46 protein-coding genes, 2 pseudogenes and 1 riboswitch are annotated in these 57,671 nt (G+C 71.0%); of the genes and pseudogenes, 18 read left to right on the top strand and 30 right to left on the bottom strand.

The features are described from left to right. The first annotated feature begins 346 nt into the window (after positions 1-346). Together AB0M99_RS03485 and AB0M99_RS03480 are read left to right on the top strand one after the other, a co-directional pair. The gene (locus AB0M99_RS03485) at positions 347-1,744 is read left to right on the top strand and encodes a signaling protein (RefSeq protein WP_365916969.1); all 1,398 of its coding nucleotides are present in this window, start codon (positions 347-349) and stop codon (positions 1,742-1,744) included. 226 nt (positions 1,745-1,970) lie between these two features. Continuing rightward, positions 1,971-3,938, top strand: a complete 1,968-nt coding sequence (locus tag AB0M99_RS03480; RefSeq protein WP_365916968.1) for an FAD-dependent oxidoreductase — start codon at positions 1,971-1,973, stop codon at positions 3,936-3,938. Between the two features lie 25 nt (positions 3,939-3,963). Here AB0M99_RS03480 and AB0M99_RS03475 read toward each other — a convergent pair whose 3' ends face one another. Together AB0M99_RS03475 and AB0M99_RS03470 are read right to left on the bottom strand one after the other, a co-directional pair. After that, entirely contained in the window at positions 3,964-5,934 is a 1,971-nt protein-coding gene (locus AB0M99_RS03475; RefSeq protein WP_365916967.1) for an NAD-binding lipoprotein, read from the bottom strand. A gap of 154 nt (positions 5,935-6,088) precedes the next feature. Further along, a complete protein-coding gene (locus AB0M99_RS03470) occupies positions 6,089-6,307 on the bottom strand; it encodes a hypothetical protein (protein ID WP_365916966.1) in 219 nt (72 codons plus the stop codon). Between AB0M99_RS03470 and AB0M99_RS03465 the strand changes: the two genes are divergently transcribed. Further along, positions 6,273-6,758: a hypothetical protein gene (locus AB0M99_RS03465; RefSeq protein WP_365916965.1), complete on the top strand. Its 486-nt coding sequence runs from the start codon at positions 6,273-6,275 to the stop codon at positions 6,756-6,758. The two genes, AB0M99_RS03470 and AB0M99_RS03465, sit on opposite strands and share 35 nt — an antisense overlap. A gap of 201 nt (positions 6,759-6,959) precedes the next feature. On the opposite strand, the gene AB0M99_RS03460 is transcribed toward AB0M99_RS03465, so the two are convergent. The 3 genes from AB0M99_RS03460 to AB0M99_RS03450 are packed head-to-tail and all read right to left on the bottom strand — an operon-like array spanning position 6,960 to position 9,567. Further along, positions 6,960-8,723 (bottom strand): IclR family transcriptional regulator C-terminal domain-containing protein, encoded by a 1,764-nt coding sequence (locus tag AB0M99_RS03460; RefSeq protein WP_365916964.1) that lies wholly within the window; start codon positions 8,721-8,723, stop codon positions 6,960-6,962. Between the two features lie 5 nt (positions 8,724-8,728). Next, entirely contained in the window at positions 8,729-9,334 is a 606-nt protein-coding gene (locus AB0M99_RS03455) for a hypothetical protein (RefSeq protein WP_365916963.1), read from the bottom strand. After that, positions 9,328-9,567: a hypothetical protein gene (locus tag AB0M99_RS03450; RefSeq protein WP_365916962.1), complete on the bottom strand. Its 240-nt coding sequence runs from the start codon at positions 9,565-9,567 to the stop codon at positions 9,328-9,330. Before AB0M99_RS03450 ends, AB0M99_RS03455 begins: the two co-directional genes overlap by 7 nt. Before the next feature lie 215 nt (positions 9,568-9,782). Here AB0M99_RS03450 and AB0M99_RS03445 point away from each other — a divergent pair, with 215 nt between their 5' ends. Continuing rightward, positions 9,783-10,373, top strand: a complete 591-nt coding sequence (locus AB0M99_RS03445; protein ID WP_365916961.1) for a GNAT family N-acetyltransferase — start codon at positions 9,783-9,785, stop codon at positions 10,371-10,373. Between the two features lie 90 nt (positions 10,374-10,463). On the opposite strand, the gene infA is transcribed toward AB0M99_RS03445, so the two are convergent. Next, a complete protein-coding gene (infA, locus tag AB0M99_RS03440; RefSeq protein WP_365916960.1) occupies positions 10,464-10,685 on the bottom strand; it encodes a translation initiation factor IF-1 in 222 nt (73 codons plus the stop codon). 80 nt (positions 10,686-10,765) lie between these two features. Continuing rightward, a complete protein-coding gene (locus AB0M99_RS03435; RefSeq protein ID WP_365916959.1) occupies positions 10,766-11,560 on the bottom strand; it encodes a GNAT family N-acetyltransferase in 795 nt (264 codons plus the stop codon). A 405-nt stretch (positions 11,561-11,965) separates the two neighbouring features. Here AB0M99_RS03435 and AB0M99_RS03430 point away from each other — a divergent pair, with 405 nt between their 5' ends. After that, the gene (locus tag AB0M99_RS03430; protein WP_365916958.1) at positions 11,966-12,115 is read left to right on the top strand and encodes a hypothetical protein; all 150 of its coding nucleotides are present in this window, start codon (positions 11,966-11,968) and stop codon (positions 12,113-12,115) included. Further along, positions 12,112-12,330: a hypothetical protein gene (locus AB0M99_RS03425; RefSeq protein ID WP_365916957.1), complete on the top strand. Its 219-nt coding sequence runs from the start codon at positions 12,112-12,114 to the stop codon at positions 12,328-12,330. The genes AB0M99_RS03430 and AB0M99_RS03425 overlap by 4 nt, the downstream gene beginning before the upstream one ends. 3 nt (positions 12,331-12,333) lie before the next feature. Here AB0M99_RS03425 and AB0M99_RS03420 read toward each other — a convergent pair. The 5 genes and pseudogenes from AB0M99_RS03420 to AB0M99_RS03400 all read right to left on the bottom strand — a co-directional run. Beyond that, a pseudogene (locus AB0M99_RS03420) lies at positions 12,334-13,104 on the bottom strand (VanW family protein); the annotation flags it as partial. Positions 13,105-13,369: 265 nt separating this feature from the next. After that, entirely contained in the window at positions 13,370-14,641 is a 1,272-nt protein-coding gene (locus tag AB0M99_RS03415) for an MFS transporter (protein WP_365916956.1), read from the bottom strand. After that, positions 14,638-16,014, bottom strand: a complete 1,377-nt coding sequence (locus tag AB0M99_RS03410) for a GH1 family beta-glucosidase (RefSeq protein ID WP_365916955.1) — start codon at positions 16,012-16,014, stop codon at positions 14,638-14,640. Before AB0M99_RS03410 ends, AB0M99_RS03415 begins: the two co-directional genes overlap by 4 nt. A gap of 128 nt (positions 16,015-16,142) precedes the next feature. Continuing rightward, positions 16,143-16,997, bottom strand: coding sequence for an alpha/beta fold hydrolase (locus tag AB0M99_RS03405; RefSeq protein ID WP_365916954.1), 855 nt, complete (start codon positions 16,995-16,997; stop codon positions 16,143-16,145). A gap of 98 nt (positions 16,998-17,095) precedes the next feature. Continuing rightward, complete coding sequence (locus AB0M99_RS03400; protein WP_365916953.1) at positions 17,096-18,040, bottom strand: chlorophyllase; 945 nt, start codon at positions 18,038-18,040, stop codon at positions 17,096-17,098. Positions 18,041-18,179: 139 nt separating this feature from the next. Between AB0M99_RS03400 and AB0M99_RS03395 the strand changes: the two genes are divergently transcribed. After that, positions 18,180-18,800 (top strand): TetR/AcrR family transcriptional regulator, encoded by a 621-nt coding sequence (locus AB0M99_RS03395; protein WP_365916952.1) that lies wholly within the window; start codon positions 18,180-18,182, stop codon positions 18,798-18,800. On the opposite strand, the gene AB0M99_RS03390 is transcribed toward AB0M99_RS03395, so the two are convergent. The 5 genes from AB0M99_RS03390 to AB0M99_RS03370 all read right to left on the bottom strand — a co-directional run bounded on the left by AB0M99_RS03390 (position 18,797) and on the right by AB0M99_RS03370 (position 24,716). Next, positions 18,797-19,426 (bottom strand): class I SAM-dependent methyltransferase, encoded by a 630-nt coding sequence (locus tag AB0M99_RS03390; protein ID WP_365916951.1) that lies wholly within the window; start codon positions 19,424-19,426, stop codon positions 18,797-18,799. The two genes, AB0M99_RS03395 and AB0M99_RS03390, sit on opposite strands and share 4 nt — an antisense overlap. Positions 19,427-19,522: 96 nt before the next feature. Next, complete coding sequence (locus AB0M99_RS03385) at positions 19,523-20,179, bottom strand: class I SAM-dependent methyltransferase (protein WP_365916950.1); 657 nt, start codon at positions 20,177-20,179, stop codon at positions 19,523-19,525. Between the two features lie 12 nt (positions 20,180-20,191). Further along, on the bottom strand, positions 20,192-21,334 hold the full coding sequence (locus tag AB0M99_RS03380) for a cation diffusion facilitator family transporter (protein ID WP_365916949.1): 1,143 nt from the start codon (positions 21,332-21,334) through the stop codon (positions 20,192-20,194). A 146-nt stretch (positions 21,335-21,480) separates the two neighbouring features. Further along, the gene (locus tag AB0M99_RS03375) at positions 21,481-22,107 is read right to left on the bottom strand and encodes a hypothetical protein (protein WP_365916948.1); all 627 of its coding nucleotides are present in this window, start codon (positions 22,105-22,107) and stop codon (positions 21,481-21,483) included. Between the two features lie 263 nt (positions 22,108-22,370). Then, complete coding sequence (locus AB0M99_RS03370; protein WP_365916947.1) at positions 22,371-24,716, bottom strand: collagenase; 2,346 nt, start codon at positions 24,714-24,716, stop codon at positions 22,371-22,373. Between the two features lie 227 nt (positions 24,717-24,943). Between AB0M99_RS03370 and AB0M99_RS03365 the strand changes: the two genes are divergently transcribed. Further along, on the top strand, positions 24,944-25,444 hold the full coding sequence (locus AB0M99_RS03365; protein WP_365916946.1) for a MarR family transcriptional regulator: 501 nt from the start codon (positions 24,944-24,946) through the stop codon (positions 25,442-25,444). Next, a pseudogene (locus AB0M99_RS03360) lies at positions 25,435-25,851 on the top strand (MFS transporter); the annotation flags it as partial. The gene AB0M99_RS03365 and the pseudogene AB0M99_RS03360, both read left to right, overlap by 10 nt. 195 nt (positions 25,852-26,046) lie before the next feature. Here AB0M99_RS03360 and AB0M99_RS03355 read toward each other — a convergent pair. From AB0M99_RS03355 to AB0M99_RS03340, 4 genes are all read right to left on the bottom strand, one after another. Beyond that, the gene (locus tag AB0M99_RS03355) at positions 26,047-26,331 is read right to left on the bottom strand and encodes a hypothetical protein (protein ID WP_365916945.1); all 285 of its coding nucleotides are present in this window, start codon (positions 26,329-26,331) and stop codon (positions 26,047-26,049) included. After that, positions 26,318-26,854: an Ohr family peroxiredoxin gene (locus tag AB0M99_RS03350; RefSeq protein ID WP_365916944.1), complete on the bottom strand. Its 537-nt coding sequence runs from the start codon at positions 26,852-26,854 to the stop codon at positions 26,318-26,320. Before AB0M99_RS03350 ends, AB0M99_RS03355 begins: the two co-directional genes overlap by 14 nt. Before the next feature lie 2 nt (positions 26,855-26,856). After that, a riboswitch (guanidine-III (ykkC-III) riboswitch) is annotated at positions 26,857-26,918 on the bottom strand. A 195-nt stretch (positions 26,919-27,113) separates the two neighbouring features. Continuing rightward, positions 27,114-27,470, bottom strand: a complete 357-nt coding sequence (locus AB0M99_RS03345) for a hypothetical protein (RefSeq protein ID WP_365916943.1) — start codon at positions 27,468-27,470, stop codon at positions 27,114-27,116. Between the two features lie 35 nt (positions 27,471-27,505). After that, entirely contained in the window at positions 27,506-31,492 is a 3,987-nt protein-coding gene (locus AB0M99_RS03340) for a polymorphic toxin-type HINT domain-containing protein (protein ID WP_365916942.1), read from the bottom strand. 730 nt (positions 31,493-32,222) lie between these two features. Here AB0M99_RS03340 and AB0M99_RS03335 point away from each other — a divergent pair. The 5 genes from AB0M99_RS03335 (at position 32,223) to AB0M99_RS03315 (ending at position 41,348) form a co-directional block, all read left to right on the top strand. Next, the gene (locus tag AB0M99_RS03335; RefSeq protein WP_365916941.1) at positions 32,223-32,927 is read left to right on the top strand and encodes a pyridoxamine 5'-phosphate oxidase family protein; all 705 of its coding nucleotides are present in this window, start codon (positions 32,223-32,225) and stop codon (positions 32,925-32,927) included. Between the two features lie 178 nt (positions 32,928-33,105). Next, the gene (locus tag AB0M99_RS03330) at positions 33,106-35,493 is read left to right on the top strand and encodes an Orn/Lys/Arg decarboxylase N-terminal domain-containing protein (protein WP_365916940.1); all 2,388 of its coding nucleotides are present in this window, start codon (positions 33,106-33,108) and stop codon (positions 35,491-35,493) included. A gap of 367 nt (positions 35,494-35,860) precedes the next feature. Continuing rightward, positions 35,861-36,103 (top strand): hypothetical protein, encoded by a 243-nt coding sequence (locus AB0M99_RS03325; RefSeq protein ID WP_365916939.1) that lies wholly within the window; start codon positions 35,861-35,863, stop codon positions 36,101-36,103. A 265-nt stretch (positions 36,104-36,368) separates the two neighbouring features. After that, complete coding sequence (locus AB0M99_RS03320; protein ID WP_365916938.1) at positions 36,369-39,389, top strand: carbohydrate binding domain-containing protein; 3,021 nt, start codon at positions 36,369-36,371, stop codon at positions 39,387-39,389. A gap of 270 nt (positions 39,390-39,659) precedes the next feature. Continuing rightward, positions 39,660-41,348 (top strand): IPT/TIG domain-containing protein, encoded by a 1,689-nt coding sequence (locus AB0M99_RS03315; protein ID WP_365916937.1) that lies wholly within the window; start codon positions 39,660-39,662, stop codon positions 41,346-41,348. A gap of 61 nt (positions 41,349-41,409) precedes the next feature. Here AB0M99_RS03315 and xdhC read toward each other — a convergent pair whose 3' ends face one another. The 5 genes from xdhC to AB0M99_RS03290 form a co-directional block, all read right to left on the bottom strand. Beyond that, a complete protein-coding gene (gene xdhC, locus AB0M99_RS03310) occupies positions 41,410-42,243 on the bottom strand; it encodes a xanthine dehydrogenase accessory protein XdhC (RefSeq protein WP_365917156.1) in 834 nt (277 codons plus the stop codon). 1 nt (position 42,244) lies between these two features. After that, on the bottom strand, positions 42,245-44,641 hold the full coding sequence (gene xdhB / locus AB0M99_RS03305; protein ID WP_365916936.1) for a xanthine dehydrogenase molybdopterin binding subunit: 2,397 nt from the start codon (positions 44,639-44,641) through the stop codon (positions 42,245-42,247). Then, positions 44,638-46,143 (bottom strand): FAD binding domain-containing protein, encoded by a 1,506-nt coding sequence (locus AB0M99_RS03300; protein ID WP_365916935.1) that lies wholly within the window; start codon positions 46,141-46,143, stop codon positions 44,638-44,640. The genes xdhB and AB0M99_RS03300 overlap by 4 nt, the downstream gene beginning before the upstream one ends. Positions 46,144-46,600: 457 nt before the next feature. Next, complete coding sequence (locus tag AB0M99_RS03295; protein ID WP_365916934.1) at positions 46,601-47,341, bottom strand: methyltransferase domain-containing protein; 741 nt, start codon at positions 47,339-47,341, stop codon at positions 46,601-46,603. A 154-nt stretch (positions 47,342-47,495) separates the two neighbouring features. Beyond that, the gene (locus AB0M99_RS03290; protein ID WP_365916933.1) at positions 47,496-49,163 is read right to left on the bottom strand and encodes an FAD-binding oxidoreductase; all 1,668 of its coding nucleotides are present in this window, start codon (positions 49,161-49,163) and stop codon (positions 47,496-47,498) included. Between the two features lie 64 nt (positions 49,164-49,227). Between AB0M99_RS03290 and AB0M99_RS03285 the strand changes: the two genes are divergently transcribed. Further along, positions 49,228-49,860, top strand: coding sequence for a TetR/AcrR family transcriptional regulator (locus AB0M99_RS03285; protein WP_365916932.1), 633 nt, complete (start codon positions 49,228-49,230; stop codon positions 49,858-49,860). 263 nt (positions 49,861-50,123) lie between these two features. Here the strand turns inward: AB0M99_RS03285 and AB0M99_RS03280 are convergent, their stop codons facing one another. Next, positions 50,124-51,488 carry a cytochrome P450 gene (locus AB0M99_RS03280; RefSeq protein ID WP_365916931.1) on the bottom strand — a complete coding sequence of 455 codons (1,365 nt, stop codon included), beginning with the start codon at positions 51,486-51,488 and terminating at the stop codon, positions 50,124-50,126. Positions 51,489-51,622: 134 nt separating this feature from the next. Then, entirely contained in the window at positions 51,623-51,856 is a 234-nt protein-coding gene (locus tag AB0M99_RS03275) for a hypothetical protein (protein ID WP_365916930.1), read from the bottom strand. A 489-nt stretch (positions 51,857-52,345) separates the two neighbouring features. On the opposite strand from AB0M99_RS03275, the gene AB0M99_RS03270 reads away from it, so the two are divergent. Both AB0M99_RS03270 and AB0M99_RS03265 read left to right on the top strand, forming a co-directional pair. After that, positions 52,346-53,590 carry an extracellular solute-binding protein gene (locus AB0M99_RS03270; RefSeq protein ID WP_365917155.1) on the top strand — a complete coding sequence of 415 codons (1,245 nt, stop codon included), beginning with the start codon at positions 52,346-52,348 and terminating at the stop codon, positions 53,588-53,590. Between the two features lie 316 nt (positions 53,591-53,906). Continuing rightward, positions 53,907-55,532 (top strand): FG-GAP-like repeat-containing protein, encoded by a 1,626-nt coding sequence (locus tag AB0M99_RS03265; RefSeq protein ID WP_365916929.1) that lies wholly within the window; start codon positions 53,907-53,909, stop codon positions 55,530-55,532. Between the two features lie 249 nt (positions 55,533-55,781). Here the strand turns inward: AB0M99_RS03265 and AB0M99_RS03260 are convergent, their stop codons facing one another. After that, entirely contained in the window at positions 55,782-55,934 is a 153-nt protein-coding gene (locus AB0M99_RS03260; protein WP_365917166.1) for a hypothetical protein, read from the bottom strand. A 19-nt stretch (positions 55,935-55,953) separates the two neighbouring features. Here AB0M99_RS03260 and AB0M99_RS03255 point away from each other — a divergent pair, with 19 nt between their 5' ends. Next, complete coding sequence (locus AB0M99_RS03255; RefSeq protein WP_365917154.1) at positions 55,954-56,379, top strand: crosslink repair DNA glycosylase YcaQ family protein; 426 nt, start codon at positions 55,954-55,956, stop codon at positions 56,377-56,379. On the opposite strand, the gene AB0M99_RS03250 is transcribed toward AB0M99_RS03255, so the two are convergent. Beyond that, positions 56,376-57,269, bottom strand: a complete 894-nt coding sequence (locus tag AB0M99_RS03250) for an NAD-dependent protein deacetylase (protein ID WP_365916928.1) — start codon at positions 57,267-57,269, stop codon at positions 56,376-56,378. The two genes, AB0M99_RS03255 and AB0M99_RS03250, sit on opposite strands and share 4 nt — an antisense overlap. Positions 57,270-57,671: the final 402 nt, after the last annotated feature.

The following is a 57,671-nucleotide window of genomic DNA, read 5'->3' as shown; positions in this document are numbered from 1 at the left end:
TCCCGGCCAACCGGCCCACTGCGCACCCGACATCGGCACCACCGGGACTCCCCGGTCACCTGCGGAACACCATCCGTTCAACATCAACTACTCTGACCCGAGCCGCCAGAGGCGTTCAAGATCGGGCCAATGCCCCCTCGATTCGGCGTGCCAAGAACACCGCACCGTACAGGTGATGATCCTCGAAGGGAGTTTGCCCGCACATGACCATTCGGTCCGCCTACATACCGTGCCGCAGCTCGTTGAAGACTGCGGCGGACACCACCGCCTGGACCGTGGTCCCCGGCCCCGTGGCCCGGGCCGCCTCCGCGACATCGGCGCAGCCGACCGGCGAAGAGCTCCTGCCATGTCACTGACCCGCCGCACCGTCCTCGGTGCCGTGGCCGCCGCGGCAGCCGCCCCGGTCCTCGCCCCCGCCGGAACCGCACTGGCAGCCGGCCAGCAGGACGCCCTCGTGGACGGCCCCATCGGCGAGCGCCTGCCGACTGGCAGCCGGAGCACGCAGAACAGGTTCGATCTGCGAGCCGAGCCCGTCGATCTGTTCTCCAAGGAGATCCGACTCACCCAGGGCAGGGTGCACCAGCAGGTCGCCTTCGATGCGGTGACCGGCCTGGCCTACGTGACGCAGCTCATCAGCGACGGTCGCCAGCTGGCGGACGAGCCCGCTCCCGTACCCGGCGCCGATCGCGACCGCCGCGGTGACCTGTGCATCAACGAGGTCACCGCCGACGGCACGGTCCGCGCCGTCATGTACCTGAGGGGCTTCGGCCACGGCGGCGGACTCGGCGTAGAGCATGCCGACGACCGCACCTGGCTGTGGCTGGAGACCGACGCCGCCCCCGTCAGCAGCGGCTTCGCCTACGGCAAGCGCATCGGCCGTGTCGCGTTCACGCCCGGCGCCATCCTCGACGCGGGAAGCAGCCAGATCGAGGTGTTCGACCCCGTACCGGGGGCCTCCGGCATCACGCCGTCCCTGGACGTCGAACACGGCCGGATCGGTGTGCGCCACGCCTCCGGCGCCGGGGAGTACCGCATCTACGACCTCGCCGCCTTCAAGCGCCGCGCGTTCACGCCGCTGTACACCTTCCCGTCCTGCTACCGCACCCAGTCGTGGTGCCTGTACGGGGACCTCGTCTATCAGAACGAGGGCAACGCCTACGGGCCCACCAACCCGGCTCCCGGCAACTCCTGGTGGAACGTCTACGACGTCGTCACCGGCCAGATGATCGAGCGACGCTTCAACGCCACCGCTCTCGACCTTTCCCACCGCGAGACCGAATCCATCACTGTCCGCCCGACGTCCAACGGGCCGCAGCTTGTGTTCGGTTTCGCCACCCAAGAACCAGGACCGCGCCGCATGGCCCTTTACGGCATCACCAGCACCACCGACGGCACCAGCGACCACGTCCCGTGGACCAATCTGGACTACGACACCGCCGTCTACGTCCCCAACTCCGGCAACTACGTGCCGCAGTACCGCCAGCTGGGCAACCGCATCGACCTGCACCTGCGGCTGTCCCGCGTCGACGGCGCCGCGTGGACGAACGGGGAGAAGATCCTCACTCTCCCGCCGCACATCCGCCCCAACCGGACCCAGGGCCTGATCGGCCAGGTGAGCGGTGCCGGGGTCTCCGACTCCCTCACCGTCCGCTGGGAGGTCCTCTCCGACGGCTCGCTGCACGTCTACGACCAGCGCAAGCTCACCGGCTGGATAGGCCTCGACGGCGGCTATTTCACCAGCTGACCGCTTCCAGGGGGATCGGCCCCTGAGCCTCGGGACGGGTCGGTCTCCCACGCCACGAGCGGGAGACCGACCCGTCCGTCAGTCCGGGCAGTACGCCCCCGACGCGACCCGCACGAAACTCCGTTCGTCAACACGGGGGTGGCGCGCGACGCACGTCCGGGTGTTACTTGCGCGCGCGGGCGCATTCTGGCCGATCCGGCTTCTGAGGGCGGCAAGAGTTGGGGCCATGATCATGGATCCCGATGCCAACTCCGAAACCCCCGAACCCCCCGCGACCTCCGGCGGGCCCGCACCGGAGCCCTCCCGCAGGCCCTCGCGCCGTACCGTCATCGCCGGCGCCGCCGCCGTCGCGGGAGCCGGCGGACTGACGCTCGCCTTCACCTCCGCCGAGACCTCGCAGGCCGTCCCCGGCTCCGCGGTCGCCGACTGGGACGCCTGCCTCACGATCGCCCGGGCCATCCTCGTACGCGACGAGGAGGACCAGCCGCTCGTACCGCGCTACGCCGACATCCTCCTGAAGAACGGCCTGCCCCGCTCGCGCCGCCCCGGCAAGAAGGTGCTGATCGTCGGCGCCGGGCCGGCCGGCCTCACCGCCGCCCACCTGCTGCGCCAGGCCGGTCACCAGGTCACCGTCATCGAGGCCAACGCCAACCGGGTGGGCGGCCGCATCAAGACCTTCCGCGCCGGCGGCCACGAGAACGCCGCCCCGCCCTTCGCCGACCCCAAGCAGTACGCCGAGGCCGGCGCGATGCGCATCCCCGACAGCCACCCGCTGGTCACCGGACTGATGGACGGCCTCGGCCTCAAGCGCCGCCGCTTCCACCTGGTCGACGTGGACGGCGCCGGCCGCCCCGCCTACCGGACGTGGATCTACGTCAACGGCATCCGCGTCCGCCGCGCCGACTACGCGCGCGCCCCGCAGGTGCTCAATCGTTCCTTCGGCGTCCCGAAGGCGTACGAGGCCGTCCCCGCCTCGCAGATCGTCCGCGACGCCTTCGCCCCCGTACGCAAGGAGATCGAGGGCAAGAAGGACAAGGAGCTCGTCGAGGGCTGGGCGCGCGTCATCCAGCGCTACGGCCACATGTCGATGTACCGCTTCCTGACGGAGGAGGCCAAGCTCGACGAGCGGACCATCGACCTGATCGGAACCGTCGAGAACCTCACCTCCCGCCTGCACCTCGCCTTCGTCCACAGCTTCATCGGCGCCTCGCTGATCAGCCCCGACACCGCCTTCTACGAACTGCCCGGCGGCACCGCCACCCTGGCCGACGCACTGTACGCGCGCGTCAAGGACCTCGTACGGCTCGACCGCCGCGCCACCCGCATCACCCACGGCAAGGGCAAGGTCACCGTCGAGACCGTCTCCGAGGGCCGCGGTGGCAGCCCGGTGCGGCGCGAGACCTTCGCCGCAGACACCGCGATCATCACCGTCCCCTTCTCCGGGCTGCGCCACATCCCCATCACCCCCGCGCTCTCCTACGGCAAGCGGCGCGCGGTCACCGAACTGCACTACGACGCCGCCACCAAGGTGCTGCTCGAATTCAGCCGCCGCTGGTGGGAGTTCGACGAGGCCGACTGGAAGCGCGAGCTCGAGGCCGTGCAACCCGGCCTGTACCGGAAGTACCAGACCGGGCAGACCCCGGCGACCGGATCCCTGCTCGGCGCCCACTCCTCCGTACCCGAGGGCCACATCACCGCCGGTCAGCGCTCCCACTACGCCGCCAGCCGCGTCGTCACCCGCGACCAGCCCGAGGCGGCCGACGTCATCGGCGGCGGCTCGGCCACCGACAACCCCAACCGCTTCATGTTCCAGCCCTCCTACCCCGTCGAGGGCAGCGCCGGCGGCGTCATCCTGGCCTCGTACAGCTGGTCGGACGACGCCCTGAAGTGGGACTCCATGGACGACGAGGAACGCTACCCGCGCGCCCTCGCCGGGGTCCAGGAGGTGTTCGGGCAGCGCATCGAGGTGTTCTACACGGGCGTCGGCCGCACCCAGTCCTGGATGCGCGACCCGTACGCCTACGGTGAGGCGTCCGTTCTGCTGCCCGGCCAGCACACCGAGCTGTTCCCCCACGTCCGCAAGCCTGAGGGCAGCCTGCACTTCGCGGGCTGCCACACCTCCATCAAGCCCGCCTGGATCGAGGGGGCCCTGGAATCCGCGGTGCGGACTGCCCTGGAAGTGCACACGGCGTAGCAGCGCCCCCGGCGGCGCCGGTCCGTCAGCTCTCGGCGAGCACGATCAGCCAGTCCTCCTCGGAGAACCGGACCCGTTGTCGCTTGTCGGGGTTGATCCGCACCCCGTAGTCGGGGCCCGTGGCGCTCCGCGCGCGCAGCCGGTACCCGACCGCGCACTCCCGGCGCCGCCGCGCCGACTCGACGGCGGTGCCGAAGGACACCTCTTGACCGGCCCGGACGTAGTCCGTGGCCGGCTTGAGGTGGAACTCGTGGCCCTCCGCCGTGAACAACTCCTGGAAGACCTCGGCGAGATACGGGCTCTCCGAGATCTGGGTCATCAGGAGGCTGATCAGCCGGCCGCTCACGATGAAGTCGGCGCCCTCCCGGGCGGGTGCGAGGACCCGGTTGCCGTCCTCGGACATCTCGGTGGTGAGCGCCGGTTCCCGCCGGGCGGCGTCCCCGATGGCCCGCAGGTGCAACAGGGTGACCAGGGTCCTGTCGTCCGCCAGGGCCTCCGGATCCTCGGTCACGCCCACCGCCTCGAAAGCAGGGCCCGCGGCCGAGGGCTCCGTCTCGCCGATCACGATCACGCTGTCGTACGAGGGCACGTCCACTTTGGCCAGGGTGAGCGGGTCGGTGATGTCCCCCGCGTGGAAGGAGACTTCGAGGCGGGACAGCGCGGGGGCGACGGCGCGGGCGTCGAGCGTGGCGGCGTACTCGCCGAGCGCCACGACATCGAGGGTGGTTCCCGGGCTCACGTACTGGTCGAGTTGCTCGATGACGAGCGGGGCGCGGCGGTTCCAGCCGAGCAGGAGGAGGCGTTCGGCCTCGGCGGTGCGGGGCCCGGCCGTCACGATGGCCGCCTCGTCGACGTGGGAGGCCACGTCCGCCCGTACGGCCGTGTCGTCGTCCCGGGAGATGACGATGATCCGGTCGGCGGGACCGATCACCGCCCCCGGATCCGGATTGAGGGTGACCCTCCCGTCGGCGTGCAGCAGCCCGACCGCCGAGGACGTGGCGAACGACAGCAGGGCCGCGCCGAACGTACGCCCCACGAGGTCCTGGGCGGCGACCGGGTAGAACTCGTCGCCCTCGAAGTCCAGCAACTCCGAGTAGACGAGCGAGAGTCCGGGCTGCCGGGCCGTCTGGACGAGGAGCCGGGCGACGATGTCGTCGACGCACAGGACGTGCCCCGTGGGTCCGGCGGCCAGCCTGGCGGTCATGTGGTTGCGGGAGTCACGGACGGCGGCGACCACCACGGCTTCTGCCTCCCCCTGGCTGTCACCGGACCCGGACCCGGACCCGGCTCCGGGGACGGCTGCGGCGAGGGCGAGCAGGGTCTTCACCACATGGGCGTCACCGGTTTCCCCGGCCGGAGGCAGCACCAGCACCGCCTTGGCGGTGCGCGGACTCACTCGGCGCAGCTCTGAGGGATCGGTGGTGCTGCCGTTGCGGCAGATGATCCGTGTCCTGCCACTGGCGCCGACGCGGGTGGAGATCTCCTCCTCCATCCACACCTTGTCCTGCGGGGCGAGCACGGCGACGGCGGAGCGGCGCTGGTTCGCGTTGGCGGTGATCAGCTCCCCGATCACCGGAAAGACCTGGTCCGACCATCCCAGGACGACGGTGTGCCGAGTCTCCAGCACGGTGGAGTGACCCAGGCGCAGCGACATGATGCGGCGGTTGATGCCCGTGGTGATCAGACTGACCAGGGTCGACACGAAGAGCAGCGCCACCAGTGCGAGGGACACGGAGGCCAGCACGTGGACCGGGGAGCCGACGGCGCCCCCGATCTTCAGCGTCTGGCCGACGCTGACCCAGACGGCCGCGAGCCGCCCGGCGAGCGTGGCCGGAGCGGCCCGGTCGGACCACACGAGAACCACGCTCGCCGGGACGACGACGGCGAGGCAGGCCAGGGCGAGCCAGCCGATGAGTACGGCCGTGCCCCCCGACACCAGATGGTCGAACCGGTACCGGAGGCGGAGCCGGAGTGACGTCGTGTGCTGCTGCGTCACACAAGCTCCCGTACGTGAGTCGACGCGTGGATCGGAGCGGCTGCCCGCTCCGGAAGCCACCCTAGGCAGATCTCCGCATCCACCCCCCCGTGGTGGCGCCCGACCTCACTCAGAGGTATGAACGAACGCACGCCCCGGCCGGACTCCGGCCGGCTCAGGCCGGGAAGGAGATCGAGCCCAGCGGCGGGCAGGGCATGAGCATGGTTCCGGCGCCGGGGCGTTCGACGAAGGCCCGGGCGTCGGCGGCCCGCTGGTACCGGGATTCCAGGTTGTCGGCGTGCCAGGCGTCGCGCCTGGCCCGGGTGTAGTCCCACGTGTCGTCGATGAGGCTCAGGCTGGTGTTGCCGGAGCTGCGCTGGAACTCCGCCTTCAAGGCGGCCGATGTTGTCGATGCTCGCTTGCTGGGCGTCCTCCGTCATGATCTGCATCTCCTGGTGCAGCCAGAACAACTCGTCGAGGTCGGCCTGGGTGATGCGCATCCGCTGATAGAGGGCCTGGAAGCGGGGATCGTCGTGCAGCGGACGTGCGGGGGCGGCGTGGAGCACCACGCAGTCGTTGAAGCCGGCCGTCACCGCGGCGTCGAGATGGAAGACGGCCGGGTCCGTCTGACCGCGGGCGATGGCCACGACACTGAGGTTCCAGTGGGCGGCGGCGACGAGCCAGGTGCCGTCGGGGCCGAGCGCGGCGGCGCGCGCGACGACGTCCTGGAGGCTTGCGACGGGGTCGGCGGCGGTCGAGGAGGAAACGTTTCGCCCCGGAGTCACCGGGGGGAGGCCGTGGGTCATGAGCGCCACCAGCAGTTCGTGAACACGACTGGCCAGTGAGTTGACGGTGTCGACCATGGATCTCCTCGGACCTCGGTGTAGAGAAGCGGTGTTGAACCTGTGACAACTCCCGCAGGGTAAGCGCCGCTGTCACGAACAGGGGGCAACTTCGGTTCCCTGAACGGATCGTCGGACCGGTACCTGCATGCGCCACCGGTCTGCCCCGGACGAAGGTGTCCGGGGCAGACCGGTGGCGGGTGGTCAGGCGCTGCTGTCCGTGAGGTGGCGGGTGCGCAGTGCCGAGAACTCGTTCAGGCGGGCGGTCAGCCTTCCGTGACGCCCGAAGTGGATGCCGTTCCGGTGGGGTTGTTCACTCCTGTGGTCGTGGTCGTCGGTGTGCGATTCGTCGTTCTCGGTGGTGCCGGGTGCCACGAGTCCGGCGGCGGCCGGGACCCACAGCAGCCCGGGGTTCCTGCCCGCGCGCCGCGCAGGGGTGTCGCCCGGTGCCGCGGTTCGGGTGGGAGGCGCGGCTCGTCCGGCAGCGCGGGTGTCGGGGCCCGTACGGACGCCGGGGTGGCCCTGGCGCCCGGTTTCGACCACCGGAGGGGCGGAGGCCAGGAGCAGCGACAGCAGCAGCCCGGTGGCCTGGTCGCTCAGGACCCGCGCGATCCCGAGCAGCCGGTGCCGCTGGGCCACGGGCAGCGACAGGGCGACGCACCCGGCCTGTCCTCCGATGCCGAGCGGTACGGCGACGCACACCTCCTCGCCGGAGTACTCCAGGAGGTCGAACTGGACGGCCTGCGGGCCGTGGTGGTCGATGGACCGGAACAGCGCCGAGGGCTCGGTGATGGTCCGCGGGGTCAACTGGACGGCCTTGCGCCGGGCGAGGTGGTCCATGCGGCTGTCGAAGTCGAGCTGGTGCAGGAGGCTCTTGCCGACCGCACTGGCATGGGCGGCGGCCCGGAAGTCGACCCATTCCTGGACCCGCGGCGCCGAGGGCCCGTCCGCGCAGTGGGTGATCGACACCTCGCCCTGCTCGTAGGTGCCCAGGTACACCGCGGCGTCGACCGTGTCGCGCAGCCGCCCCAGGGCGCGGTGCAGGATGCTCTGCGGCCGGACCGGTCCCGGTTCGGTGGACATCATCTTCAGCAGGGGGCCGGCCATGTAGGACGCGTCGGGAAGGCGCTCGACCAGACCCTGCCCGCACAGCCAGAGCAGTAACTGCTCCAGTACCCGGTGGGGCAGGCTGGTGCGGGTGCGGATCCGCTCGCTGTCCACCGGCCGGCCGGCGGAGGCGATGACGTCGAGCACGTCCAGGACCCGCATGGCCGATTCCCACCGCTGCCGCCCCAGCGGCTCGTTCATCTGCTGGGCGGCGGAGGCCACCGCCGCAGCCCGCAGGGCGTACGGGGAGTACTGCTGCGCAGTGGCACCGCCGGCCGGAGCCGGGGCCGGAGCCGGGTCCGGGGCGGGCGGCGGCGGCGCGGCCGCCACGGGCGGGACGGGGCGCGGGGACGGCGGGTAGGAGTCGAGGAGCTGAGCGACCGCGGGGACGTAATCGGGATCCTGCCAGGCCACCGGCTGGTCCTGCGCCCGGGGCAGCTCCGCCCGGGCGTGGAGGTCCAGCAGGATCCGCGCGTCACCGTGGCCGAACCGGGCCGCGGCCTCCAGGACCCCGAGTACCTCTTCTCGGACGGTCGCGGCCCGGCCGCGGTCGTACGCCTCCCGCCACAATGCCACGGCCAGCCGGAAGGCGGCTCCGGGATGCAACTCCATGCAGGCGTTCTTGAGCCAGGTGACTGCCAGGCGCCCATCGCCGAGCCGGAGTGCCCGGCTGCCCATCCGGTAGCAGGAATTCGCGTGCTCGTGCCTCGCCAGTGCGTCCGGCCCGACAAGTAGGCGGCCCCAGTCGCCCTCGGGCCGGTCCCAGTAGTCCCTGCGCGGCCGCTGACCGGGCATGCGCTCGGCGGCTGCACGCGGCCCCCAGGGCCTCAGGAGCGTCTGTCCGATGTCGTTCCTGATCATGCCAGTCACGCGTCCTCTTCCCCGCGCCGGTGCTTCCTGTGGTGTCCCCAGCGGATGAAGGACTGGAGCTCGTCCGTGCAGCGGAGGTCCCTGGATGCCTTGCTGCTCAGGGAGCGGACCTGCGCGGGCGGGGTCTGCAGGTCTACCGCGATCGTGTTCTCATCGTCGCCCTGGATCTGGGCCTCGGCGACGGCTTTGCGCTTTGAAGGCTTCATGTTCGCTATCGCCTCGAGCGCGAGGAGGAACGCCGGATCGGGTGGCGTCAGCAACTCGTGCTGGTGCACTCCCCGCTCTTCGGCCAGCGGAAGCAGCGCCTCGTCCTCCAGCGGCCGCTCCGGCGAGCGCAGCGCGTCCACGGCGATGTTCCTGGCAACCTGCTTCATGTACGGGAGGACGGGACGGTCCGGGTCGTTCCGGCCCTCCAGCCACACCCGCAGCGTCCTCTCGTGCGCCTCTTGAGCGAGTTCCTCCCAATAGTCGTGCATGCTCGGGTAGGCGGTCCGTAACGCGGCCATCACTTTCCGGCCGTACTCCTCGGCGTGGTCGCTGAAATGGAGCCGTACGGCCTTCTGGCGCCGGCGCTCCTCGTCCTCGGAACTACTGCTCACCATGGGCCGCTCTCCTCCTGCCCGTCGTGCGCGGACCCGGTGACGGTGTTCCACACCGTCACCCGGCCGCCCTCGGGCAGCTCGTAGCGGATCACCACAGTCGCCGTACGGGCGCACGGCCCGCACCGTGCCGGTGCGCCCACACCGTGCGCGGCGGGGCGGCGCGCGAACCGTCGCCCCATCTCCGCGGCCCAGGGCTGGCAGAACGCGGCGGCCACGGGGACCGAGCCAGCCACGACCGAGAGCAACTCGGTCCAAACCGGGGGTGTCAATTCAGGCTCCAGATCTTCCTGCTCGGAACGACGCAACCTGCGTCACACCACTACTACGAAGCCCCGGCCGTGGAATTGCCCGGCGACCGATGATGACCGCAATCGCCCGCATGTGATCACGGCGCCCACTCGCGAGCGGGCCGGTCCGGTGCGGTCGGAACTGTGGCAGGATGCTGCAAATGATCTCCAGCTCAGGCATACCCGCAGTCGTCCCGGCGGGTCGGATGGCCGCCCTGGACCAGCCGACCCTCGGCCTTCCGGGCGGCCTGGAACTGCGTCCCTGGCAGCTCGCCGACGCCGAGGTGCTGGTGGCGGCCGGTCAGGATGCCGGGGTGCGGCAGTGGAACCGCCTGTTCGTGGAGACCCGGGAAGAGGCGCAGCAGCGGATCGAGCGCATGCACGAGCGCTGGCGGGCCGAGCTCAGCGCGATCTGGGCCATCGCACGACCGGGCGGGGCGGCCGTGGGGCTCATCGGCTGGGGCGACATCGACCTCGTCGGCGGCAGCGCCGAGATCGTCTACTGGATCCTCCCCTCGGCCCGCGGTGGCGGTGTGGCCGTCGAGGCCGCGAAGCGCGCCAGCGAGTGGGCCCTGAACGACCTCGGCCTGCATCGCCTGCGCCTGTGCCACTCGGTCGCCAACCCGGCGTCCTGCCGTGTCGCGGAGAAGGCCGGCTACTCGTACGAGGGCACCATGCGCAGCGCGCTGCTGCACGCGGACGGATGGCACGACGAGCACCTGCACGCTCTCGTCCAGGGCGACCCGAGGTAGCAGCCACCCGCAGCCGGGCCCCGACGGTGACAGACCGTCGGGGCCCGGCTGTTCGCGGCAGTCGTGACCGGTAGCCGATACCGGTAGCCGTTACCTGTAGCGGTAGAGGATGCGGCCGCGGGTGAGGTCGTACGGGCTGAGTTCCACGATCACCCGGTCGAAGGGGAGGATCTTGATGTAGTTCTTCCGGATCTTCCCGCTGATGTGGGCGAGGACCTTGTGCCCGTTCTCCAGCTCCACCCTGAAGGTGGCGTTACGCAGACACTCGATGACGGTGCCCTCGGTTTCGAGGGCGCCTGCTGTTCTCGGCAAGTTCGCTCACTTTCCCGTGCTGTGACGGTGAGTTTGGTTGATGAAATGAATTGCGGTGTACGCGCGGTTCCCGTGGCGCGTCAGCGGCGCACCAACTCCAGGTTGCAGCCTGCAGGTTGGGTGGCCACGCTCTCGAACAGCGCCATGGCCGCAGCGTTGGCCTCGTCGACTTCGGCCCGTGCGGCCGCGACCCCGGAGCGGTGCAGCCCGCCCAGGACCGAGGCCAGCAGCGCCCTGGCGATGCCGTGGCGGTGCTCATCGGTCCGGACGGCGATCAGGCCGATGCGCGGCTGCCGGGGTACGGGCGCCAGCCGGACCATCCCCACGTAGCGATCGGCCCGCACTGCCACGGCGTACTTCGACGGGTCCACGACGATGGCTCCGGCCGGGATCGGCACCTCGGCCGGCATCCGCTGCCAGCCGACCACGGCCCCGACCTCGTCGCGAATCGCGCGGTCCAAGGCGCACAAGGGATCGTACTCCGCCTCTCCGACGGGCAAGATCCGTACACCCGAGGGGAGTTGCGCGGAGCCGAGGCCGGTGGTCCCCGGGTCGGTGGGCACGAGGTACTCCCGCTCCCGCCGACCGATCGTGAAGCCGGCCCGCTGCCACCCGGATGCCGAGTCGAGGTCGCCCTCGCCGACCAGGGCGTGCAGCGGGGCCGGAAGGTCCGCCACCATCGCGGCGGCGAGCCGGTCGAATGCCGCGGCGTGCCAGGCGTCGACGCTGAGGAAGAGGCGCCCGTCGGGTCGGCGCGAAGCATCGCCCCGTCCGACCTCCCGGCCGTCCTCGACGGCGTGCCATTGGTGTTCCGCGACCCGGGAGATCGCTACGGCGGGATCGTCCGTGCCGGGAGTGGGAGGCATGGGATTCATAGGTGTCGCCCTTTCGTGAGTGCCCTGTCCTGAGGCACTCCCGGCGACGCCTGCGTCAGCCGCCCACCGTGACGGAAAGGGGGAGTACCCACCTGCATACAGCGTTCATGGGTCTCACCTCCGGGTGTTCGGTCACGTCCTCCGGCACCGTACCAACCGGCGCCGGCCCGCCCAACTCCTTTTTTCGACGGACCGAAGCCCGGCCGGCGGGGGGCATGACAGCGGTACGACGGCTCCCGTTCCGCCCCTGTGATGTGCCGCCCTGCACCGTGGGGGCATGAGAGAACACATCGGCGCGACGATCGAGATCGTCGGCGTACACAAGCGCATCGGGTCACAAGTCGCCCTGTACGCACCTCCGCCGCCGACCGGGCGTGCGCGGTGCTGCACGGCGCCGGGGCCGGCGTGTCCGCGGACACCGCCGAGCGCGGCACCCCGGTGCCGTTCGCCGAGGTGTCGGCGCACCGCGCGACCCTTGAGGAGGCCCACATGCGGCTCACCCGGGACGCGGTGGAGTACGCCGGGCCCGCGACGGCGGGGGAGTCGGCGCGATGACCCGTACGGAGACCTTCGCGCGGCTGCTGCGCGCCGAGTGGACGAAGCTGCGTACCGTACGCGGCTGGGTGCTCGCCGTCGCCGGTGCGGCCCTGGCCACGGTGCGCGACCCGCCTGGACGCGCTGCCCATCGGCCCGTGGACAGGCCTGGGCGTCCTCGCGGCGTGGACGGGGGCGGCGCTGCTCGCCGGCGGCCTGCTGGTGCCGCGCCGTGACGCCTAGCGGGTGGCGGTGGGGGTGGCGGTGGCGGTGGGGGCCGCCTGCGGGGCCGCGGGGGTGCTCGGGGCGCCCGTGGTGCCGGGGGTGGACGGCGTGGCGCTGGGCGACGGGCTCGCCGGGGTGCAGACGACCTCGTCGCGCGGGGTGTAGTGAGTACGGAAGGTCTCCCGGCCGACCTCCCGGCCGCCCCGTACGAAGACGCGGTCGACGGAGACGTCGAACCCCTCCAGGGGGGTCTGCGCCTCGCAGTCGGGGCCCGTCTCGGTGCGCTTGGCCGGGGGCGTGATGTGGGTGCGCGGGCTGTGGGTCGCGCGTATCTCGTCGTACTTCTTCGTGCCCAGCAGGGTGATCGTCACCGAGGTGTCGGTGGACGTGGCCCGGATGCGGACGGGGTGCCCGGAGTCGTTCTGCCAGCGCAGGTCGAGGGTGCCCCAGGCGACGGTGGCCTCGCGGCCCTCGGGGTAGCGCTCGATGTAGAAGGAGTGTGCCCCGTGCTCCACCGGCTTCAGGCCCGCGAAGAACATGGCGTTGTACATGGTCGTCGCGACGGCGGAGACGCCGCCGCCGGGCGCCTTCACGTAGCGGCCGTCGTTGATCATGATTCCGTCGACGAAGCCGTTCTCCGGGGTCCGCTCGCCGACCGTCTTGTTGAAGCTCCAGATCCCGCCCGGGCGCACGACCCCGCCGTTGATCAGCTCCACGGCGCGAGCGATGTTGTGGGTGCGGTACGGCGCGGCCGGGAAGCTGACCGTGAAGGAGGACAGCTTCTGCCCGGCCTCGGCGACGACGGCCCGGTTCGCGGCGCGGTCCGCGGTCCCGTCGGCGGCCGCCGCGGCGGAGGCGGAGAAGCCGCCGAAGCCGAGCGCGACGGCCGCTCCCGCCAGCGTCAGGGCGATGTGCCTGGTGGCTGTACGGCGGTGTGCGCGTCGCATGTGTCTGCCCGTCGCTCTGGAGTGTCGGTCGGTGGGTCCAACCATCGTGACCCGATTTCGCCCGAATGGGGCAAAACTGTGCCGATCCTCACGAGGGGCGGCCTCAGGGCACCGAGCGGATCCGGCGGACCAGCACCGACCCCACCAGGGCCAGGGCCCCCGCCAGCGCGTACAGGGCCGTGTACCCGCCGAAGTGGATGACGATCGGGGCCGCGACCGCCGGGGCCAGCACCTGGGGCAGGGCGTTGGCGATGTTGATGACGCCCAGGTCCCTGCCCCGGTCCTCCGCGGTCGGCAGCACGTCCGTGAGCAGGGCGAAGTCCACCGCGGTGTACACGCCGAAGCCCAGGCCGAGGACGAGCGAGGCGACGACCGCGCCGGTCCAGGTCTGCCAGACCGCGAGCAGCAGGGTGGCCGCGGAGATGACCAGCCCCGACCGGATGACGTAGGACTTCCTGCGGCCGCTGCGGTCGGACCGGATCCCGCTGATCACCACCGTGCAGAGCAGGGTCAGTGCGTTGAGCGCGGTGAGGACCAGCACCCCGGTGTCCGCGTCGTCCTCGTAGTGCACCGCGTCGGTCAGGTAGTAGAGCAGGTACATCGTGCTGATCGAGTACGACAGGTTCATCAGGAACCGGGTGAGCCAGGCCCACCCGAAGTCGGGATGGCGGCGCGGGTCGATCCAGAAGCCGGCGAGGAACGTTCCCCACCGGAAGGGCGGCCGGGCGCCGGGGGACAGCGGGGTGTCGCGCCGCATCAGTACGTACGGGACGGCCGCGAGCACCGAGAAGGCGGCGCAGGCGAGGTACCCGGCGCCGATTCCGCCCGCGGCCGTGGCCAGCGCCGTACCCACCAGTACGCCGCAGACCTGGGAGACGCCGAGCCATCCGCCGACCAGCCCCCGCTGCCGGGGCGGCACCTGGTCGGGGACGGCCGCGGTGAGGGCGGCGAACGCGGCGTTGAGGGCGAGCTGGACCAGGCACCAGCCCGCGATCACGGTGGTGACGCTCCGCGCCCCGGCCAGGACCAGCAGCCCGGCGGCCCCGCCGGCCACCCCGGCGATCACCCAGGGGATACGGCGGCCCACGGACGCCGTCGTACGGTCCGAGAGCGCCCCGAAGACGGGGTTGGCGACCATGGACACCGCCGCTCCCACGCCCGTCACCAGGGCGAGGGTGGACGCCTTGTGGTCGGGGGTGAGGTGTTCGGCCTGGCGCGCCAGGAGCAGTTGCAGCGGGCCGAACCAGCCGACCCAGACCCCGAGGTTGGCGAGGGACAGCGCGCCCACCCATCGCCGCCCGGCCCGGGGTGCGGCCTCGGCGGCTCCCTGGCCGGTATCCCCGGTCGCCCCGGCCGCCGTCCCCTCGGCGGTCATCTGCTGCTCTTGATCAGGTCGCGGTACCAGGCGAACGACTCCTTGGGCGTCCGCGCCAGCGTCTCGTAGTCCACGTGGACGAGCCCGAACCGCTGCCGATAGCCCTCCGCCCACTCGAAGTTGTCGAGGATCGACCAGATGAAGTAGCCGCGGACATCGGCGCCCTCCGCCATCGCCTCGTGCAGGGCGCGCACGTGGCCGTCGTGGTAGGCGATGCGGCGGGCGTCGTCGATCCGCCCCGTGGCGGGGTCCGGCCCGTCACCGTACGAGCATCCGTTCTCGGTGATGTACAGGGGCGGCAGCCGGTCGCCGTAGCGCTCGCGCAGGGTGGCGAGCAGTTCGCGGAGCCCGTCCGGGACCACGGGCCAGCCGAAGTCGGTGAGCTCGCGCCCCTCGATCTGGCGGATGGCGAAGGGCAGGTCCGACGGAATCTCGATGCCGCCGAACTCGGATCCGGCGGGGGAGGCCGGCTCGGGGGCGCCGACGAGCATCGGGTTGTAGTAGTTGATCCCGTACCAGTCCAGCGGGGCCGAGATCGTCCTGAGGTCCTCCGCCACCGGGCCGGGCAGCAGGGAGGCCAGCCCCTCGTCCGGGTAGGCGCCCGTCAGGATAGGATCCGCGAAGAGCCGGTTCGTGAGCGTGTCGTACAGCTCGGCGGCCTCCCGGTCGGCGTCGCCGCCGCTCGCCGCCCAGACGGGGCTGTGCGAGACGGCGATGCCGATCCGGGCGGCGCCCTCGGCGCGCAGGGCCTGTACGCCCAGTCCGTGGGCCAGGAGTTGGTGGTGGGCCGCGGGCAGGGCGTCGAAGACGAGCCGTTTGCCGGGGGCGTGCTCCCCGAGGCCGTAGCCGAGGAGGGTGACCTCGGCGGGTTCGTTGATGGTGATCCACATGGGCACGCGGTCGGCGAGGCGCCGGGCGACCACCGAGGCGTACTCCGCGAACCGTTCGGCGGTGTCGCGGACCAGCCACCCGCCCCGCTCCTCCAGGGCGAGCGGGGTGTCCCAGTGGAAGAGGGTGGGCACCGGAGCGATCCCCGAGGCACACAGCTCGTCGACGAGCCGGTCGTAGAAGTCCAGCCCCTTGCCGTTGACCCGGCCGTGGCCTTCGGGCAGGACGCGGGACCATGAGACCGAGAACCGGTAGGCGCCGACGCCCAGTTCGGACATCAGCGCCACGTCCTCCCGGTAGCGCCGGTAGTGGTCGGTGGCCACGTCCGCACGCGAGCCGTCCTTGACGCGTCCGGGCTCCCCGGTGAAGGCGTCCCAGGAGGAGGGGCCGCGGCCGTCGGCGGTGGGCGAGCCCTCGATCTGGAAGGCGGAGGCGGAGACCCCCCAGGTGAAGCCGGGTGGGAACTCGGGTACGGGCGCTGCCATGTGGACTCGCTTAGCTCGGTGTGAGTGTGCGCGTTGCTCACGGCACTTTCGGGCGCGCGAGTCCGCCCTGTCAATGGAAAGTGAACAAGTCTCAACTTTTGCCGAGCGGTGGCGGCCGACGAGCCGGGTCAGCGGTCAGCGGCCTCCCCGGTGTGGGCCAGGACCGCCCGGACGATCGTCGCCCAGTCCGTGCGGTCGACCCCGTGGCCCGCGCCCTCCAGCGTCAACAACCGCGCGCCGGGGATGACTTCGGCCAGCGCCTCGCCGTGCGCGAGGGGGAACATCGGATCGGCCGTCCCGTGGACCACCAGCGTGGGCGCGGCGATCGACGACAGCGACCCCCGCGCCGACTCGCCCTCGGCGAGCAGGTCGTGATTGCGCATGGCGGCGAAGTCGTGTGCCCGCGCGACGTCGCTGCGTACGAGCTCCCGGGCGGCCGCCTCGTCGAAGGGGCGCAGGCCTCCGGCGAGCACGCGCGCGTACGCGACCAGGTAGTCGACCACCGAGTCCGCCCGCGACCAGTCGACCTGGGCGGAGGTCGCGAAGCGCATGAACTCAGGGGTGGGCGGCGGCAGTTCGTCGCCGCCCTCAACCACCCGGGAGGTGCTGATCAGAACGAGGGAGAGGACCCGGTCGGCGTGCCCGAGCGCGACCAGCTGCGCCAACCCCCCTCCGGCGGAGACGCCCACCAGGTGCGCCGCCGGGATCCCGTAGGCATCGAGCACGCCGAGGGCGTCACCGGCCAGGTCCGCGCCCGTGTAGCCGGGCCGGCCCGGCTCGTAGGTCACCGACCGCCCGGTGTCGCGGTGGTCGTAGCGGATCACGAACCGTCCGCCCCCGGCGAGCATCCGGCAGAAGCCCTCCTCCCACCAGAGCATCGAAGCCCCGGTGCCCATGACGAGCAGCACGGGCGGATCCGCCCGGTCACCGAAGGACTCGGTGCACAACTCCACCCCGTGTACGTCGACCAACCGCTCGGCCATCGCCCTGCCTCCTCGACTCCACCGACGCGAGCGCCCGTTGCCCGAGCCCGGCGCGTGCAGTCAACCGCACCCCGCGGGCGGGTTGTGGTGAGGCGCGCCTACTTGCTCCGGAGCTTGCCCAGTGGCTCGGGGGCTTCCTCCAGTTCGGTGGCCGCCGTCTTCCAGCCGGTGTCTTCGGGGTAGAGGGCGCCGCGCAGGAAGGCGGAGGTGAGCTGCTGGATCAGGGCGACGTGTGCGGGGTTCTCGTCGGTCGTCTCGGCCACCTCGTAGCCGGGGATGCCGCCGAGCGAGTGCTCGGCCCCGAACAGCGTGAGCAGGCTCTTGTTGCCCGGGCTGTAGGTGTAGGGGTCGGTGAACCAGTCCGGTCCGCGCGTGGAAAGGTGGGACTGGTCGCTGTCCCCGGCGACGATGAGTGCCGGCGCGGTCATGGTGTCGAAGGACGGCTTCATGAAGGGGAAGTTGTCGGCGGCGAAGGGAACCAGGTCGTCGCCCAGGCCGGTCAGGGCCAGCAGTACGCCCGCCGTGACGCGGGGGTCGGACATGTCCTCCCCGGGCACGCCGTTGGAGTCGAGGACGCGCGCCCCCAGCAGCGTACTGACCGTCTGTGCTCCCCAGGAGTGTCCGGCCACGGCGATGCGGCTGCGGTCGAGGCGCCCGGCCAGGCCCGGTACGGAGGCCTCCAGAACGTCCAGTCCGTCCAGGACTCCCGCGATGTCCTCGATGCGCAAGCGCCAGATCCGGGGCGTGCGGGGGTCTTCGGCGGGGATGCCGAGCGTCCGGGAGTCGAGGTGGGTGGGCTGGACGACCACGAAACCCTGGGCGGCCCAGTGGTCCACCAGAGGAGCGTAGCCGTTCATCGACCAGCCGAAGCCGTGGGAGAAGACGAGGACGGGCAGATCACTGCCGGCGGCGGGGGCGGACACGCGGACATGGAGGTCCTCGCCCCGGCCGGCCGGGGAGGGCAGGACGACCGGCGCCGCGGATAGCACCGTCCTGGGCGCACCGGGGGTCTTTCGCGAGGTCACGGTGTTCGAGTTGGGCATGAGAAGTGCCTTCCGCTCAGTCTTCGCGCATTCCTGGGGGGTCTGACATCATGAGTCAAACGGAACCTCGTTCCGTTTCGACGATACGGAACGCTGTTCCGTTTTGCAAGGTGTAAGGATCAAGGGAAGGAGCGCCGTGGTGAACGACAGCGGTCAGGAAACGGGAAGTCCGGCCGGATCCAAGCGCAAGGACGTCCGGCGCAACCAGCAGACCCTGCTGGATGCGGCCGCCGCCGTCTTCGTCACCTCGGGTGTGGACGCGCCGGTACGCGACATCGCGGCCAGGGCCGGAGTCGGAGTCGGCACGGTCTACCGGCACTTCCCCACCCGGGCGGACCTCGTCATCGCCGTCTACCGCCACCAGGTCGACGCCTGTGCCGAGGCCGGCCCGGCCCTGCTGGCGTCCAGTTCGACACCTCATGCCGCCCTGGGGCGGTGGGTTGACGTCTTCGTCGACTTCCTGGTCACCAAACACGGCCTGGCCGCTGCGATGCAGGGGGACGGCGCCGGCTTCGAGACGCTGCACGCCTACTTCCTGCAACGCCTCCTGCCGGTGTGCACCCAGCTCCTCGACGCTGCCACCGCATCCGGTGAGATCCGCTCCGACCTCGACGCCTACCACCTCATGCGCGGCATCGGAAACCTCTGCATCGGCACCGAGAGCGACCCGCGCTACGACGCGCGGCGCCTGGCCGCACTCCTGATCGCAGGACTGCGCCATCAACCCCTCGACCGAGAGCGGGAGTACTCGGGCAACTAGGGTCGGCGGGCCAGCAGGTGGGCGTCGAGGAAGCCCCGCGCGGAGGCCGGGTCGTGGAGCAGCCGGGCGAAGGTCGTGAGGCCGGCTCCGGCCAGCAGCTCCGCGAACCGGTCCACCGGCCAGCTGTAGGCGGGCGTCACCTTGTGGTCGAAGCGGACCGGCTCCGGCCCGTCGGTCGCGAAGAACGAGACCAGGAGCAGGCCTCCCGGTGCCAGGACGCGCGCCTGCTCGGCGAGGAGCGCGGGCAGTTCCCCGGGCGGGGTGTGGATCATCGAGTAGTGGGCCAGTACGCCGCCGAGCGTGCGGTCCTCGACGGGCATGCTCTCCATCCGGGCCTCGTCGAACCGCAGCTCCGGATGGGCCCGCCGGGCATGGTCGACCATGCCCGGGGAGAGGTCGAGCCCGAAGGCGTCCAGCCCCAAGTCGTGCAGCATGGCCGTCAGATGACCGGGCCCGCACCCCACGTCGGCTGCTCGCGGGTTCCCCGTCCCGCGCACCAGCTCGGCGAAGGTGCCGAGCATCGCCCGCGAGAAGGGGTGCGTCTCCAGCCGATCGGCGAACATCGACGCGTAGAGCCCGACGACTCCGTCGTAGGCATTTCTGGTCTCGTCCTGGTGTTCCGCCACGGCAAGGAAGCTAACACCCGCGCCATTCGCAGTCACCGTCCGGCCCCCGCGGCTTCGGATGCGGCGTGATCGAAGCTCCCTTCCGGGGCCGGGAGTTCAGATGCGCGCGATCAGGGCGTAGCGTTCGTCGGTCACCGGGCCGCCCCACAGGGCGGCGTCGGCGCCGAGGGGTTCGACGCGGAGGTCGCTCACGAGCGGGCGCACCGCGGCGGCCAGGTCGTCGGCCGTGACGCCCCCGTGCCAGGGCAGGGCGTCGGCACCGGCGACGTACGGTACTTCTGCTTGCCCGGCCTCGCGCCAGCGGCCCTCGACAAGGACGAGCAGCCCTCCCGGGCGGGTCCGGGACACCCACTGGTTCAGGGCAGCCGTCGGGTCGGGCAGGGTCCACACCAGGTGGCGGCAGAGCAGTACGTCGAACTCCTCCTCTCCCGTGGGCGGCGCGGCGGCGTCGCCGACCAGGAACCGGCCCGGGAGGCCGGCGGCCGCCAGCTTCGCCCGGGCGGCCTCCACCATCCGCGGCGCCAGGTCGACCCCGGTCACCCGGTGCCCGGCCCCGGCGATCAGCTCGGAGAGCGACCCGGTGCCGCAGCCGACGTCCAGTACGTCGGCCGGGTCGTACGGCAGCCAGCCGGCCAGCAGGTCCGCCCAGGCGGCCCGGGTGTCGGCAGCCCGCAGCCCGTGGTCCGGCTCGGCGTCGAAGTCCGGGGCGGCGGCGTCCCAGTAGGCGGCGATGGCGGCAGCGGGGTTCGTCATCCGGTGATCCTCTCAGCCGCCACTGACAATGCCCGGAAGGGAGCGGTCGCCGTGGTGGGCCAGGGCCGCGTGCGGGTCGTGGCCGGGTGCGTGGTCGACGGCGGGGGCGTGGTCCGTATGGACGGTCGCGGCCGTCAGTCTCGGGACCGCGTGGATGAGGGCGTGCTCGGCGGCGACGGCCACCTCATGGGCCCTCACGACGGTCAGGCGCGCGTCAACGACGATGTCGGCCTCGGCCCGCAGAGCGTGGCCGATCCACCGCATGCGCACCTGTCCGGTGTCCAGCACTCCCTCCACGCCGCGCAACGCCCGCTCCGCGGTGTCGACCAGGGCGGGATCGACGCTGTCCATCAGGCGCCGGTAGACCTCGCGCGCCGCGTCCTTGAGGACCAGCAGGATCGCGATGGTGATCAGCAGGCCGATGACGGGGTCGGCCGTCTGCCGTCCGAGCGCTGCGCCGCCGGCGCCCAGCAGCACGGCCAGGGAGGCGAATCCGTCGGTACGGGCGTGCAGACCGTCCGCGATCAGCGCGGCGGAACCGATCCTCCTGCCCGTGCGGATGCGGTACCGGGCGACCCACTCGTTGCCGACGAAACCGGTCAGCGCGGCCGCGGAGACGGCCCACAGATGAGTGATGTCACGGGGGTTGAACAGCCGGTCCACGGCCACCCAGGCGGCCAGGACCGCCGACGCGGCGATGGTCGCCACGATGAGGATGCCGGCCAGGTCCTCGGCGCGGCCGTAGCCGTACGTGTAGCGGCGGTTCGCCGCCCTGCGTCCGAGCATGAACGCGATCCCGAGGGGAACGGCGGTGAGCGCGTCGGCGGCGTTGTGGATCGTGTCGCCGAGCAGCGCCACCGACCCCGACAGTGCGACGACCAAGGCCTGGACGGCGGTGGTGGCTCCCAGGACGGCCAGGGAGACCCACAGCGTGCGCATCCCCTCCCGGGAGGTCTCCATCGCAGCATCGACCTTGTCGGTGGCCTCGTGACGGTGCGGCCGCACCAGGTGGCCGAACTGGTGCCGGACGCGGGCCGGCCAGGTGGCTCCGGGCCGGTGCCCCGCGCCCGCGTCCCCGACCGCGTCCGCCTCCGCACGGCCATGCTGGTGATCGTGGTGGCGGCCATGTGCATGGGTGTGCGGATTCGCGTCCATGCGGTTCACCGTGGCACATGGATCCGCTTGCGGCTACAACCGTCCTACGCCCTGTGACCAGGTGCGATTCCCACGCAACAGAGGGCCCGGCGCAGTTGGTGCTCCGTGCTCCGTGCTCCGTGCTCAGTGCTCCGTGCTCCGGCGGATCAGGCGTGGGGCAGTTCGCTGACGGCCGAGCGACGGCCTCCGTAGGAGGCGACCAACGCGTCCGCCACGATCGCCGCGTCTTCATCGGCCACGTCCGCCGGGTACTCCGGCAGCAGGTCGTCCCAGATGACCATCCACGACCCGTACAGCTGGGCCTGCCCCTCGGGGCGGGCGAAGAACCAGATGTGCAGGTGGGCGCCACCGTCTCCGATGCGGTAGACGTGGGCCCGCGCGATGTGCGGCAGCGCTTGCACGTGGCGGGCGATGTGTGTGCTCAGCACCCCCAGTTCGGCAGCCAGATCATCGGGCAGGTCCGCCAGGTCGAAGTGATCGAGCGGATGCAGCATCAGCACCAGCGGCACGCCGACTTCCGTGATCCGGGTGAGCCGCCAGCGGTCGTTGAACCAGATCCCTTCCTCCCGGCTGCGGCACGAGTCGCAGTCCGACGGATCCTCGCCGTGCCGCGGGGGTTCGGGCAGAACCGGCGGGCGCAACGGCGCGACGCGCAGCCCCTCCGGCTCGAACGGGCTGATGTCCCACCCCGTCATACGGGACAGCGGGAGCCGCTGTTCACCGTCCGCAGCGGTACTTGCGTGGTCGTAGAACTCGTCAGGTCGCAAAGCCATGCCCGAAGACTACTGTTGTTCGATGTGGACCAGCATCCACGCATGGACCCGCACGAACCAGCGGACGTAGACCACCCGAGGACCTCGCAGATCCTCGACAGCGTCGAGAAGCGGATGGCCCTGGCCCGGTCCGGCAACTGGGCGGCGCTGTGGGGCTGGCAGCGGCGGACGCGGTCGCGGTGGCCCCGACACGAACGGCGGCCCTTGCCGTCCGTGATCGGAGGGCAAGGACCGCCGTCGTGCTCAGACCCGGGCGGACCCGGTCACTTGGACTGGGTGGAGACGCTCACACCGCTGAAGTCCTGCGCGGCGGCGAGGCTGAAGTAGACCCAGCCGGACGGCGGGTTGTCGATCGTCAGGGTCTCGCCGTTGCCGGCGTTGGTGGACTTCGCCCGGTAGCTGCCGGTGGTGGCCCAGTTGCTGCCGCCGTAGTACAGATCGGCGTTGCCGGCGCCGCCGCTGCTGGTGATGGTCAGCTGCTTGAGACCGGCCGGCAGGTACATGAAGTGGTAGCTGTAGTTGCCGGCGGCGGCCGCGAGGTTGTCCCGGCGGCAGTTCTTGTCGAACTGACGGGGGTCGCTGATGGTGCACAGCGGTGTGGTCGCGGCCTCCGGCAGCGGGCCGCAGTCGCTGGTCGCGCAGGCGGTCGCCAGCCAGGTGGCGAAGCCGGCGTCGTAGCGGGTGCCGATGGTCTGCTTCAGGAAGGTGCGGGCTCCGTTCCAGTCGCCGGCGCGGTACTTGTTCAGCACGGTCTCGACGTCGGCGGGGTGCGCCTGGAGCATGTAGCGGACCGCGAGGAAGCCCCAGCGGTAGACCCGGTTCGAGTTGACCTCGGGGTCCTCCTCCTGGCCGTAGACCGTGTCGAACAGGTCGCTGAGCTTGTACGTGTTCTTGCGGGCCTCGGCGATCGCGTCGGCGTTGCGCTCGCCCCGGTAGCCGAAGGAGATGTTCTCGGCGATGCCCTCGACCCACCAGATGGTCGGCGTGACGATGCCGGCCTCGAAGTCGCCGGCCATGTTGTAACGGCCGTCGAGGTAGTGGGTGTACTCGTGGTTGAGGTTCCAGATCTGGAAGTCCGGGCGCAGCCAGTGGGCCTCGTGGGCGATGAAGCGGGCCTGGTTGCCGGCGGCGGCCGGGTTGCCCTCCTCGTACATGCCGCCGTTGTCGACGTCGATGTTGTAGATCGCCCAGGCGTACAGCGAGTAGTGGGTGTAGTCGTCGAAGACGACGACCTCCAGGTTGGTGTTCACGTCACCGGGGATCGCGCCCTTGTCGCCGATGACCCGGTGGAAGTAGGCGTCCTGGTTGACCAGGCTGGTGCAGGTGGCGGCCAGCTGGCCGGGGGACATGTCCTGGGCGCGGATCTTCAGGTCCGGGGTGCAGGTGTGCTGGATCGGCAGGACCGCCGGGAGCACGCGCTCGCCCAGCTCGCAGATGGCGTAGGCCGCGCAGTTGCCCCTGTCGTACTGACGCGTGTACCAGCCCAGGTTCATGGTGATCGGCGCGGTGGGGCCGACGTTCGGGTAGCGGTTGATCAGGTCCTTCAGCAGCGGCCGGACCCGGTCCTTGAGCTCGGGGACGTCGAGGGCGTGGCCGAGGAAGCGGCCGACGTTGCTGACGACGTCCAAGCGGTTCAGCTGCGCGCTGTTGCGCGTGATGAAGCCGGCCCAGGTGTTGAGGATGGCGGGGTCGGCCTTGAGGGCGGCCCGCCAGCCGCGGTCGTCGTTCTTGGCCTTGAAGCCGTTCTCGACGACCCATTCGACGTGCTGCATGGCGAGGTTCATCTGGCCGGGCCACGTGCCGTCGTAGCTGCCGAGCATCCACTTGACGACGCCGGCGTACCGGCCGGCCGCGTGGGTGCTGTCGATCAGCGTGACGACCTCGTTGAGGATCTCGCCGTTGGCGTCGGTGACGTCCTTGCTGCGCGGGGAGGCGAAGAAGGCGTCCAGCGCGCCGCGCGCCGCGCTGTCCAGCGCGGTGCCGTAGTCGCCGACGGCGTCCGCGTTGTTGTCCTGCACGTAGTAGCCGGCGCGCAGGAACAGCACCAACTGCCCGATGGCTGCGCTGTTGTCGCCCGTGTAGGAGGCGGAGGCTTCGCGCAGCGCGCCCGCGACGGTCACCATCTGGGCCTCGCGGAAGGCCTTCCGGGCGTTCTCCCCGGTGAGGCCGAACAGCGGGTACGTACAGTCGATCCGGGGGAGTGCCTTGAGCTGCTGGACCAGCGCGCTGCCGGTGGCGTTGATGACGCCGGAGAGGTCGGTGCACTCGGCTGCGGCGGCGGACGCCGAGGACTGCCGGTCGGCCTTGTCGGCCTTGTCGGTCCTGGCGGGCTGGACGGCGGGCGCGGGGGCCGGGCCGGACTCCAGGGCGCTGTCCTGCGAGGAGATCCGGAAGCGCGTGCTGTTGCTCATCGCGTCGGGCGACTTGGGGACCGGGATCGACCGCGGCGCCGAGGCCGCGGCTCCCCTTGCGCTCGCACCGGCCGGGGCCGTGGCGCCCGCGGAGGCCGCCTGGCTCTGCGGCGCGAACAGGCCGAGCGCAATGAAGACGGCTGCGCCGAGCGCAGGAAGTCTGCGCGCGCCGGCCTTCGGTATGCGGAAGGGATGCATCTGTGGGGGCCTCCGGGGCCTGTGGCCGCGTGCTGGGGACACGGGCGGTTGACGTGTGACATGTAAAATTTCACATGTCGCATCGTGCTGGAAGTCTTCTGTCCAGATTGGCGGCCACCGAAATTGAAACGTTGTCAACTTCCAGTGCGAGCCGCGGTCGTGGCGTGCCGTGAAGGGATTCGGAGCAGAACTAACAGTGCTTATATAAATGCTGTTACGATACGGCCGTGACCGACCCCCAGGCCTTCGACCCGACACGGCAGAGCCTCTGGCGACCCCTGCGCCTGCTCCAGGCATCAATGGACGCCGACATCGCCCGGGTCTACTCCGAGCAGCAGATCGACGGGCTCAAGCCCAGCTACGTCATGGAGTTGCTCCGGCTCCACGCCCACGGACCCATGACCATCGCGGAACTGGCCGAGTCGGTGCAGCGCACGCACTCGGCGCTCAGCCAGAAGGTCGCTGCCATGCGCAAGGCCGGCTGGGTCGATACCGTCGTGGGCGACGACGCGCGCACCAGAAAGGTGACGCTCACTGACGAGGCCCGCCGTGTCGTCGGGCGCCTCGCGGCGGAATGGCGGGCCACCGAGGCCGCCCTCGCCGACCTGGAAACCGAGATTCCGTACCCGCTCTCCCAGGTCGTCACCGACATCGAGCGGGCTCTCGAACGCAAGAGCTTCCATGACCGGATCGCCGAGAAACTGGCCGCGGAACCCGAATGGGGTTGAAGCACGCACTGATCGACGTGACACCGCTCCGGTCGTCACCACCCTTCCGGCGGTTGTGGATCGGTCAGACCCTGTCCGGATTCGGCAGCCAGATGACAGTCGTGGCCGTCATGTTCCAGGTCTGGCAGACGACGAAGAGCACCACGTGGACGGGCGCCGTCGGGCTGGCGCAGGCGATTCCCCTCCTCGTACTCGGACTCTTCGCGGGATCGCTCGTCGACCGGGTGGACCGCCGGAAGTTCTACCTCCTCATGACCGGCGGGCAAGCGGGATGTTCGCTCCTCCTCGCGCTCCAGGGCTTCCTCGGAGACTTGCCCGCAGCCGGCGTTCTGGGGCTGGTCGCACTCCAGTCCTGCTTCGGCGCAGGCAGCGGCCCGGCCTCGCGGACCTTCGTTCCGCACCTTCTGCTGTGCCTCGGCGCCGTGGTCGCGGTGGAGCCGCTACGGCAGATCTGCGGAACGCGAAGCGCTGACGGCGCAGGTGCGCAGCTCGCACTGGGCCGCTGCCCCGCTCACGCGTGCTTGCGGATCACGCCGAGGTAGTGCCGGTACCGGTGCGGGAGAAGACGACGAGTGCGTCCATCAACGCCGCGGAAGCGCAGGTCACAGCTGCCAGTACCTCCCCGCGCGGGAATCCACGTGCACCACGTGCCGCCCGACGCGCACCACGTGGTGGTCCGGGCCGGACCAGGAGCCGGTGGCGCCATCGGCGCCGGGCACGGGGGCGGACGCCGCGACGCCGCCGCGCAGCCAGACCACTTCACGGTCCTCGACGAGGGGCCCGCCGTTGCGGCTGATGCCGCGCCGCAGCCAGGCCCCGTACGCGGGTACCGGGACTCCGCGGCGGGACGGCACGGGGCTGGCCGGCCCGGGCTCAGGCGCGGTCATCGGCGGCGGGCTCGGCGGGCTCGTCCACGGCCAGGAGCGTCAGCGGTACGTTGCCCCGCACCGCCTGGGAGTACGGGCAGACCGCGTCCGCCCGGTGCAGCAGGGGCTGGAGGTCCGCCGCCCGCCACCCGGGCAGGCTGACGGTGAGGGCCACCGCGAGGCCGTATCCCGCGGGCGTGTCCGTGGTGCCGAGCTGCACTTCGCAGGCGACGCGCGCGGCCGAGGCGTCCGCCCCGAACTCGGCGGCGACCTCCGCGAGCGCCGAGGTGAAGCAGGCGGCGAAACCGGCCGCGAACAGCTGCTCCGGATTGGTCGTGCCCGGCACCTTCTCGCGCGGCGGGGCGAGGAGGATGTCCAGGCGCCCGTCGTCCGTGCGGACGGACCCGGTACGGCCCCCGGCAGCGTGCGCGATCGTCCGGTACAGGCTGCGGGTGAGCGGCACGGTCATGGTGTTCGGCCCATCTTGCTCGACGAGGACACCGCCCCGGCGGGTCGGCGTACGGCGCTGCTCGTGCAGCAGCACCTCGCGCGTCGTCGTGCGTGACCGGGTACGGCGCATCTCGTCCGGGGCCTCGAAACCGGCCGCCGGACAAACTAGCAACGCGGGCCCCCGCCCGGGACCCGCCCCCACGGTGACGTTCCTCACCCACGAGTACCCGGGCACCTGGGGCGGACCAAGCCCAGGGACCCGACGCCCGCACCGGCCATGAGTAACGCCCTGCCCGCGCAGTGCGCGGACAGGGCGTTACTTGTGTTCGGGCCCGGCCCGGGCCCGGGGTCGATCAGTCCGTTCGGACCAGCTCCCAGCTCATGGAGTCACCCGAGCCGACCGTGAGGGTTCCGTCGCGGAACCCGAGCACGGCGCCGTACAGCTCGCCGACCTCATTGTGAACCGGTGACACCTCAAGGATGTCGTCGAGGCCGGGCCGGCCAAGGTCTTCGATGGGCTCGAACACCCAAGCCTCCGGCGGCCAGGCCCAGTCGGGTAGGGCGGGCCATCCGCCGTCCGCGATCCGCAGGGTCCAATCGGTCCCGTTCCACAGCATCGTGGAACCGCCCGACGCGAGGATCAGTTCGATCCCCTCGGCACTCCAGTCATCGCCCTCAGGCAGGTACCTCACGGCGAAGGCGGCCTCCACGGTCTCGCCCTGGAGGTCGACGGGCCGCCGGTCGGTCACTTCTTGCAGCCACAGGTCATGGGAGTAGCGTTCTCGTACCACCTGTTGAGACCCTTGTCCATGGGGAAGAGCGTAACGAACTCTCCGTTGCCCTTGGTGATCACGAGGTCCTGGCCCTTGCGGTAGAAGAAGTAGTCGTCGGAGCCGCCGCCGTCCGGGTTGTAGGGGCCCTGACGCACGTCCTCGTGGTTCGTGCGGACGTCCGTGATCTTGTCGCGGTAGGCCTGGCGAGCGGCCTGGTCGCCGGGGTGCGCTCCGTAGTCCTTGGAGTGCTTGCCCCACTTCTTTCCGAACTGGTCTTCAACAATGCTGAGATCCGGACCGCAGCTCGTGTTGTGCACGAGGACCGCAGTGGTGCCGGCCAGCACGTAGTAGGTGTGGAGGTCGTTGACCGTGAGGTTGTAGGCGGGGGCGAGCCCCGTCCAGTGGCGGACGTTGGCGATCTGCGCCGTGCTGCCCTCGGGGGTGCGCAGGGTGTCCTGCGGGGTGAGGTCTGCCGCCACCTTCCACGTCTTGCCGCTCTCGGACCAGAACGGGTGGTGGCCGGTCGCGGTGAGCGAACCGCCGCCGCTGTTCGGGGCGAGGGTGATGTCGGTGAACTCGCGGTCGTCCGGGGTGTAGATCGTCGCGTCGACCTGGCGCGGGCCGGTGACGCCCGTGTACGGGTCGGTGGCAAGGACCGCGTCGCCCGGCTTGATCTGCTCGATCGGACGGGTGGTCTTGTCGCCCATCAGAACGGGAGTGCCGGCCGGGAAACTGTTCTTCGGCGTGAGGCACGGCGGGAGCTTGCCGTACTTCGTGCCCTTGGCGACGCTCTGAATGCCGTCGTAGATCTTTCCGGCGATCTTGATCTTGCCGATCGGCAGGACACCGGCAGCGGCCATGACGCAGCCGCCGAGGGAGGGGTCCTTGATGCACTTTTCGATGTCGGCGGCGCCGGACAGCTCCCAGGCGGCCTTGCCCAGGAGCTTGGCGAGCTCCAGGTCGGGCTTGCCGATCACGAGCTCGTACTTGTCCTGGTTCAGCGCGCACGGCGGCAGGGTGTCCCGGTTGAACGGGATGATGCAGGGCTTCTTCTTGTTCTTCTCGGCCTCGGCCTGCTGCTTGCGCACCTCCTCGGCCTTGCGCTGCGCTTCGGCGAGCTCTGCCTCGCGCTTCACCTTGACGTCGGCCCACGCCTGGGAGGCCGCGCCCTCGGCCTCGGTCTTGCTCTTGCCGGCCTGGATGGCCGACTCCTTGGCACGAGCAGCGGAGAGGTCCGCCTCGCGCGCGGATTCACGGGCGTAGTTCGCGGAGAAAGCGGCCTGGGCGGCGGAGGCCTCGGCGGCGTCGGCGTCGCGGTTGGCGTTGTTCGCCGCGTTGCGGGCGGTGACGGCCGATGCCTTGGCCTGGTCGGCGCTCTTGGTGGCCGCGGCGGCGGACTTCTGAGCGTCCTTGGCGTAGCCGTTGGCAAGGGTTGCGGACTTGTCGGCCTCGGCGGCCCACTTCTGGGCGTCGGCGTCGGCCTTGTTGGCACGGGCTGCGGCCTCGGCGGCGCGCCAGCGGCTGGCCTGGGCATTGGCGGAGATGATCTCGCCCTCGGCGAGGATCCGGCCGATCTGGGCGCGGTGGTGGTCCGTCAGGTCGTCCTTGCGGGCGGCCGTGTACTGGCCGGCAATGACGAACTCGTGGAGCTTCTCCGGCGTTCCTGCGAGGGCGGCCTTCGCGGCGGCCCGCAGTTCGCCGTTGGTCTCGCTGCCGTCCGCCGCGTCCTTCTTGTTGGCCAAGGCGGAGGCGATGACCTCTTCATCGGTCAGCCGGGCACCGTACTGGCTGACCTCCAGGAAGGTGGCCAGGGCCTTGCCGGAGCCGTCGGCCAGGGCGGCCTTGGCGTCCTTCTTGACGCTGTCGCCGCCGTCGTTGTTCACCTTGGAGACGGCGACCGCCAGGTCGTCCGCTCCCACCGCGTACTGGCCGGTGGTGTAGAAGTCGGAGATCTGCTGCGTGTTGCCCTTGAGCGCCTCGACGGCACCCGCCCGAATGGAGGCGTGAGGGCTGGCCACGCTCAGCTGGACGACACGGTCCCGGATCTCCTCCAGGCTCGCCTTCTTCCAGCCGCTGCGCAGGTACTCCAGGACCTCCGAGTCGGTACCACCGAGGGCACGCGCCGCCGAGTCCTGGTTCCAGGGGCCGCGGAGATTGAAGGCGTCCAGGGCGAGCTTGCGCCCCTTGGCAGCGGTGGCCGCGACGTCCACGTCCGGCTTGGCCGCCTCGGCGCCCAGCGTCGCGGCGGTGGTGTCCAGGGTGCGGGCGTCACGGGCGACAGAGGCGGAGGCGGAGATCAGACGCTGGGTCTGCTCCTTCTCCGAGCGGGCGCGCTCCAGAGCAGCGTCGCTGCGCGAGGCCAGCTCCTCCTGCTCGACGTCGAGAGCAACCTGGTGCACCTGCTTGGCCGTGTTCACAGCCTTGGTCGCGGCGTCGGCCGCCACCCGCGCGGCTTCGGCCCACTTACGGGCGTCCGCCGCGGCCTGAGCCGCTTGACCCGCGTACTTTGCGGCGAGCTCGGCGGCCGCGGCCGCGTTCTCGGCGTGCTTGGCGGCGTCACGGGCGGCGTCGCGGGCATCGAACGCCTGCTGGGCCGCGCGGCGGGCGAGGGCCCCGGCGTTGTTCGCCGCGCGGTTCGCGGTGTTCGCGTGGCGACGGGCCTCGGCGGCCGCGTTACGAGCCTCGGCGGAGAAGACACCGGCGGCCTCGGCGTGCCGGTTGGCCTCCTCGGCGGAAGTCGCGGCCGCGTTCGCGTGGTCACCTGCGGTGCGAGCACCGTCGGCGGCGATACCGGCGGCCAGCGAGGCCTCGCCCGCCTTCTGGGCGGCGTCGGCCGAGGTCTTGGTCAGGAGCGCGGCGTCGCGCGCGTCCTTCGCAGCCTTATTGGCCGTCTCCGCCTTGGTCGCGTCACCGGCCGCGGCAATCGCGGCGTTGTAGGCGTTGTTCGCGGCGTTCGCGGCCGCGGAGGCGGCGTTCGCGGTCTGCGCGGCCGCGAACGCGGCCGTGCGGGCTGCGCGGTTCGCGGCGTTCGCGGCACCGACCGCCAGCTGCGCCGCGGCGGCGGCCTCACGTGCCGACTGGGCGGCCTGCTTCGCCTTGTAGGCGGCCCGGTCGGCGTCCTTGCGGGCCTCCTCGGTCTCCTTGGCCGCCTTCAGGGCGGCGGCCCTGGCGTTGTCGGCGGCCTCGACGGCCTTGGCGGCAGCGGCCTCGGCCTTCTTCGTCGCCGCTTCGGTCTGGAGACCGGCCTGCTTGGCCTGCTCGGTCAGCTGAGCGACGGTGGCGTGCTCCTGGTCACGGTTACGGGCGACGTACTGCCCGATCTCCAGGAACTCCGCGATGTCGTCCGGCGTGCCCCTCAGGGCGTTCTTGCCCGCGAGCTTCAGGTTCGGCCCGCCTGAGCTGACCAGCTTCGAGACCTCGACCTCGTTGTCGATCTCCCGCGCCTCGTACTGGCCCTTCTCCAGGAACTTGGCAACGGCCTCGGGGCCGGCCTGGAGCGCGGTCTTTCCCGCCTCCTTGACCCCTGGACCGCCGAAGTTGATGACCTGCGACGCCTCGACCTCGCGGTCCTCGGCCAACGGCTTCTGCCAGCCGTTGCGCATGAACTCCTGGAGTTCCTCGGGGGTGCCCTTGAGAGCAGTCTTCCCGGCCTTGCGGACTGCCGGACCACCCGTGCGGAAGATCCGGCTGGCGTCGATGTAGTCGTCGTCGTACTGGATCGCGGGCATCTCGGCGAAGAACGCCTTGACGTCGGCGTCGGTCCCCAACAGGGCCCTCTCTGCCGCTGCCTGAAGTCCGGCACCGCCGTACTTCCAGGCCTGCACCACATAGGAGCGGTCAGAGGAAGGCTCGTCCGTGCCGTCCCAGTCCGCAGCGGCGGCAGGCGATGCCCCCAGCAGGCCCGCGGTCATTGCCACGGGAAGGGCGACGCCGAAGAAGCCGCGGAGCGCCCTTCTCACCGTCCCCGATGGTGCGGCGGAGCCTGAGGCTCCGGACATGCGTGTGCGCCGTTGCATACGGCGTGGTCCCCTCGTTCGATGTTGTCCTCGCGCGCGAGGGCATGAAGAAGGGAGCTCCGGTCACAGTTCGTTCGTGCTGCAGCGGATGTCACACGCATGCAGTCGGCCGATCCCCCGGACGGTCCTCCCCCTTGACCGCCGCACAACCGTGCTGAAGCGGCCCCCCTGGGCGCCTGAGGGCGTGGTCCTTGTGGGAGACGGTAACCGCTGATGGCCCTGCATATCAACTAGCGTTTCAATTCAATCAAGGCAGGTTGGGGTGGGGGTGCGAACCCGCAGCTTCCAGCTCCGTCGATGCGGGCTGTGCCCGGTGGCTACCCGGCCCGCACCGGGCGCGTCGGGCGGCGTGGCGCGTTGAAGCCGCGACTGCGAGCGGTTCCAGCTCCGCCTGTTCAGTCCCGTCAGGTGCGGTTCAGGGGCAGGGCCTGTGGTCCCGCGCAGGTGGATCTGCGGCGGCAGGTCGGCGGCTGCCGGCTGCGGCCAGGCCCGCGGCTCCGGCCAGGTGGCACGGGCGGTGGCCGCTGCCGGGGCCTCGTGCGCGCCCAGCGGGGCTATGGTTTCCGTAGTGTTCAGGGTGTATGGGAACTGATTTCGTTGAGATCTGGCGCAGGAATGGCGATATCGGTAGCGTGAGGGTTGCCAGGTGACCCGCACTTGCGAAAGAGATGACGTGAACCACACCCAGCTCCCGTCCGCGCTGCCGGAGACAGCCCGCACCCGTCACCGACGCCTGCGGGCTCAGGGGAGCCTGGACCGTGCCGAACTCGACGCGATCCTGGACGCGGGGTTCATGTGCCACCTCGGGGTGGTCGTCGACGGCCACCCCATGGTCGTCCCCACCGTCTACGGGAGCGACGGCCGGAACCTCTACCTCCACGGATCTGTGGCCAGCCGGAGCCTGGTCGCCTCGCCCGAGGCGACGGTGTGCGTCACCGTGACGCACGTGGACGGCCTCGTCCTCGCACGGTCGGTGTTCGAGCACGGCGTCAACTACCGCAGCGCGATGATCTACGGCGTCCCGCGCCTGGTCACCGACGAGGCGGAGAAGCTGGAAGGGCTGCGCTGCCTGACCGAGCAGGCCGCGCCCGGCCAATGGGACTACGCACGACGGCCGAACGCCAAGGAGATGGCGGCGACCGCGCTGCTCTGCATGTCGCTGGAGGAGGCGTCGGTCAAGACGAGCACCGGCGGACCGGACGACGGTGACGGTCCCGACGCCGCTCTCGGCATCTGGGCCGGAGTGCTCCCCTTGGTCGCCACCTGGGGCGTACCCGAAGCCGACCCCCTCCTCGCGGACGGCATCGAAGCCCCTGGGCACATCACCGCCCGGAGCAACACCCGCGCGTTCGGGGCACAGGTGACCGGCCGGGCATGACCGGGGGCCGGCGCGAAGCTCGTGGCGCAGCCCGCCCGACGGAGTAGCGCGTCAAGGCGGTGCGCCGCCGCGCCCACCCGCGGGTGAAGTCCGGCTCAAGATCAGCGCCGACGCCAGGAGCCCCGGGAGACTGTGCCCCAGTACGGACAGCCGTACTCCAGGGCACGGGGGAGCGGAAATGACACCGAGCGGTACGGTCCTGCTGGCACTGCGGGAGAACCCGATGGGCGGCGGCGTCAGCGCCGAGCAACTGCGGCGCATCGGGAAGGAACTGGAGAACCGGGGTCTGGAACTGCGCTGGGCACCGAGTGCCCGCGACGCGCGGGCCGCCCTGCAGACCGAGGCGGGCCTCGCCGCGGCGGTGGTCGCCTGGGACCTGCCGCGAGCGGCGGGCGGTGCGGTCGAGGAGGGCGGCGGCGGGGACGTCCTGCGACACATCGGACGGCGCTTCAAGGACCTGCCGGTCTTCCTGGTGATGGCGGACGACTCCGACCAGGACCTGGAACGGCTGCCGCTGTGGGTCTCGGAGACGGTGGTGGGCTACATCTGGCCGCTGGAGGACACTCCGTCCTTCATCGCGGGCCGCGTGGCCACGGCGTCGCACGGCTACCAGCGGGACCTGCTGCCTCCGTTCTTCAAGGCCCTGCGCCGGTTCGAGGACTCCCACGAGTACTCCTGGCACACGCCCGCCCACTCGGGCGGCGTCGCCTTCCTCAAGTCCCCGGCCGGCCGCGCGTTCTTCGACTACTACGGGGAACGGCTGTTCCGTACCGACCTGTCGATCTCGGTCGGTGAGCTCGGGTCGCTCTTCGAGCACAGCGGTCCGATCGGCGAGGCCGAACGCAACGCGGCCCGCGTCTTCGGCGCCGACCGGACCTACTTCGTCCTGCACGGCGACTCGACGGCGGACCGGATGGTCGGCCACTACAGCGTGACGGACGACGAGATCGCGCTCGTCGACCGCAACTGCCACAAGTCCGTACTGCACGGGCTGGTGATTTCCGGGGCACGCCCCGTCTACCTGGTACCGACCCGCAACGGCTACGGGCTCGCAGGCCCCCTGCCGCCCGCCGTGACCGCCCCGGCGTCGGTGGCCGCGAGGATCGCCGCGAACCCGCTCACGCCCGGCGCCGTCTCCTCGGACGCCCAGTACGCGGTGGTCACCAACTCCACCTACGACGGCCTGTGCTACGACACCGTCGCCGTGGCGAGGGCCTTGGCGCCGAGCACCCCGCGCCTGCACTTCGACGAGGCCTGGTTCGCGTACGCCCGCTTCCATCCGCTGTACGCGGGCCGCTACGGGATGGCCATCGGACCCGACACCTTCCCCGACGCGGACGCGGGCACTGCCCCGGACGCCGGGCCGGGTCGGCCGACGGTCTTCGCGACCCACTCCACGCACAAACTGCTCGCCGCCCTCTCCCAGTGCGCGATGGTCCACGTCCGCACGGCACCCCGGGCCCCCGTCGAACACGAGCGGTTCAACGAGGCGTTCATGATGCACGGCACCACCTCGCCGCTGTATCCGGCGATCGCCTCCCTGGACGTGGCCACGGCCATGATGGACGGACCGCAGGGCCATTGGCTGATCGACGAGGCGGTGACCGAAGCGATCCGGTTCCGTCAGGCCGTCGTACGCACCGGGCGCCGCATCACCGCCGCCGCGGACCGCCCGGACTGGTTCTTCGGCGTGTGGCAGCCCGACTCCGTCACCGATCCGGCGACCGGCACCCGTATCGAGTTCGCGGACGCACCGCCGTCGCTGCTGAGCCGCGAGCCCTCCTGCTGGCACCTGGAGCCGGGCGCCGACTGGCACGGCTTCGCCGGCCTCACCGAGGGCTACTGCCTGCTGGACCCGGTCAAGGTCACCCTGACCTGCCCCGGGGTGACGGCCGCGGGAGGCAAGGGCGACTGGGGCATCCCGGCGCGGATCCTCACCGCCTATCTGGCGGCACGCGGGATCGTCGTGGAGAAGACCGACAGCTACTCCACGCTCATCCTCTTCTCCATGGGCATCACCAAGGGCAAGTGGGGCACCCTGATGGACGCCCTCATGGACTTCAAGGCCCTCCACGACGCGGACGTCCCGCTGGACCAGGCGCTGCCGGACCTGGTCGAGCGGTTCCCGCGACGCTACGGCCGTACGACCCTCGGCGCGCTGTGCCGGCAGATGCACGAGCACCTGACCCGCGCCGAGTTGATCGACGCCCTCGACGCGGCCTTCCAGGAGCTCCCGGAGCCGGTGGCCCCGCCGCGTCACTGCTACCAACTGCTGGTGCGGGGCGGCACCGAGCGCGTACGGCTGGCCGAGGCGGCCGGGCGGGTGGCCGCGGCCATGGTGACGGTGACCCCGCCCGGGATTCCCGTACTGATGCCGGGGGAGTCCACCGGCGACCCGGACGGCCCGCTGCTGCGGTACCTGCGCGCCCTGGAGGCCTTCGACCGGGCCTTCCCGGGCTTCCACAGCGAGGCCCACGGGGTGACCGTGGACCCCGAGAGCGGCGACTACCTGATCGAATGCGTCCGCACGACCCGAGGCGGGCCGACGAATCCGGCGGGTCGCTGATTCTGCCGCGGGAGACGGTTCGTGCTCGGCTGACGTCCTGGTGGCAGCCCGAGGACATCGCAGATCCCGGGCATACGGAGCTCTCGCTGATGTGGTTCCAAGCGGCTTCGCAGGACCCCTTCGACCGCCTGGCCGCGATCGTGAGTCCCCTGGACTGGGCCTCGTTGGCGCGGTTCGTCCCTTTCGAGGATTAGGCGACAGCTCGCCCCGGCAGCCCGCGACGTGTCGGCATATTGGCCTAGACCTATTGTGCGGCCCTGTTGGTGACGGTACGTTCGTGCTCGGCTGCGCAGCCGGTACGTACCGCACCACATCGCATCGTCAGGCACTCTGCCGGGGCATCCCGGCATTTTCAGGAGGACATGCCATGTACCGCCGCGCAGCAGCCGCCCTCGCCACCGTCGCTACCGCCGGAGCCCTCGCGCTCGGCGTCGCCGGCACGGCCGAGGCCGCCCCCGGCCCCGGCTTCTACGCACGCAGCCACCACAGCTCGTACGCCGACTGCCAGGCCACCGGTCAGGCGGGGTACCGGATCTGGGGCCCGATCTTCCTCTGCGAGCCCCTCAGCTCCACCCGCCAGGACGTCATCGTCCTCTGGGTCCGCTACTGACGGAAACGGCCGGCTCCGGGAACTTTCCGGGGCCGGCCGTGCGGGCGGAGCGTCGACGCTGCCATTCCTTGCCGCAAGATATTGCACGGCTTCTCCCGAAAAGGGCGCTCATCGGGTCGATCGAGCCGGGAGGGTGGCGAGATTTCTGGTTCTCGAGGGCTTCACCTGCTGGTAGCCAGGCCATTAGCCTGCCGCAAAACCTTGCGGCAAGTTTTCAATGCCGCGAAGCCGAAGGGCTGTTGGGCCCCGCTTCGAGGAGCAGAACTTGAGATCACGTACGCGATCACGTCACGGGGGGCGTTCGGCGGCCCTGGCCGCGGCCGTCGCCGGATGCCTGGCGGCCGCGCTGCCGGTCGTCGGCGCCTCCGCCGGGGCCACCCCGACGACCGGCACGGCGGCAGCAGCAGCGGCCGACAACACGGCGACGGTCTTCTACTACACCAAGACCCGCAACTGGACCGCATACAACCTGCATTGGGCGCCGGACGGCGGCAGCTGGACGGCGGTCCCCGGTACCGGCATGGAGCCGGCCTGCACGGACTGGGTGAAGAAGACGGTCAGCCTGGGCGCGGCCGCCGGCCTCCAGGCGACCTTCAACAACGGCCAGGGCACCTGGGACAACAACGGGGGCAAGAACTACGCCCTGGGAACCGGCGTGATCACCGTCAAGGACGGTGTCGTGGCGCACAGCGACCCGTGCGCGACGGACCCCGGAACCGGAACCGGTACGGGCGCGACCGCCACCGTCTACTACTCGACCACGACGGTCGGCTGGCCGACCGTCAACCTGCACTGGGCGCCGAGCGGCGGCTCCTGGACCACGGTGCCGGGCATCGGCATGGACCCGGCCTGCGCGGGGTGGGTGAAGAAGACGGTCCCGCTCGGTTCGGCCACCGGACTCGCCGCCACCTTCAACAACGGCAACGGCACCTGGGACAACAACGGCGGCAAGAACTACGCCCTCGGCCCGGGCCCGACCACGGTGAAGGACTCCAAGGTCACCGCGAACGCCGCCGACCCGTGCGCCGCCGCCGTGCCGGACACCACCGCGCCCTCCGTGCCCTCCCGGGTGCAGGCCACCGCCACCGACGTGTCCGCCGTCGTCACTTGGGACGCCGCCACGGACGACCGGGGTGTGACCGGATACCAGGTGACCCGAACCGGCGGATCCCAGGGTGCCGTCGTCACCAGCACCACCTCCACGGTCCTCACCGAATCCGGCCTGGAGGAGCGGACCGCCTACTCCTACACGGTGAAGGCGGTGGACGCCGCCGGGAACCTGTCCGGCGCCTCCGCCGAGGCCGTCACCACCACGGGTACCCGGCCGCCCGCCCCCGCCGGGTCCGCCCCGCTGGGAGGCGACCCCCGCAAGGACCCGATCTACTTCGTGCTCACCGCCCGCTTCAACGACGGCGACAGCGCCAACAACCGGGGCGGCAGCCAGAACGTGAAATCCGGCAACGCGGCCAACAACGACCCGATGTTCCGCGGGGACTTCAAGGGCCTCGTCGAAAAGCTGGACTACGTCAAGGCCCTCGGCTTCTCCGCGATCTGGATCACTCCGGTCGTCCTGAACCGCTCCGACTACGACTACCACGGCTATCACGGATACGACTTCTACAAGGTCGATCCCCGCCTCGAATCGGCCGGAGCCTCCTACCAGGACCTCATCAACGCCGCCCACGCCAAGGGCGTCAAGATCTACCAGGACGTGGTCTACAACCACAGCTCGCGCTGGGGAGCCAAGGGCCTGTTCACCCCCACCGTCTACGGCGTGCGCGACGCGCAGTGGTCCTGGTACTACGACGAGAAGCAGACCGGCTTCGAGTACGACGGCCTCACCGTCGACCCCAAGAGCGGAAAGTCGTACTACAACGGCGACCTGTGGTCGACTGCCGAACCGGCCGGCAACACCTGCGTCAACTGGGGCGTGCCCACCCAGTACAAGAGCGCCGAGGGCTACACCATCTACAACTGCCAGTGGCCCAGCCCCACATCGGGAATGTTCCCCAAGGCCCTGTACCACCAGTGCTGGATCGGCAACTGGGAGGGCGAGGACGCCCGTTCCTGCTGGATCCACGAGGACCTCGCCGACTTCAACACCGAGAACCCCGCCGTGCAGAACTACCTGATCGGTGCGTACAACAAGTACATCGACATGGGCGTCGACGGCTTCCGCATCGACACCGCCGTGCACATCCCGCGCGTCACCTGGAACCGGCGCTTCCTGCCCGCCCTCCAGCAGCGCGTCGCCCAGCAGTTCGGCGCCCAGAAGGCGGCCGACTTCTACGTGTTCGGCGAGGTCGGCGCCTTCGTCAACGACAAGTGGAACCGCGGATCGGCCAACCAGTCCGCCCAGTACTACACCTGGAAGGACAGCGCGTCCTACAGCGCCGACGACGCGACCGCCGCCGTCCAGCAGTACACCACCGACAACGACCCGGCCAAGCAGCCCACCAGTGGCAACGCCTTCCTCAACGGGAACCTCTACCACGCCCCCGACCACAGCATGTCCTCCGGCATGAACGTCATCGACATGCGCATGCACATGAACTTCGGCGACGCGAACAACGCCTTCCAGAACGGCAAGGACAGCGACGACAGCTACAACGACGCCACCTACAACGTCGTGTACGTCGACAGCCACGACTTCGGACCGGGCAAATCCTCCACCCGCTACGCCGGCGGCACCGACGCCTGGGCAGAGAACATGGCCCTGATGTGGACCTTCCGCGGCATCCCGACCCTGTACTACGGCTCGGAGATCGAGTTCCAGGCCGGAAAGCAGATCGACTGCGGCCCGACCTGCCCGCTCGCCACCACCGGCCGGGCCTACTACGGCGACAAGATCGCGGGATCGGTCACCGCATCCGGCTTCTCCAAGGTCGCCACCGCCACCGGAGCCGTCGCCGCCACCCTCGACGCGCCCCTCGCCAAGCACCTCCAGCGGCTGAACGAGATCCGCCGGGCCGTCCCGGCGCTGCAGATGGGCCAGTACTCGACCGAGGGAATCTCCGGCGGCATGGCCTTCAAGCGCCGGTACACCGACGCCGCCACCGGCGTCGACAACTTCGCGCTCGTCACCGTCTCCGGCGGCGCCACCTACACCGGAGTCCCCAACGGCACGTACAGGGACGCCGTGACCGGCGACGTGAGGACGGTCACCGACGGCAAGCTGTCCGTCGCCGCCCCCGGCAAGGGCAATCTACGGGTCTACGTGCTGGACCTCGGCGGCCGCAACGCCGCCCCGGGCCAGGTCGGAGCCCCGGGCCCCTACCTGAAGTAGCCGCCGGTCATCGCGGCGGCCGGGGGAGTCGGGTGGTGCGAGCGGACATTCAGATCACCGAACCGGTCATCACTTGATCTGAAATGGACAACTACGAAGCTTTCGCGCGGCGGGTGATGTTCGCTGGAACGATGTCGGCGACGCGCCTGTTGTCCGCGGGGGTGGTTGACGCCGACGGCACGGGGCGTTTTCGTGCGACCGCGCCACCGCCGGTTCCCGGGGGCCTCCGCTTCCCGCCGTCGTGCCGCGGCCTTTCGAGGGGGATTCACTGTGTCCGCGATCACCCGGTTACGCCCGCACCGCATCCGCAGACGGCGCCGCACCGCACTGGCCGCCGCGTTCGCCCTCACGCTGACCGGCCTGGGCGCCCTGAGCGCCACGCCGGCGGCCGCGGTCACGCCGACCGTGATCGCCACCGTACCGCTGGGCGCGAACCCCGAGAACCTGGCCGTGGCACCGGACGGCAAGCACGTCTACGTCAGCAACTCCGGCGTCTTCATGGGCACTCCCGGCAACACCGTCACCGTGCTCGACACCGCCACCAACACCGTCGGCGCCACCATCGCCGTCGGCAACGGCCCGGCCGGGCTCGCGGTCACCCCCGACAACGCGCACCTGTACGTGGTCAACCGCGGCGCAGCCACGGTCAGCGTCGTCGACACCGCCACCAACACGGCGACGGCCACCATCACGGGGATCCAGGACCCGAGAACGGTGGCGGTCAACCCGGCGGGCACCCAGGCCTACGTCGTCGACTCCGCCTACCCCAACGGGTCGGTCCGTCTCATCGACACCGCCACCAACACCGTCGCCGCATCGCTCACCGTCGGCCCGTTCGCCCGCGACGTCGCCTTCAGCCCCGACGGCGCGCGCGCCTACGTCACCAACGTCGGCGACAACACGCTGGGCGTCATCGACACCGCCACCTTCACCGTGACCGCGAACGTGGCACTGAGCGACCAGCCGTTCGCGGTCACGGTCAACCCGGTCACCGGAGCCGTGTACGTCAGCCACGGCAACGACGACTTCGTGTCCGTGGTGGACCCGGCCACGCTCACCGTCACCACGACGATCACCACCGGGGCCAACCCGGGCGGCGCGGCGGTCAGCCCCGACGGCACGACCGCGTACGTGCCCAACATCGGCAGCAACACCCTGTCGGCGGTCGACACCGCGACGAACACCGTCACCGGTAACACCTCGGTCGGCGGCGGCCCCGTCGATGCCGGGCTGAGCCCGGACGGCACCCTGGTGTACGTCGTGAAGAACGGCAGCCAGACCCTCGACGTGCTGAGCGTGGGCCCGGCGGCGACACCGGCCGTGACCGGCATCAGCCCGGCTTCCGGCCCGTCAGCGGGCGGCGCCGTCGTCACGGTCACCGGCACCAACCTCACCGGCGCCACCGCCGTCACCTTCGGCGCGACCCCCGCCACCGGCGTCAGCTGCACCGCCACCTCCTGCACCGCCACCACCCCCGCCCACGCGCCCGGCACCGTCGACGTGCGGGTCACCACCCCCGGCGGCACCAGCCCCGTGACCGCGGCCGGCCAGTACACCTACCTCGCGCCGCCCGCGGACATCGACGTCAACCTCACCGCCCAGCCGCAACTGAGCCTCCTGGCGCCCTACCTGACCTACACCCTCACCGCCCACAACACCGGTCCCGGACACGTCACCTCCGCGACCCTGACCGCCACGCTCCCGCCCGGCGCCTCTGCCGCCAACCTGTCCGCCGGATGCACGAGCGCCGCCACCACGGTCACCTGCACCTACGGGACGATCGCCAACAACGCGAGCGCGAGCAAGACGTTCCGCGTCCCCCTGCACCTGCTGACCCTCGGCCCGGTCAAGGTCACCGGCGCGCGCACCGCTTCCGCGCCCATCGACCCCAACCGCGCCAACGACACCGCGACCGTCACCTGCACCGCCATCTCCATCGTCCTGGTCACCTGCCCGTAAGACCCGGGCGGCCGGACGCGCGGTCTGCGCGTCCGGCCGCCCGGAGCGGGTGTCCGGTCTCTCACCAGTGCTGCTCGGGGGCGGTTGCAGGGGCGGTCCGTTCGAAGGTCCGCAGCAGGTCCGCCGCGACGCTCACCGCGATCGTCGCGGGTTCCTTGCCGGTGATCCCGGCCATTCCGATCGGGGTGTTGATCCGGTCGATGGCGGCGGCATCGTGGCCGCCCTCGGCGGACAGACGTTGCCGGAACCGCGACCACTTGGCGGCCGAGCCGATCAGCCCGATCGACCCGAGACCGGGGGTCCGGAGGGCGGCGTCGCACAGGGCGGCGTCCTCCGCGTGATCGTGGGTCATGATCAGGACGTGCGTGCCGGGCGGCACCTCGGCGAGCACCTCCTCCGGAAGCAGCGGCGTGTGGTGGACGCGGATCCGTGCCACCGCATCGGCGAGCACATCGAGCCGTTCCTCGGCGAGCACCTCGGCGCGGGAGTCGATCAGGTGCAGATCGAGGCTGTGGCGGGCCAGGATGCGAGCCAACTCCAGCCCGACGTGCCCGACGCCGAAGATCGCCACCGCTTGGACCACCGGCAGCGGTTCGAGCAGTACGCCGACGGCCCCGCCGCAGCACTGCACGCCGTGTCGGCCGGTGACCTTGTCGTTGAGGGCGAACTCCATCAGTTCCGCATCCGCCCCGGGCGTGCCGATGAGCTCGCGGGCCCGGTCGATCGCGACGGCCTCGATGTTGCCGCCGCCGATCGAACCCCAGGTCTCGCTCCGGCCGACGACGAGCTTGGCACCGGCCCGGCGGGGCGCGTGGCCGCGTACGGTCGCGACGGTCACCAGCACGCCGGGTTCCCGGCGGGCCCGCAACCCCGCGACCGCGGCCACCCAGGACATGTCAGGCATCGCTCAAAGCGCTCACGTCGGTGGGGACCCCGCTGCGGCCGCCGGCGACGCCGACCGGCGCCGCGCCGCCGCGGGCCGCTTCGATCGCCCAGTACACGGCCTCCGGTGTCGCGGGGGAGGCGAGTTCCACACTGACTCCGGCGGGCCCGAAGGCCGCTGCCGCCTGCCGCAACGCTTCGCGTACCGAGAACGCCAGCATCAGCGGAGGCTCACCGACCGCCTTGGACCCGTAGACCGCGCCCTCCTCGGTGGCGTTCTCCAGCAGCCTGACGTTGAACTCCTCGGGCATCTCCGAAAAGCTCGGCAGCTTGTAGGTGCTCGCGGCCTGGGTCAGCAGCCGGCCGCGGTTCGGGCCGTCGCCGGTGTCCCAGCGCAGGTCCTCCAGCGTCAGCCAGCCCGCGCCCTGCACGAAACCGCCCTCGACCTGACCGATGTCGATCAACGGGGACAGGCTGTCGCCGACATCGTGCACGATGTCCACCCGCCGGATGCGGTACGCACCGGTGAACCCGTCCACTTCCACCTCGGTCGCGGCCGCGCCGTAGGAGAAGTACTTGAACGGGGAGCCCTGGAAGCTCTTCGCGTCCCAGTGCAGGCCTTCGGTCCGGTAGAAACCGGCCGCGGACAACTGGACCCGCTGGAAGTACGCGGTGCGCACCAGGTCGTCCCAGAGCAGTTCCTTGTCGTTGCCCAGGACGCGCGCGACCCCCTCGACGATGCGTACGTCGGCGGCGTTCGCACCCAGCTGGGTCCCGGCCACCTGGAGCAGTCGCCCGCGCAACTGCTCGCAGGCGTTCTTCACCGCCGCACCGTTGAGGTCCGCCCCGGAACTGGCTGCGGTGGCAGAGGTGTTGGGGACCTTGTCAGTACGCGTGGGGGCCAGTCGCACCTTGTGCAGCGGGATGCCGAGCGTGGTCGCGGCCACCTGCAGCATCTTGGTGTGCAGGCCCTGCCCCATTTCGGTGCCGCCGTGGCTGATCAGGACCGAGCCGTCCTTGTAGATCAGCACCAGAGCACCGGCCTGGTTGAAGGCGGTGAGGTTGAACGAGATCCCGAACTTGATCCCCGTGAGCGCGAGCGCCCGCTTGGTGTCCTGGTGCGCGGCGTTGAAGGCCGCGATCTCACGCCGGCGGTCGGCGATCCCCGCGTCGTCCTGGACCTGGCGCCAGACCGTGGAGATCCGCTCGGGGTGGGTGACCGGCTGCCCGTACGGCGTCGAATGGCCCTGCCGGTAGAAGTTGCGCTCCCGCAACTCCATGGGATCCAGGCCGAGGAGCGGCGCGCACCGCCCCATGATGTCCTCGATCACCAGCATGCCCTGCGGTCCGCCGAAGCCGCGGAAGGCGGTGTTGGAGACCTTGTTGGTCCTGGCGATGCGCCCGGCGACGCGCGCGTTGGGGATCCAGTAGGTGTTGTCGATGTGGCACAGCGCGCGCGCCACCACCGGCTCGGACAGGTCCAGGCTCCACCCGCCGTCCGCCGTCAAAGTGGCGTCCAGCGCCTGGATGCGGCCCTCGGCATCGAAGCCGATCTTCCACGCGGCGTGGAAGCCGTGTCGCTTGCCGGACATGGTCAGGTCCTGGGTCCGGTTGAGCCGCACCCGTACGGGCCGACCCGTCAGCTTGGCGCCGAGCGCGGCGACGGCCGCGAACCCGTGCGGCTGCATCTCCTTGCCGCCGAAGCCGCCGCCCATGCGCAGGCACTGGACGGTCACCTCGTGGCTGTGCAGGCCGAGTACGTGCGCGACGATCTCCTGGGTCTCCGAGGGATGCTGGGTGCTGCTCTGGACGAACATCTGACCGTTCTCGTCGACCAGGGCCAGCGCCGCATGCGTTTCGAGGTAGAAGTGCTCCTGATCGGAGAACTGGAACTCGCCGCTGAACACGTGCGCGGATTCCACGAATCCGGCCTCGACGTCACCGGCCAGCATCACGGGCCGGGCGCCGTGGAAACTGCCGGCGGCGATCGCGTCCTCCAGCGTGACCAGGGAGGGCTGTTCGTCGAGATCCACCTCGACGGCCGCCGCACCGAGCCGGGCCGCTTCCAAGGTCTCGCCGAGCACCCAGGCGACCGCGTGGCCGTGGAACATGACCTCGTCGGGGAACAGGGGTTCGTCGTGCTTCATCCCGGCATCGTTGACCCCGGGCACGTCGGCCACGGTCAGTACGCGGACCACACCGGGCACGGAGAGCGCGGGCTCGGGGCGCAGCCCGGTGATCCTGCCGCGGGCCTTCATGACCTGGACCGGGTAGGCGTGCAGCACGTCCTTGGTACGGGAGACCAGGTCGTCGGTGTAGAGCGCGGCGCCGGTGACGTGCAGGCTTGCGCTCTCGTGCGGCATCGAAACGCCGACGACGGGCTTTTCGGGACGTTCGGACAGATGGCTCATGACGACACCGCCTCGGTGGTTCGCGCGTACAACTTCAACAGGCTCTGGCCGAGCATCGCGGAGCGGTACTCGGCGCTGGCACGGTGATCGTCCATCGGCGTGCCCTGGGCCCGGAGCACCCGGGACGCCGCCTCGACGGTGTCCGCCGCCCACGGCTTGCCCTCCAGGGCCGCCTCGGTGGCGAGGGCGCGGATCGGGGTGGCGGCCACGCCGCCCAGGCCGATGCGCGCCTTGCGGACGACTCCGTCCTCGATGTCGAGCGCGAAGGCGACCGCCACGCTGGAGATGTCGTCGAAGCGCCGCTTGGCGATCTTGTGGAAGGCCGTGACCGGCGCCGGCGGCAGCGGGATGCGCACCGCGCGGATCAGCTCGCCGGGACGGCGAACGCTCTGCCGGTAGCCCGTGAAGTAGTCCGCCAGCGGGACCTCGCGCTCACCGTCGGCGTCGGCGAGTACCACCGATGCCTCCAGCGCGAGCAGCGCCGGCGGGCTGTCTCCGATGGGGGAGCCGGTACCCAGATTGCCGCCGAGCGTCGCACCGTTGCGGATGAGCCGGGACGCGAACTGCGGGAACAGCTCTGCCAGCAGCGGGACGCTGCCGTCGAGGCGGCGTTCGATCTCGGTGAGCGTCAGCGCCGCTCCGATCTCGATGCAGTCGGATTCCGTCCGCAGTTCCCGCAGTTCGGGCAGCCGGTCGACCGCGACCACGCAATTCGCCCGGCGGGAACGGATGTTGACCTCCACTCCCCAGTCTGTGCTTCCTGCGACCACCACCGCGTCGGGCCGCTCGCGCAGCAGCCGCAGCGCGTCGCTCAGAGTGCTCGGCCGCAGGAACGTGCTGCCGTCCTGGGTGTACCGGGTGGCAGCGGGCTCGGGCGGCAACTGCTCGCGACGCCGCGCCAGGGGGTCGTCCTCCGTGGGAGTGCCGACGGCGAACGCGGCGTCGCGGATCGGGCGGTAGCCGGTACATCGGCACAGGTTCCCGCTCAGCGCGTGCAGATCGAAGCCGTTGGGGCCGTGCTCGGAGTCGCCGCCGATGGCCGACTCCGACTCCGACTCCGACTCCGAGTTCGAGTTCGAGTCCGAGGCCGCGTGCGCGCAGCGGTCGGGCCGGTAGTACTCGGCCGCCATGCTGCAGACGAATCCCGGTGTGCAGTAGCCGCATTGGGAGCCGCCGCGGACGGCCATCTCCTCCTGTACGGGGTGCAGCGCGGGCGCCTCGCCGGGTGCGCCGGCGGAGGCGAGACCTTCGGAGGTGATGATCTCCTGGCCGTCGAGCGCGGCGACCGGGACCAGGCAGGCGTTGACAGCCACCCAGTCGGTGGGCTTGTTCACCCCGGGACGGGCCACCATGACCGAGCAGGCGCCGCACTCACCCTCGGCGCAGCCCTCCTTGGTGCCGGTGAGGCCACGGTCGCGCAGGAAATCCAGCACCGTGGTGTGAGGGGCTGCCGGTGAGATCGCCGCTTCCTTCCCATTGACGGTAATCCGTGCCGCTACCACGGGACGCACCCGTTTCGGAGCATGGTGGATCTGCCTGTCCTAGTCGCCATTTCGGGAGCCTTCTTCTTCGGGTGGCGCAGCTCGAGAACCCGGCGCGTGAAACAGCACGGAGAAACGTGCCGCAGCCGGTGGTAGAAAAACGAAAAAACTCCGGGGCCGCAACAGGGCGCACCGGAAATGGGGCTGCTCAACAGCCGTGTGCTACACGACCCGGAGCCCAAGCGGTCTCGTGAGCGAGGCGATGAGCGTCGGAGATGATCGACATCCGACTTCGCCTCCATTCATGTACTCACGGACCGGTGCGCCAGAAGGTACGTCGCCGCAGGTCCATCGGTCAAGCCGACATGCCCGGATGCGTTCCGCCCACCGAAACGCGCGGGACGGCCGCAGCGGGCTGCCGCCCGGCACCTGGGTGCCGGGCGACAGCCCGCTGGTGTACCGCGCCGCCGTGGTCCCGTCAGGCGGTGCAGCGGATCATGGTCAGCGGCCGATTCGCATTGTGGTCGGCCCAGAACTCCTCGCCGAACTCCTCGATGCCGGCCTCCGAGACCTCCAGCGTCACCCACTCGATCCCGGTGAATCCGGCCGCCTTCAACGTCTGCTCGTACGTCGCCTGCGAGGGCACGACGGCCTCGAAGGAGACCGGCGGATCCAGCAGGGCCGTGAGCTGGATCCCCCGGCCGATCTCGTTGTCCTTGCCGGTCGCCTCGCACAGGAACCCGTACTTGGCCAGCGTGGGTCCGGTGAAGTCGTAGTCCGGGTTCTGCACGAACAGGTAGAACGCACCCCCGGCCACGAGGCTGCGCCGGATGATGTGCATCATCTGCTCGATCTCGGCGACGTCGCTCGCGTAGTTGAACGCCTGCACGGCCACGGCGACGTCAAAGGGCTGGTCGAACTCCCGCAGCGTGGCCGTGTCACCGACTTCGTAATCGATTCCGAGAGGCTCGGACCGCTCGATGGCCCCGGCCGCGTCGATCATCGCGCCGGAGATGTCGAATCCGAAGACGCGCGATGCTCCGCGGCGCTTGAGTTCCCGGCTGTAGAAACCGGTACCGCAGGCGATGTCGAGTACGGACTTGCCGGTTACGTCCCCGACCAGGGCGAGGAAGCCCGGTACCTCGGCGTAGCGAATGATGGGCAGGGTCTTGAAGCCTTCGAATGCTTCACCAATGCCGTCGTACAACTGACCACTCATCGTGGCGTTCCCCTCGATTTGTGGCGTCGGCTCTCAGAACGAGCCGCGGCCCTCGACGGGAAGTCTTCCCGCTCGTCCACGGGACTCCGTATTGTCGGAAAGCACGAACCTGCCGGTACCGATACCGAGTTGACTCCAAATGTGCAGTGCTCGTTCAGTCGATGAGCACTCCCGGATTGAGGATTCCGTGCGGGTCGAGCGCACCCTTCGCGGCCCTCAGGGCGAGGGTGAAGGGTTCGGGGCGCTGGCGGTCGTAGCCCGGACGGTGGTCGCGCCCGACGGCGTGGTGGTGGGTGATGGTGGCCCGGTGGCGGTGCAGGACCTCGCCCGCGACGGCCTTGAGCTCGTCCCACAGGGCCACCTCGTCGCCGGGACGGCCCGCGGCGAGCACGGTGAAGTACGGCGCCGCGCCATCCGGATACGCGTGCGTCAGGCGGCAGTTGACCATCGCAGGGTGACCGGTGGCCTTGAGCGCGGCCTCGCCGACCTCGGTGCGCACCGCGTCGATCAGCCCGGGGAGCCGGTCCCAGGTGGCCGCCGTCTCGAAGGTCTCCGCCACGGCTCCCATCCGGGCCAGGCCGTCGCGGAGGTAGGGCATCCGCAGGAAGGCCGCACGCCAGGCGCCCACGGCGGCGTCCCCGGGTCCTGCGCCCGAACCGCCGTCGCCCGAACCGCCGTCGCCCGAACCGCCGTCGCCCGGACCGTAGACCGTAGCGCCGCCGGGCCGCGTTCCCGTCCGGCCGCCGTGTGAGCGGGCCAGGTCGAGGGCCCGTTCGAGGCGGGCGGTCACCGGTTCGTCCGCCGACTCGAACCCGAGGACCAGTACGGACCTTCCGTCGTGTCCCGCCCCCGCCAGCGCGGCCTCCCCGGCGTCCAGTAGACGGCAGTTGGCGGGGGAGAGGTCGGACTGGGCGAGGGCGCGCACGGCGCGGAGCCCGTCGCGGAAGTCGGCGAACGTGACCGAGGCGGATGCCTTGTGGCGGGGGCGCTCCTGAAGCCGGACCCACGCCTCGGTGATGACTCCGAGGGCCCCCTCCGAGCCCAGGAACATCCGGTCGGGGGAGGGGCCCGCACCGGAGGCGGGCAGCCGCCAGGAACTGCTCGTCCCGGCCGGGGTGACGACGCGCAGCGACTGCACGAAGTCGTCGATGTGCGTGCGGCCGGTGGCGTAGTGGCCGCCCGCCCGGGTGGCGAGCCAGCCGCCCAGGGTGGAGAACTCGAAGCTCTGCGGGAAGTGCCGCAGGGTGAGGCCGTGGGGCCGGAGCTGGTCCTCCAGGCTCGGGCCGAGGGTGCCGGCCTGGATGCGTGCGGCCCGGCCCTCAACGTCGACCTCCAGGACGCGGCCCATGGCGGTCAGGTCGAGGGAGAGCACTGCCCGGTGGGCGTCGCCGCGGTACTCCACGCCCCCGGTGACGGAGGAACCTCCGCCGTAGGGGACCACGGCGACGGCCCGTTCACCGGCCCAGTCCAGCAGGTCGGCCACGCCCCGGTCGTCCACCGGGCGGGCGACGAGGTCGGGTATGCGCCCCGGCCGCCCGCGCAGGGCGCGTACGACGTCGCGGTAGGCCTTGCCCATGGAGTGGGCGGCGCGGTCCGCGGGATCGGTACTGACCAGGTGGGCGAGGCTCTGCGGTGCCTCGACCGCGGGGGCGCCGACGTGCAGGTCGCGGACGCGGGGCACGGGGAGCGGGCGGGCGAGGGTGCCGGGGATCAGCGCGCCCATCGCGGCGCATTCCGCGTCGTCGGGATGGGCGTCCGACCAGCCCCACCCCCACCAGGAGCGGGTGCGGGACGTCGGCGGCTGCGGGGTGGTGCCGGCCATGGCTGGGCTCCGGAGGTCGAAGGAATTTACCTTGAGGTAAATTACCTACTGATAATATTCGCTCATGGCAACCCCTTCTTCGAAAGCCGGCACCAAGGGAGTCCCGCGGGAGCACCGCCGGCAGCAGATGCTGGAGGCCGCCACGGAGGAGTTCGGCACCCGCGGCTACGCGGCCGCGTCGCTCCCCGCGATCGCCGCGCGCGTCGGCGTCACCAAGACCCTCCTGCACCAGTACTTCGGCACCAAGGAGGACCTCTACATCGCCTGTCTGGTCCCCGTGGGCGACCGGCTCCTGGACACCATCCGTACGGCGATGGGCCCGGACGGAACCGCGCCGCACACGCCGCTGCGCGTACTGGACGCCATCTTCACCGCCCTGGAGGGGCGGCGGGAGGCCTGGTTCGTGCTGTACGACACCTCCCTCCCGCCCGACGGCGAGGCCGTGCGCCGGGCCTCGGAGTACTGGTCGGCCATCGACCGGCTCGCCGCCGGCGGGACCGCCGAACTGCTGCGCGCGGCCGGGTCCGCCGATCCGCTGGACGCCGACGCGCTCAAGTACGTGTGGCGGGACCTCGTCGCCACCCTCGTCCGCTGGTGGGTCAAGCACCCGGAGCAGACCCCGGCGGCCATGACCGAGCGCTGCGCCCGGCTGTTCGCGGCAGCCGCCACCCTCACCACCGACGCGCATCGGGGCTGACCAGGGGCCGGCAGCCACCACCGCGGGTCGGGGGGTACCCGGCCGAGCTGTGCTCCGCGGGGAACCGGGTCATGATGGCGGGAGGTCGGAGGTGGCCTCATGGACGAATCACGCAGGGCCTGGCTCGCGCTCGGCGGCGTCATCGCCGTCATCTTCCTGAACCTGGCGGCGATCATCCTGATGAACACGGTCGGACACTGACCGGCTGACCGCCCCCCCGACGACGGGGGACCGCAGGCCTGCCCGGCCCGCGGCCGCACGGCTCAGGGGCGGTTCGGCCGGAGGGTCGCCAGGACCGGCTCCGCCGGCTGGAGGGTGAGCCCGGGGAAGACCTTCGCCCGCACCGCGCCGGTGTCCAGGTGGAACCGCTGCCCCAGCACGGCCAGTACCAGGGCCGCCTCCACGAGGGCGAACCGTGCGCCCAGGCACGCCCGCGGGCCTCCGCCGAAGGGGAACCACGCGTGCTCCGGCACCGGCTGCGGGGCGTCCGCGTCCCAGCGCTCCGGCCGGAACGCCTCCGGCTCCGGGAACCACCGCTCGTCCCGGTGGACCGACCAGGGGCTGGTCCACACCGAGGTGCCCGTCGCGACGGCCCGGCCGCCGATCGAGGCGCCCTGCTGCGCCACCGCCGAGATCAGCCAGATCGGCGGATAGATCCGCAGGGCCTCCTTGACCACCTGCTGCGTCCACGGGAGCCGCGCGTAGTCCTCGTACATGGGCAGCCGCCCGCCGAGCACCCGGTCGAGCTCCTCCGTGAGGCGCTCCCGCGCCGCCGGGGCTCCGGACAGCAGTTGCCAGGCCCAGGTCAGCGTGGTGGAGGTCGTCTCGTGGCCGCCGATGTAGAGCGTGATCGACTCGTCCCGCACCTCGGTGCGCGACAGCGGCAGCCCCTGCTCGTCGCGGGCCGCGAGCAGTCGGCTCAGCAGGTCGTCCCGGCCCTCGCCCGCGGCCGCGGCCGCCTCGTGCTCGCGTATGACGTGCTCGATCTCCCGGTCGAGGACCCCCACCGCGGCCCGCATCCGGCGCCGCCCCGGAGTCCGCACCCACGGCGGCAGGAACAGCGTCACCCCGCGGAACTCGGCGCCCAGTTCGTGCTGAGCCGTGGCCATCGCCGCGCTGATCGGGGCCTCCCGGCCCGCGGCGTCGCTACCGAAGAGCGTGCGCACCGCGATCCGCTGGGTCAGCCCGGCCATCTCCCGGTGCACGTCGATCCGGTCGCCCGGCGACCAGCCGCGGGACAGCGCGTCCGCGCACTCCACCATGGCGGCGGCGTAGGTGCGCACCTGGCGCGGACGGACGGCGGGCTGGACCAGGGCCCGCTTGCGGCGCCAGTCGTCCCCGGTGGCGACGACCACGCCGTTGCCGAGCAACTGGCGGAAGGCCCAGCCGAGTTCGGTCGGCCGGAAGGTGCCCTCGACAGCCGCGAGCAGCTCACCGGCGTGCTCGGGACGGGAGACCAGCACGTTGCGCTGCGGTCCGAGCGCCCACGGCACCCAGTCCCCGTACTCGTCGCGCAAGGACTCGAAGAAGGCCAGCGGATCGCGGGCGAAGGCCGGCAGGTTCCCGAGCAGGGGCCACCGGCGTGGTCCGCGTTCGCTTCCCGGGGGCTTCGGCAGGGTGGCGGTCACGCACGCATGGTGACAGCGCGCCCGCGAGGGCGCCAGAGCGCCGTCGCCGGACCTCCGCCGCCGGGGCCCGTCGCGGACCCTCGACATGACACTGTGCGGCCCGCGAACGGGCCGCACAGTGCTCCCTTTGGTTGTCAGCAGTCGCCGCCGCCGTGGCCGTACCCACCGCCCCAGTCGTCATCGTCGTCGTACCAGCCGTGGTGGTGCCCACGGTCGTCATCGTCCCAGCCGTTGCCGGTGACGTAGGTGGTGGAGTGGGTGGGGGTCGCCGCGGAGGCGGTACCCGCGGCTCCGAGGGCGGCGCCACCGGCCATCAGAACACCGATGGCGGACACCGCGAAAAGACGCTTCACTCTCAGTGCTTGCATGGTTCTGAACCCTTCTCATGCGAGAAATGGACGCGGGAACCCCTTGTGGCCCTTGCGAAAAGTGAGGAACGGGATCGCCGTCAACGCGGCCGTGTCGGGCCGCGGACCATCCGCGTCGGCGCGTGCGGACACGCGCCCACATGCTCTGGCAGATCACTGGGGGTCATGGGTGGTTTCCCGCAGTTGCCACAATCACCTACGCCTGATACTAGTCATCGACCCTCGGATCGGCATCTCGGGCAGCGAGCCCGCGGCCACCGCCCTGCTCTCCTTGGCGACCCCGCGCGCCCGCACCGCTCCATCGCTGCGTTCCAACTCGGCTCCGCTGCCCTCCCCTTCGGAGGGGCCGCTTCCAAATCCTTCGGTCCGAGGGGATGCGGCACGCGCCATCAGTGGTGTAGACCATACGCCCAGCAGTCGTGTGCGACGCGAGAGGTGGATCAACACGTGCAGCGCGCTTCCCTGAGCCTGACGGCGGTCGGCACCGCCATGTGCCTGGCCGCCCTCACCCTTGCCGGCTGCGGAACCGGCGCCACCGCGGGCGGGTTGACCCTGCGGGTCGTGGCCGCCGAGTACGGCGAAACGCCGTCCAACTCCAGCAAGCCGTACTGGGAGGGCCTCGCCGCCGACTTCGAGAAGGCCAACCCCGGCGTCAAGGTCGAGGTCGACGTGGTGTCCTGGTCCGAGGTGGACGCCAAGGTCGCGCAGATGGTCAAGGACGGCCGCGCCCCCGACATCGCGCAGATCGGCGCCTACGCCGACTATGCGAACGCGGGCAAGCTCTACCCCGCCGACGAACTGCTCTCCATCCAGACCGAGGCCGACTTCCTCTCGCCGCTCGCCGACGCCGGGAAGGTCCGGGGAGACCAGTACGGCCTGCCCTTCGTCGCCAGCACCAGGCTGCTCTTCTACAACCAGACCCTGCTCACCGACGCGGGCGTCACGGGCAAGGACGGCGGTACCTGGCAGCCCCGTACCTGGGCCGACCTGGTGGCGGCGGCGAAGAAGCTGAAGGCCTCCGGCGTACGCACCCCGTTCGCGCTGCCGCTGGGGCCGGAAGAGGCGCAGGCCGAGTCCATGATGTGGATGCTGTCGGGTGGCGGCGGCTACACCAACGACGCGGAGGCGTATGCGATCGACTCGGCGCAGAACGTGAAGACCTTCGAGTTCCTGCGGGACAAGCTCGTCGGCCAGGGCCTGACCGGCCCGGTCGAGCCGGGCGGACTCGACCGGCAAGAGGCCTTCGACGCCTTCGTCCGCGGCGAGGTCGGCATCCTCAACGGCCACCCCACGCTGATCAAACAGGCCCAGGACAAGGGCATCAGGATCGGCATCGTCCCGCTGCCCACCGAGGACGGATCGGACCCGAGGGCGATGGGCGTGGCGGACTGGGCGATGGCGTTCAGGAACGGCCATCCGAAAGAGGCCGGCCACTTCCTCGACTTCCTCTACGAGGCGAAGAACGTGTCCGCGTTCACCGGCAAGTACGGCCTGTTGCCCGCGACGACCAGCGGCTACCAGGCAATGATGAGGTCCACCGACCCCGCCACGGTCCATCTTCAGGTCTTCCTCAAGGCCCTTCCCTCCTCCCGGCTCTACCCCGTGGGCAAGAAGTCCTGGGCCGGGGTCAGTCAGAGGATGAAGCAGGACATGGGCAAGTCCGTCCAGCCCGGCGGCCGGCCCGCCACCGTACTGGCCGACATCGCCGCGGGCGCGCGGACCGCCGAGAACTAGTGCTGCGGCCGGGTCGGTTCACCGGGTCGCGGCGCCGGGCAAGGGTGCTTGATCATCACCGAGTTACGCACCGGTAGGCTCTACCCCTGCACCGGCCCGACCTCCGTCGCAGGCGCCACGCGCCGCGCGGCCGGCACCAACTGGGTGTCCGGCCACGCTGGACGGACGTGTCCGCCCACCTGCCGGCCGGTTGCCGCACACCCCCGCAGGTGGTCCCGCCGTCTGCCCGTCACTGGAGTTCGTCTTGCCCCTCCGTTCCAAGAGTCCTTGGGGCGCCGTCTGTTCGGCTGCCCTCGCCCTGGCTGGCGTCGCGGCGATGGTGCTCCCCGCCCGGGCCGACACGGTCACCGCCTCCACCGCACCGCCGCTTCGGTTCGTCAGCTACAACATCTGCGGCCAGGAATGCAGCGACCCGCGCAAGGGGTACGACGAGAAGAAGCGGATCGACAGCGTCGTCGCCCAGGCGTCCGTCTCCACCTGGAACGCCGACCAGATCTTCCTCCAGGAGGTCTGTCGGCCCCAGTACGACGCGATCCTCGCGAGGCTGCGGCCGTTGGGCTTCGACGGCATGTACAGCGCGACCCTCACCGGCGCCGACCCCAGCTGCGGTGACGGGGATTTCGGGAACGCGGTCCTCGTCCGGGGCCCGATCACCGAAGAACTGGACCTGGACCTGATCGTCGGCGGTGAAGTCGAGCCGGTCAAGGTCCCGTGCGTGAAGAACTACGTACAGAACCGGCTGAACTGGGCCTGCTCGGTGCACCTGTACTGGCGGGACCCCTCCATACGCCTGGCGGAGGCCCGAGCGCTCGCGGCGCGTGCCGGGACCTGGCAGGACCAGGGCATACCCGTGGTGCTGGGCGGCGATTTCAATGCCGGCCCCCGCACCGCCCCGCTGAGCGAGTTCTACGACCCGGGCATCAACGACGGCGCCCGGGGGACCTTCATCGAAGCCGACGAGACCGACACCGACTTCTTCGACCCCGCCGTATGCCCGGTGGGCACCGCCACGCGCTGCCGCTCCGGGGAGCCCACCCACGGCGACCGGAAGCTCGACTACCTCCTCCTCAGCTCCCGGCACTTCAAGTCCGCCCAGGGCGACGCGCTCCCGCAGGACCCCGCTGTCTCCGATCACCAGATGGTGCGGGGAGCGGCCTCCTGGGCCGACTGCGGTACGGTCGCCCCCACCGCCGGCGCCCTCTTCCGCCGGGACGCCTCCGGCGCTCTCTTCCGCTACGACGGCCGGGGTGCCGGCACCCTGGCCGCCGCGTGCAAGGTCGGAACCGGGTGGAACGGGATGAGGAAGGTGGTCCGCATACCCGGCACCACCACCCTCGCCGCCCTCGACGGCAACGGCACGCTGTGGCACTACCCGGCCGACGCGAGCGGCGCGTACACGGGGGCCACCCGGGTCCAGGCGGCCACCGGCTGGTCACCGTACGACGTCGTCGTCGCACCCGGGGACTTCACGCAGGACGGCAGGCCGGACCTGATAACCCGCGACGCCAACGGCGACCTGTGGCTTCACGCAGGCAACTCGGGCAACGCTGGGAATACTGGCAACGCCGCCCATGAGGGCAGCGCGTACGCCTCCCCGGTCAGGATCGGAAACAACTGGGGCATCTACGACCTGCTGTTCTCGCCGGGGGACTTCTCCGGCGACGGCAGGCCCGACCTGATGGGCCGCGACTCCGCCGGAGACCTGTACCTGTACAAGGGGAACGGGTCCGGCGGCTACGCCCCCCGGCAGAAGATCGCCTCCGGCCTCACCGGCTACGACGCGATGACCTCCCCGGGAGACGTGAACGCCGACGGCAGGAGCGACCTGCTGGCCCGTGGCGCCTCGGGCGGCCTCTTCCTCCTGAAGGCCGATGACGCGGGCGGACTCGCGGCCGCTGTCAGGACCGGCAGCGGCTACCCGGCGGGGGAACTGCTCTTCTGAACGGCTGCGGCCGGGTGGAATCACGGCGTCGCCGACCCCCTTGCGGACACTTCCTGTCCGCAAGGGGGTGCACTCTGGGTCTGTCGGCGCACCGTGCCCTGAACAGGGCGGCAGGTGCTCCGGCGTGCCGAGCGGCCTTCCGGCCGTACCGGCACGGCATCCCGTCCACGGAGAGGCGCGATCCCCATGTCCCAGGGCATCAGCTGCTGGAGAAGGCCCTGACCCACACCGGGCAACTGCTCTGCAACGTCACCCCGGACTCCTCCCTGCGCCCGCGACCGGATCGGCGACCGGCAGCCCGGCCAGGTCCACGCCGAAGGCGCCGAGGAAGCCCTGGCCGCCTGGCAGACCGAGGGCGCGCTCCAGCGGCAGATGCCCCTGCCCGGCTCTCCAGCAGGGCAAGGTCGGCCAGGCTGCACGGCTGGGACCTCGCCACCGCCACCGGCCAGGACCGCAGCGGCGACCCGGACAGCGTCGACGCGGCCTTCCGGACCCGGTACGGAAACCACCCCGACCAGATCCGCCCCCAGACCGGCATGTTCGGTCCCGAGGCCTCATCCGGCGCGGCCGCCCACTGGGCAGCTGGGTCTCCTCCCGGTTCCGCTGGGCGCGCGCCGCTCCCCACCCCGACGTGTCGGCCGACGACGCCCGTCTGGACCTCTGCATCCGCTATCTACGGTCCTTCGGCCCCTCGACCACCGAGGACCTGAAGTGGTGGACCGGCTGGACCCGTGAGGCCGGGGCAGCGGTCGCCGCCGAGGCGGCCCGCCTGACAGCCTTCCTCGGCGAGGTCGCATCCGGCCCAGCCTGCGCACCCCCCGTCGAACGCCGCCTGGCCGACGGCTAGTGCGTCAGGTTCACGGGGACGTCCAGTCGGGCAGCCAGAGCGGTGAGGGTCGGTCCCAGGGGGAGTGCGACCCGGGTGACGGCGTGCTGGTCGCCGCGGGTCGCGTCCCGGTTGACGATCAGTACGGGCTTCCCGGCCCGGGCCGCCTGGCGGACGAACCGCAGCCCGGACATCACGGTCAGCGAGGACCCCAGGACCAGGAGCGAAGTCGCCCCGTCGGCCAGCTCGCGGCAGTGCGCGACCCGCGGCGGCGGAACGGATTCGCCGAAGAACACCACGTCCGGTTTGAGGACGCCACCGCATTCCGAGCAGGGGACCACGCGGAAGTCGCCGACCTGCTCCTGCGTGAGGTCGGCGTCACCGTCCGGGTTCAGCCCGGGCGCCACCGGTGCGAAGCCGGCGTTGGCGTCCTCCAGGCGTCGGGCGAGCTCGTGGCGCGAGCTGAAGGCGCCGCACGAAAGGCAGCGGACCCGGGCCAGGCTCCCGTGCAGTTCCACGACGCCCTCGCTGCCCGCGGCCTGATGCAGGCCGTCGACGTTCTGGGTGATGACGCCCGAGAGCAGGCCGCGCCGTCCGAACGCGGCCACGGCACGGTGCCCCGTGTTGGGCAGGGCGCGGCCGAACGTACGCCACCCGAGGTGGCTGCGAGCCCAGTACCGGCGCCGGGCCTCGGGGCTGCCGGTGAATTCCTCGTAGGTCATCGGGGTGTGCCGACTGAGGCTCCCGCCGCTGCTCCGGTAGTCGGGGATGCCCGACTCCGTGGAAATCCCCGCCCCGCTCAGTACCAGTACGCCTCCGGCCCTGAGCGCCTCGGCGACCGGTTCGGGATCCGTGCTGCCGGGCGGCAGGTCGTGGGCGGGTGTCCAGCTCAGGGGGGGGCGCATGCGCATGCCGCCAGCGTACGGAAGGGGCCGGCCGTGGCGCAGGCCCCTTCTCACACGACGGCACACGCCCCCTTGCACCCTCCGATTGCCAGGCGATTCCTCCGCCCGGGCTGCCTTGTAGAGGGGTACGAGTGGTGACATTCGGTGAGAATCGGGTGCCCCGGAGGTGACCCGCCCCATAGGACCCACGTCACATACGAATCGGGGTAGTAGCTTTCCGGGCCCCGTCAGAGCCGCCCGGCACCCGCTGCCACCTGCACGGATCCCCGGTGCCCGGTCGGTGGGTCCGAGGTCCCGCGGCTACGAGGTCTCTTAGTAAGAGGGGTCGTTGCCAGGGGGTCGGGGCGTCTGTAGAACTGGATGAGTCGCAAGGCGGCAGGGGTGTTCCGCCCCCGCTTCACCGGCCGC

This window comes from Streptomyces sp. NPDC051183, assembly GCF_040682455.1.
GTDB lineage: Bacteria > Actinomycetota > Actinomycetes > Streptomycetales > Streptomycetaceae > Streptomyces.
The sequence above is the reverse complement of the archived record's forward strand: the minus strand, read 5'-3'. Positions and strand labels throughout refer to the sequence as shown.

Bases quoted from the DNA above. Each gene is read 5' to 3' on its own strand.
- AB0M99_RS03485 (WP_365916969.1), top strand. From the start codon at position 347: ATGTCACTGACCCGCCGCACCGTCCTCGGTGCCGTGGCCGCCGCGGCA.
- AB0M99_RS03480 (WP_365916968.1), top strand. From the start codon at position 1,971: ATGATCATGGATCCCGATGCCAACTCCGAAACCCCCGAACCCCCCGCG.
- AB0M99_RS03460 (WP_365916964.1), bottom strand. From the start codon at position 8,723: ATGATCAGGAACGACATCGGACAGACGCTCCTGAGGCCCTGGGGGCCG.
- AB0M99_RS03455 (WP_365916963.1), bottom strand. From the start codon at position 9,334: ATGGTGAGCAGTAGTTCCGAGGACGAGGAGCGCCGGCGCCAGAAGGCC.
- AB0M99_RS03445 (WP_365916961.1), top strand. From the start codon at position 9,783: ATGATCTCCAGCTCAGGCATACCCGCAGTCGTCCCGGCGGGTCGGATG.
- AB0M99_RS03435 (WP_365916959.1), bottom strand. From the start codon at position 11,560: ATGAATCCCATGCCTCCCACTCCCGGCACGGACGATCCCGCCGTAGCG.
- AB0M99_RS03425 (WP_365916957.1), top strand. From the start codon at position 12,112: ATGACCCGTACGGAGACCTTCGCGCGGCTGCTGCGCGCCGAGTGGACG.
- AB0M99_RS03415 (WP_365916956.1), bottom strand. From the start codon at position 14,641: ATGACCGCCGAGGGGACGGCGGCCGGGGCGACCGGGGATACCGGCCAG.
- AB0M99_RS03410 (WP_365916955.1), bottom strand. From the start codon at position 16,014: ATGGCAGCGCCCGTACCCGAGTTCCCACCCGGCTTCACCTGGGGGGTC.
- AB0M99_RS03405 (WP_365916954.1), bottom strand. From the start codon at position 16,997: ATGGCCGAGCGGTTGGTCGACGTACACGGGGTGGAGTTGTGCACCGAG.
- AB0M99_RS03400 (WP_365916953.1), bottom strand. From the start codon at position 18,040: ATGCCCAACTCGAACACCGTGACCTCGCGAAAGACCCCCGGTGCGCCC.
- AB0M99_RS03385 (WP_365916950.1), bottom strand. From the start codon at position 20,179: ATGACGAACCCCGCTGCCGCCATCGCCGCCTACTGGGACGCCGCCGCC.
- AB0M99_RS03380 (WP_365916949.1), bottom strand. From the start codon at position 21,334: ATGGACGCGAATCCGCACACCCATGCACATGGCCGCCACCACGATCAC.
- AB0M99_RS03375 (WP_365916948.1), bottom strand. From the start codon at position 22,107: ATGGCTTTGCGACCTGACGAGTTCTACGACCACGCAAGTACCGCTGCG.
- AB0M99_RS03370 (WP_365916947.1), bottom strand. From the start codon at position 24,716: ATGCATCCCTTCCGCATACCGAAGGCCGGCGCGCGCAGACTTCCTGCG.
- AB0M99_RS03355 (WP_365916945.1), bottom strand. From the start codon at position 26,331: ATGACCGCGCCTGAGCCCGGGCCGGCCAGCCCCGTGCCGTCCCGCCGC.
- AB0M99_RS03330 (WP_365916940.1), top strand. From the start codon at position 33,106: ATGACACCGAGCGGTACGGTCCTGCTGGCACTGCGGGAGAACCCGATG.
- AB0M99_RS03325 (WP_365916939.1), top strand. From the start codon at position 35,861: ATGTACCGCCGCGCAGCAGCCGCCCTCGCCACCGTCGCTACCGCCGGA.
- xdhC (WP_365917156.1), bottom strand. From the start codon at position 42,243: ATGTCCTGGGTGGCCGCGGTCGCGGGGTTGCGGGCCCGCCGGGAACCC.
- xdhB (WP_365916936.1), bottom strand. From the start codon at position 44,641: ATGAGCCATCTGTCCGAACGTCCCGAAAAGCCCGTCGTCGGCGTTTCG.
- AB0M99_RS03295 (WP_365916934.1), bottom strand. From the start codon at position 47,341: ATGAGTGGTCAGTTGTACGACGGCATTGGTGAAGCATTCGAAGGCTTC.
- AB0M99_RS03290 (WP_365916933.1), bottom strand. From the start codon at position 49,163: ATGGCCGGCACCACCCCGCAGCCGCCGACGTCCCGCACCCGCTCCTGG.
- AB0M99_RS03285 (WP_365916932.1), top strand. From the start codon at position 49,228: ATGGCAACCCCTTCTTCGAAAGCCGGCACCAAGGGAGTCCCGCGGGAG.
- AB0M99_RS03275 (WP_365916930.1), bottom strand. From the start codon at position 51,856: ATGCAAGCACTGAGAGTGAAGCGTCTTTTCGCGGTGTCCGCCATCGGT.
- AB0M99_RS03270 (WP_365917155.1), top strand. From the start codon at position 52,346: ATGTGCCTGGCCGCCCTCACCCTTGCCGGCTGCGGAACCGGCGCCACC.
- AB0M99_RS03265 (WP_365916929.1), top strand. From the start codon at position 53,907: ATGGTGCTCCCCGCCCGGGCCGACACGGTCACCGCCTCCACCGCACCG.
- AB0M99_RS03250 (WP_365916928.1), bottom strand. From the start codon at position 57,269: ATGCGCATGCGCCCCCCCCTGAGCTGGACACCCGCCCACGACCTGCCG.